The 57,671-nt window shown below is 46.3% G+C and carries 39 protein-coding genes and 1 pseudogene (1 of these 40 running past the window's edge); 20 read left to right on the top strand and 20 right to left on the bottom strand.

Going from position 1 to position 57,671, the window contains the following annotated elements; all coding sequences use genetic code 11:
• Positions 1-442: 442 nt before the first annotated feature.
• The 3 genes from RH949_RS06530 to RH949_RS06540 form a co-directional block, all read right to left on the bottom strand.
• Positions 443-6,220 (bottom strand): two-partner secretion domain-containing protein, encoded by a 5,778-nt coding sequence (locus RH949_RS06530; protein ID WP_446352294.1) that lies wholly within the window; start codon positions 6,218-6,220, stop codon positions 443-445.
• Between the two features lie 145 nt (positions 6,221-6,365).
• Entirely contained in the window at positions 6,366-7,199 is an 834-nt protein-coding gene (locus RH949_RS06535) for a DUF928 domain-containing protein (RefSeq protein ID WP_006102594.1), read from the bottom strand.
• Positions 7,200-7,915: 716 nt separating this feature from the next.
• Positions 7,916-10,705 (bottom strand): CHAT domain-containing protein, encoded by a 2,790-nt coding sequence (locus RH949_RS06540; protein WP_446352295.1) that lies wholly within the window; start codon positions 10,703-10,705, stop codon positions 7,916-7,918.
• 537 nt (positions 10,706-11,242) lie between these two features.
• On the opposite strand from RH949_RS06540, the gene RH949_RS06545 reads away from it, so the two are divergent.
• On the top strand, positions 11,243-12,382 hold the full coding sequence (locus tag RH949_RS06545; protein WP_446352296.1) for a DegT/DnrJ/EryC1/StrS family aminotransferase: 1,140 nt from the start codon (positions 11,243-11,245) through the stop codon (positions 12,380-12,382).
• A gap of 567 nt (positions 12,383-12,949) precedes the next feature.
• Here RH949_RS06545 and RH949_RS06550 read toward each other — a convergent pair.
• Complete coding sequence (locus RH949_RS06550) at positions 12,950-13,078, bottom strand: hypothetical protein (RefSeq protein WP_446352297.1); 129 nt, start codon at positions 13,076-13,078, stop codon at positions 12,950-12,952.
• Here RH949_RS06550 and RH949_RS06555 point away from each other — a divergent pair.
• From RH949_RS06555 to gndA, 7 genes and pseudogenes are all read left to right on the top strand, one after another.
• Complete coding sequence (locus tag RH949_RS06555; RefSeq protein WP_446352316.1) at positions 13,019-13,162, top strand: DUF2887 domain-containing protein; 144 nt, start codon at positions 13,019-13,021, stop codon at positions 13,160-13,162. The two genes, RH949_RS06550 and RH949_RS06555, sit on opposite strands and share 60 nt — an antisense overlap.
• Positions 13,163-13,178: 16 nt before the next feature.
• Complete coding sequence (locus RH949_RS06560) at positions 13,179-13,763, top strand: Rpn family recombination-promoting nuclease/putative transposase (RefSeq protein WP_446352317.1); 585 nt, start codon at positions 13,179-13,181, stop codon at positions 13,761-13,763.
• Between the two features lie 100 nt (positions 13,764-13,863).
• Positions 13,864-16,797 (top strand): hypothetical protein, encoded by a 2,934-nt coding sequence (locus RH949_RS06565; RefSeq protein WP_446352298.1) that lies wholly within the window; start codon positions 13,864-13,866, stop codon positions 16,795-16,797.
• An 83-nt stretch (positions 16,798-16,880) separates the two neighbouring features.
• Positions 16,881-17,435 (top strand): pantetheine-phosphate adenylyltransferase, encoded by a 555-nt coding sequence (gene coaD, locus RH949_RS06570; protein ID WP_006102623.1) that lies wholly within the window; start codon positions 16,881-16,883, stop codon positions 17,433-17,435.
• Positions 17,342-18,061 carry an ATP synthase F0 subunit B gene (locus RH949_RS06575; protein ID WP_044208624.1) on the top strand — a complete coding sequence of 240 codons (720 nt, stop codon included), beginning with the start codon at positions 17,342-17,344 and terminating at the stop codon, positions 18,059-18,061. The genes coaD and RH949_RS06575 overlap by 94 nt, the downstream gene beginning before the upstream one ends.
• 881 nt (positions 18,062-18,942) lie before the next feature.
• Positions 18,943-20,007: pseudogene (locus RH949_RS06580) on the top strand (RNA-guided endonuclease InsQ/TnpB family protein); the annotation flags it as partial.
• Between the two features lie 204 nt (positions 20,008-20,211).
• Positions 20,212-21,627 carry an NADP-dependent phosphogluconate dehydrogenase gene (gndA, locus tag RH949_RS06585; protein ID WP_446352318.1) on the top strand — a complete coding sequence of 472 codons (1,416 nt, stop codon included), beginning with the start codon at positions 20,212-20,214 and terminating at the stop codon, positions 21,625-21,627.
• 246 nt (positions 21,628-21,873) lie between these two features.
• Here the strand turns inward: gndA and RH949_RS06590 are convergent, their stop codons facing one another.
• The gene (locus RH949_RS06590) at positions 21,874-24,306 is read right to left on the bottom strand and encodes a hypothetical protein (protein WP_446352299.1); all 2,433 of its coding nucleotides are present in this window, start codon (positions 24,304-24,306) and stop codon (positions 21,874-21,876) included.
• A gap of 568 nt (positions 24,307-24,874) precedes the next feature.
• Positions 24,875-26,860, bottom strand: coding sequence for an iron uptake porin (locus RH949_RS06595; protein ID WP_446352300.1), 1,986 nt, complete (start codon positions 26,858-26,860; stop codon positions 24,875-24,877).
• Between the two features lie 665 nt (positions 26,861-27,525).
• Between RH949_RS06595 and RH949_RS06600 the strand changes: the two genes are divergently transcribed.
• Positions 27,526-27,738 (top strand): DUF2839 domain-containing protein, encoded by a 213-nt coding sequence (locus RH949_RS06600; protein ID WP_006102710.1) that lies wholly within the window; start codon positions 27,526-27,528, stop codon positions 27,736-27,738.
• Between the two features lie 340 nt (positions 27,739-28,078).
• Positions 28,079-28,462 carry a DUF1815 family protein gene (locus RH949_RS06605; protein ID WP_044208617.1) on the top strand — a complete coding sequence of 128 codons (384 nt, stop codon included), beginning with the start codon at positions 28,079-28,081 and terminating at the stop codon, positions 28,460-28,462.
• A 143-nt stretch (positions 28,463-28,605) separates the two neighbouring features.
• Here RH949_RS06605 and pdhA read toward each other — a convergent pair whose 3' ends face one another.
• Positions 28,606-29,637 (bottom strand): pyruvate dehydrogenase (acetyl-transferring) E1 component subunit alpha, encoded by a 1,032-nt coding sequence (gene pdhA / locus RH949_RS06610; protein ID WP_006102809.1) that lies wholly within the window; start codon positions 29,635-29,637, stop codon positions 28,606-28,608.
• Positions 29,638-29,788: 151 nt separating this feature from the next.
• Between pdhA and RH949_RS06615 the strand changes: the two genes are divergently transcribed.
• Positions 29,789-32,125 carry an IMS domain-containing protein gene (locus tag RH949_RS06615; protein ID WP_446352301.1) on the top strand — a complete coding sequence of 779 codons (2,337 nt, stop codon included), beginning with the start codon at positions 29,789-29,791 and terminating at the stop codon, positions 32,123-32,125.
• A 152-nt stretch (positions 32,126-32,277) separates the two neighbouring features.
• On the opposite strand, the gene RH949_RS06620 is transcribed toward RH949_RS06615, so the two are convergent.
• The 9 genes from RH949_RS06620 to RH949_RS06660 form a co-directional block, all read right to left on the bottom strand.
• A complete protein-coding gene (locus RH949_RS06620; protein WP_446352302.1) occupies positions 32,278-34,008 on the bottom strand; it encodes an iron uptake porin in 1,731 nt (576 codons plus the stop codon).
• 369 nt (positions 34,009-34,377) lie between these two features.
• Positions 34,378-36,228 (bottom strand): iron uptake porin, encoded by a 1,851-nt coding sequence (locus RH949_RS06625; protein WP_006102702.1) that lies wholly within the window; start codon positions 36,226-36,228, stop codon positions 34,378-34,380.
• A gap of 253 nt (positions 36,229-36,481) precedes the next feature.
• On the bottom strand, positions 36,482-38,692 hold the full coding sequence (locus RH949_RS06630; RefSeq protein ID WP_446352303.1) for a PhoX family protein: 2,211 nt from the start codon (positions 38,690-38,692) through the stop codon (positions 36,482-36,484).
• Positions 38,693-39,053: 361 nt separating this feature from the next.
• Positions 39,054-39,317: a hypothetical protein gene (locus RH949_RS06635; RefSeq protein ID WP_446352304.1), complete on the bottom strand. Its 264-nt coding sequence runs from the start codon at positions 39,315-39,317 to the stop codon at positions 39,054-39,056.
• Complete coding sequence (phoU, locus tag RH949_RS06640; protein ID WP_006102584.1) at positions 39,295-39,963, bottom strand: phosphate signaling complex protein PhoU; 669 nt, start codon at positions 39,961-39,963, stop codon at positions 39,295-39,297. Before phoU ends, RH949_RS06635 begins: the two co-directional genes overlap by 23 nt.
• A gap of 370 nt (positions 39,964-40,333) precedes the next feature.
• Positions 40,334-41,263 carry a glycosyl hydrolase family 65 protein gene (locus tag RH949_RS06645; RefSeq protein ID WP_446352305.1) on the bottom strand — a complete coding sequence of 310 codons (930 nt, stop codon included), beginning with the start codon at positions 41,261-41,263 and terminating at the stop codon, positions 40,334-40,336.
• A 13-nt stretch (positions 41,264-41,276) separates the two neighbouring features.
• The gene (locus RH949_RS06650; protein WP_044208608.1) at positions 41,277-41,663 is read right to left on the bottom strand and encodes an HAD-IA family hydrolase; all 387 of its coding nucleotides are present in this window, start codon (positions 41,661-41,663) and stop codon (positions 41,277-41,279) included.
• Between the two features lie 873 nt (positions 41,664-42,536).
• Complete coding sequence (locus RH949_RS06655; RefSeq protein WP_446352306.1) at positions 42,537-43,829, bottom strand: sensor histidine kinase; 1,293 nt, start codon at positions 43,827-43,829, stop codon at positions 42,537-42,539.
• A 117-nt stretch (positions 43,830-43,946) separates the two neighbouring features.
• A complete protein-coding gene (locus RH949_RS06660) occupies positions 43,947-44,699 on the bottom strand; it encodes a response regulator transcription factor (RefSeq protein WP_006102719.1) in 753 nt (250 codons plus the stop codon).
• A 313-nt stretch (positions 44,700-45,012) separates the two neighbouring features.
• Between RH949_RS06660 and RH949_RS06665 the strand changes: the two genes are divergently transcribed.
• The 4 genes from RH949_RS06665 (at position 45,013) to RH949_RS06680 (ending at position 49,116) form a co-directional block, all read left to right on the top strand.
• Complete coding sequence (locus tag RH949_RS06665; protein ID WP_446352307.1) at positions 45,013-45,759, top strand: creatininase family protein; 747 nt, start codon at positions 45,013-45,015, stop codon at positions 45,757-45,759.
• 134 nt (positions 45,760-45,893) lie between these two features.
• A complete protein-coding gene (gene hpsE / locus RH949_RS06670; protein WP_446352308.1) occupies positions 45,894-46,877 on the top strand; it encodes a hormogonium polysaccharide biosynthesis glycosyltransferase HpsE in 984 nt (327 codons plus the stop codon).
• A 2-nt stretch (positions 46,878-46,879) separates the two neighbouring features.
• Positions 46,880-47,926: a glycosyltransferase family 2 protein gene (locus RH949_RS06675; RefSeq protein ID WP_446352309.1), complete on the top strand. Its 1,047-nt coding sequence runs from the start codon at positions 46,880-46,882 to the stop codon at positions 47,924-47,926.
• A gap of 317 nt (positions 47,927-48,243) precedes the next feature.
• Positions 48,244-49,116 carry a glycosyltransferase family 1 protein gene (locus tag RH949_RS06680; protein WP_446352310.1) on the top strand — a complete coding sequence of 291 codons (873 nt, stop codon included), beginning with the start codon at positions 48,244-48,246 and terminating at the stop codon, positions 49,114-49,116.
• 157 nt (positions 49,117-49,273) lie between these two features.
• On the opposite strand, the gene RH949_RS06685 is transcribed toward RH949_RS06680, so the two are convergent.
• Complete coding sequence (locus tag RH949_RS06685) at positions 49,274-50,206, bottom strand: polysaccharide pyruvyl transferase family protein (protein WP_446352311.1); 933 nt, start codon at positions 50,204-50,206, stop codon at positions 49,274-49,276.
• A gap of 42 nt (positions 50,207-50,248) precedes the next feature.
• Complete coding sequence (gene radA / locus RH949_RS06690) at positions 50,249-51,832, bottom strand: DNA repair protein RadA (RefSeq protein ID WP_044208604.1); 1,584 nt, start codon at positions 51,830-51,832, stop codon at positions 50,249-50,251.
• Positions 51,833-52,006: 174 nt separating this feature from the next.
• Between radA and rpaB the strand changes: the two genes are divergently transcribed.
• The 3 genes from rpaB (at position 52,007) to RH949_RS06705 (ending at position 54,037) form a co-directional block, all read left to right on the top strand.
• The gene (rpaB, locus tag RH949_RS06695; RefSeq protein ID WP_044208692.1) at positions 52,007-52,735 is read left to right on the top strand and encodes a response regulator transcription factor RpaB; all 729 of its coding nucleotides are present in this window, start codon (positions 52,007-52,009) and stop codon (positions 52,733-52,735) included.
• Positions 52,736-52,840: 105 nt separating this feature from the next.
• Positions 52,841-53,509 (top strand): cofactor assembly of complex C subunit B, encoded by a 669-nt coding sequence (locus RH949_RS06700; protein WP_446352312.1) that lies wholly within the window; start codon positions 52,841-52,843, stop codon positions 53,507-53,509.
• A gap of 6 nt (positions 53,510-53,515) precedes the next feature.
• On the top strand, positions 53,516-54,037 hold the full coding sequence (locus RH949_RS06705) for a DUF456 domain-containing protein (protein WP_446352319.1): 522 nt from the start codon (positions 53,516-53,518) through the stop codon (positions 54,035-54,037).
• 217 nt (positions 54,038-54,254) lie between these two features.
• On the opposite strand, the gene pip is transcribed toward RH949_RS06705, so the two are convergent.
• Positions 54,255-55,205 (bottom strand): prolyl aminopeptidase, encoded by a 951-nt coding sequence (pip, locus tag RH949_RS06710; protein ID WP_446352313.1) that lies wholly within the window; start codon positions 55,203-55,205, stop codon positions 54,255-54,257.
• 26 nt (positions 55,206-55,231) lie between these two features.
• Between pip and RH949_RS06715 the strand changes: the two genes are divergently transcribed.
• Together RH949_RS06715 and RH949_RS06720 are read left to right on the top strand one after the other, a co-directional pair.
• Entirely contained in the window at positions 55,232-56,125 is an 894-nt protein-coding gene (locus tag RH949_RS06715; protein ID WP_006102581.1) for a hypothetical protein, read from the top strand.
• A gap of 268 nt (positions 56,126-56,393) precedes the next feature.
• Complete coding sequence (locus RH949_RS06720; protein ID WP_006102614.1) at positions 56,394-57,086, top strand: hypothetical protein; 693 nt, start codon at positions 56,394-56,396, stop codon at positions 57,084-57,086.
• Positions 57,087-57,545: 459 nt separating this feature from the next.
• Here RH949_RS06720 and RH949_RS06725 read toward each other — a convergent pair whose 3' ends face one another.
• Positions 57,546-57,671, bottom strand: the 3' portion of a protein-coding gene (locus RH949_RS06725; RefSeq protein WP_006102658.1) for a hypothetical protein. Its footprint extends 27 nt past the window's final position; only the last 126 of its 153 coding nucleotides appear in the window; its start codon lies beyond the right edge, outside the window — the gene reads right to left on this strand; it ends in the stop codon at positions 57,546-57,548.

The raw sequence follows: 57,671 nt of genomic DNA on the forward strand, positions 1-57,671 counted from the left end.
GAAAAATAGGGCGTTTCGGCTTTTAGAAGTTAGTTTGACCGAACCGAATTCTGTACGGTTTTTCCCCCTTGTCTTCTTTCCTTCCTTGTCCTCCTTGTCTTGTCCCAACCATAAAATAAAAAACCTACACCTGTCAGGGGGCTGGGGGTGAGGGGTTGAGCTTAAGTTGACACCAATGCACGTCAGTGCGCCCCTACGGTTGCCGTAATTCTATTTAATCAAATTTCGTGTATCAATCTACTGTACTTTATTACAGCGCTTTGCGCTCTCCATAAAGTACAGTAGATCAAAGTCCCCCTTTTTAAGGGGGATTTAGGGGGATCGACAATGTACCGCATAGCAGCGCAAACTGCTGTATAATTACGAATGCGATACCCGAATAGGTGGGTTAAAGAAAGAATCAGCAATCCTATCATTTGTAGAGACGTTCCATAGAAAGTCTCTACTGGGACGCCGTTCCCGAAACCTGACAATTGACTGAATTTTGCCAACCGTCGTGAGGCATTCCATTAGGAACATCAGCCGTCAACACCACATTTCCTTCCGCATCAATAATCCAACCTTGGGCTTCGATAATCTGTTTGGGAGGATAAGAATTAGGAGAATTATTACCGTCTGCTTGTTTTTCTATTTCCTCATATTGTTCCCTGGCTATCACCGTGCCAAAATCATCTTGTACCAAATCAGGACTGAATAAATCCGTTGGGTTTTCAGGTAAACCACCTCGTCCAGTGACAGTAAATTGACTCTGACGATTACTAGCTGCACAGGTTCGGTTAATTTGTCCAGAGGGATCAACCAAAGTGCTGGGGAGTTGAGTCAGTCCGCGACTGGGATCTAAAGATACATCGAGTATAATTTCACCAGAATTGCCAAACTGAGAACTAGCATCAATATCATTAGTGCGATTTCCCTCAATAGCTGGACGTTCTTCAATGCCGAAAATGCCTTCACCTGTAATGGTAATCCGACCCCCATCACCCCGTTCAGCGCTAGCAATAATATCACTGCCGTTAACACCTTCTGGGGGTAGGGCTAACAGAAAAATGGTGGTAATGTCAATATTACCGCCATTGGCATCACCAGAGGCTTTGGCAGAAATTAGGCTTTCATTGGTCATCAGTAAGGTGTCTAAGTTTTGTAGGCTAATATTTGCCCCGCCTTCTACACCACTGATTCCAGTTTCTGCGGTGAGTTGACCTTGGTCTAACTGTAGGGAGTTTGCCTTAATCGTTAGATTTCCGGCTTGTCCAGAGGGACTACTTACGGTTACTGATGCCTCATTATGGACTGACATCTGAGTTGTTTTAACGGTTAAGTTACCTGCTGTTCCACCTTGACTGGCTTCAACCCATAGACCACCTACTCCATGTAAGTCTACAGATTCAGTCGTATTGATGCTTAAACTTCCGGCTGTACCCTTTTGAGTTGATGCTGAAATCAGACTGTTGTTCACGGTTAAGGTGTTTAAGCCTTCTAGGGTAATATTTTCACTAACACCGGATATGTTGGAGGCTGATAGCTGCGAGTCTTCACTTAAGTTTAACTGTTGGCTATTGAGCGTCAAACCCCCAGCTTTACCGCCTTCAGATGTGGCTGCAACGGATAGGCGACTGTTGTTGAGAAATACCGACTCAACCGGATTTTCTCCTACATTAATCCTGACACTTCCGGCTGTTCCTGTTCGGGTGGATGCTGAAATTTCACTATTATTGTTGACTCTTAAAGTATCCAGACCTTCTAAAACAATACCCTGACTCCCAGTAGAGACATTAGATGCCAATATCTGTGAATCATTTTCCAGGTATAACTGTGGGGTACTAATAGTTACGCCTCCAGCAGCAGCCGCTCCTGTAGACTGGGCAACCACACGTCCCTGATTTCTTAGCTGCAAAGATTCTCTGGCATTGATAGTGAGATTACCGCCTGTCCCCTCTGGATGGGGAGAAGCGGTGGAGGCGGATACAGAAGCATCATCAGCAACGGTTAACCTTTGGGTTTCAATCGTCAGGTTGCCTGCAACACCGTTACCAAAGGTTGCTACTGAGAATACACCATTATCGGTGACGAGGATAGAAGACGCTTTTAGGCTGAGTTGACCGCCATTACCTGTGGCACTGTCTGTGACTATGGCATTTATACTACTGGGATTCCTGTTTGGGTCAGTGCCAATCACTTCAATCTTTTCTGTCGCCGTTACAGTTAAATCTCCAGCATCGCCTATGCCACCAGTCAAGGCGGATAAAGTAGCACCATCAACAATACGCAAGCCCTGAGTCGAGATGGTCACATCTCCCCCTTTTCCTGTGGCATTAGGTGCGACATCGGCAAACAAACTACTGGGATTTCCATTTATGGGGGTTGTGCCAACTAACTCAATCTCACTCGCATTGACGTTTAACTCACCCCCATCCCCTGTACCGAAGGTTGCCACAGATATTTGACCTCCCTTGCTCAGTGATAATTCTGCTGTTTCCAGAGTCAAATTCCCACCCCTGCCTGTGGCTTCTGGATTAACTTGCACCGTGATACTACTCGAATTCTCTTGGGGGTCAGACCCAATTACTTCAATTCGGTCAGTGGCTACTACTCGTAACTCCCCAGCATTTCCTTTGCCAAATGTGGTAGCGGATAAAGTAGCACCGTCAACAATACGCAAACCTTGGGTAGAAATAGTTATATCTCCCCCTTTTCCTGTGGCATTAGGTTCGACAGTGGCAAACACACCACCAGGACTCCCATTGATGGGGTTATCGCCAATTAATTCAATCTGGGTAGCATTGACATTTAACTGACCCCCATCCCCTGTGCCGAGGGTTGCCACAGATATTTGACCCCCTTGGCTGACCAATAGTTCTGCTGTCTCCAGGGTTAAATTCCCACCCTTGCCTGTGGCTTCTGGTTCAACTTGCGCCCGGATACTACTGGCATTCTCTTGGCGGTCAGACCCAATTACTTCAATTCGGTCAGTGGCTACTACTCGTAACTCCCCAGCATTCCCTTTGCCAAATGTGGTGGTGTTCAAAGTAGCACCGTCAACAAGGCGCAAGCCCTGGGTATCGATGGTCATATCTCCCCCATTTCCTGTGGCATTAGCACCGACAGAGGCAAACAAGGCACTGGGACTCCCATTAATTGGGTTTGTGCCAATTAACTCAATCTCACTCGCATTGACGTTTAACTCACCCCCATCCCCTGTACCGAAGGTTGCCACAGATATTTGACCCCCTTGGCTGACCAATAGTTCTGCTGTCTCCAGGCTTAAATTCCCGCCCTTGCCTGTAGCATTAGCATTAACTTGTGCCCGGATACTACTGGAATTCTCTTGGCGGTCATACCCAATCACTTCAATTCGGTCAGTAGCTACTACCCGTAAATCCCCAGCATTCCCTTTGCCATAAGTGGTAGCGTCTAAAATAGCACCGTCAATAATTCCTAAGTCCTGGGTTTGCAGGATAACATCTCCTCCATTTCCTGTGGCATTAGCACCGACACTGGCAAACAAGCCACTGGATAAGCCATTTATGGGGTTTGTGCCAATTAACTCAATTCGGTCAGTAGCCACCACCCGTAACTCTCCTGCATTCCCTTTGCCAAATGTGGTGGCGTTTAAAATAGCACCATCAATGAGGCGCAAGCCTTGGGTAGAAATAGTCACATCTCCCCCATTTCCCGTGGCATTAGGTGCGACATAGGCAAACAAGCCACTGGATAAGCCATTTATGGGGTTTGTGCCAATTAACTCAATCTCAGCAGCATTAACGTTTAACTCACCCCCATTCCCTGTACCGAAGGTAGACACATCTATCTGACCCCCTTGGCTGACTAATAGTTCTCTACTCTCCAAGGTCAAATTCCCGCCCTTGCCTGTGGCATTAGGATTAACTCGCGCATCAATACGAGTGGAATTCCCGTCAAGGTCATACCCCATCACTTCAATGCGGTCAGTAGCAACCACCTTTAACTTCCCAGCATCCCCTTGTCCATAAGTGGTTGCGGATAAATTAGCACCGTCAATGAGACGCAAACCTTGGGTAGAAATAGTCACATCTCCCCCATTTCCTCTAGCATTAGAGCCAACTTGACCAAACAAGCCACTAGGACTCCCATCGATTGGGTCAGTGCCAATTAACTCAATTTGTGTAGCATTAACGTTTAACTCACCCCCATCCCCTGTACCAAAGGTAGACACCCCTATCTGACCCCCTTGGCTGACTAATAGTTCTCTACTCTCCAAGGTCAAATTTCCGCCCTTACCTGTGGCATTAGAATTAACTTGCGCTCGGATACTACTGGAATTCCCTTGGGGGTTAGACCCAATAACTTCAATGCGGTCAGTAGCAACCACCTGTAACTCCCCAGCATCTCCTTCTCCATACGTGGAGGCGGATAAAGCAGCACCGTCAATGAGGCGCAAGCCCTGGGTAGAAATAGTCAAATCTCCCCCATTTCCTCTGGCATTAGAACGGACATCGGCAAACAAACCACTGGGAATCCCATTGATGGGATTTGCGCCAATTAACTCAATCTGGGTAGCATTAACGTTTAACTCACCCCCATTCCCTGTACCGAAGGTAGACACAATCAGTTGAGAGCCATCGCGGACAAGCAACTCTCCGGTTTCCACAGTCAAATTACCCGCATCGCCTGCACCCAATGTAGCTGTTGAAACCACCGCTCCTTCTTTTAATAAAACTGACCCCGATTGGATACGAGTATCACCCCCCGCACCGACACCAGGGGTTTCACTAACGATAAAGCCACCTGTCAGAGAAACAATATCGTTGGCAATCAAAGTAATATTTCCTGCATTTCCAGAGGTGGAGGATGAGTCAATTTGGTTGGTGATCTTGATAGCGCCGCGAGAGTCGATAATTACTGAACCAGCGTTACCTGTAAAAACAAAGTCATTAGTCAAAATACTGCTAACTTCAATGTCTCCTGATAAAGAAGGATTGGGTTGATATTGATTAGTCAAAAAGACAACCCCATTGGCAGCATCTACAAAAACTTCGCCTATGGCAATATCTGCACTATCTGGAATATCATCAAAATTTCCACTAACATCAAAAAAATTGTTTCCTGTTAGTCCAATAGGACTACCAACCACATTGGGATCTAATCCTGCTCTCACATCCAACGTTGGCTGTACTTTCCCATTAATTGCCAGAACCGTACCATCGGAGAGGGTAACATTCTCCCTAATACCCTCGGTTGGATCAGTTGCGGTAATCGTCACTGTACCAATAGCTACCCATCCCCCAGCAAAAATGTGTAAGGATGCTCCTGTGTAGCGATTGAGCAACACATCGCCGAGGGCGCGAATAACTGGGTCTTCAGGGCTTGCCAAATCTCCCAAATTCCCATCTAACTGTTCAATGCGAAAATTGCCCCCACTCCAATAATGTGCATCTCCCCATACTGGGGAAGCACTTCGCAGCACCATATCCTCACCCGAAAACAAGCCACTATCGGGATGATTCAAGGTAAAAATATCAATGGTTTGATTTCCCTGAACTAGCAGGTTTCCTTCTGCTGATACAATAAATGGATGGGTGACACTATCCCGAATTGTTACTGTATCCTGGGCTTTTAAGGTTAAATCTCTCCCGGCGGATAACTGTCCCTGTAAATCCAAATTATCTGCCGCTAAGGTTAAATCTTGTCCGGCATTCAAATTCCCCGCATTCGTAATCCTTCCTCCCGGAGAATTTGCGCCATACTGTAATCCTGGTGTAATATTAATCGTCAATAATGGCGGTGCTTGGGGATTGGTGGCACTAAACTCACTGCCATCGGGAAAGGTAAAACTATTGGCGGTAGAGGCGACAAACGAACCGCTAACATCCAACCTCGCATTCTCGCCAAAAATAATGCCGTTGGGATTAATTAAAAACAGATTAGCCGTGCCATTTGCCCGAATCCACCCATCAATATCCGAGATATTAGCACCCGTTACCCGACCGAAAATATTCTCAATATCCAAGGCATTATTAAAGAATGCCTCACCCCCTATCTGCACGGAAAATTCTTCAAAACTATGAAACAGATTCACTCCCCGAACCGTTCCCCCTTCAATTAGGCAAACTGGACATCCCGTCACCTGAGAATTTACTGGAAGTGTATTATCGGGGACGATTTGAGCTGATGCTGTGGTAACATTTGTCCAAAAACTGAGAGCAATGCTGCTAATCAAAAAGGGGTTATTCAAGTGTTTCATGGTTATTTTGCCTTACGATTTTTGTTTTCCATGGCGGGGAAGATTATCTCAATTGAAATCTGCTATCTAACAGGGATTGATGTCCTATTTGCCTAAACTGATATCTCTCTTGAAAAGAATGCAGAAGGTAGAAGGAACAACAATTTTAATCCTGACTTAATATCAAAGGCGCATCGGTAATATCTTCTAAACCAGCCTGTTGCAATAAGTTTTGCCATGCCGATACCACCTCTGGATTATTGGGTTGAGTTTGACGAAGTGCCGCCAGATTGACTAGCGCGTCCTGCCAAATCCCAGCTTCAGCATATACTGCCACTTTATCCAAACCACTCACTTGGTCTAATGAACGTGTCAGCCTTGAATCCGGTGAGACACGGCGGATTAATCCCTCGACAAAGGGATCATTGGGATCACCGACTTGACAGGTCATTGACACTAACCATTTATAGTCCTTTCCTACATCCAATGGGAGCGTAGTTTCCGGTAAACTGATGCGATAAATTCCTGGAGTTTCTGTTAACTCTCTCCGGGCAGTTTCACCAACTTGCTGACCTTCCTCATCTTCTACTCTCAGTTCTAGGACATTAGCAGAGGTTTCAGGAACATAAACCAGAAACGTTGCTTTCTCTGATACAGTCAACTGAAAATTAATCGAAACCGGGGATGGATCTGATTGCTTAAACTCTGGGGTAACTAAAACCGAGGGTACGAGTACCGTGAGTAATTGAGAATTGGTAGCCTCTCCTGCAACAGGTTGATCCTGGGAACATTGTCCATCATTGCGCCTTCCTCCACCTGTGGTGATATCGGGTGCAGGTTGGTCTGGGTTTGGTTTAAAAATGACCCGTTTTGACTGAACGTGAGAGGGCGTTTGGGTCTGTGCCTGTGTTGCAATAAAGAAACTTGGAACTATCCCCAGTTCTAATAACACTGAGGCTGAAATAAGCGCAAGGTATCGAGGGAGTTGAGTCCAAACCATAATTATTTTCTGGTCACAAGTTATCAACAAACTCATCGCTTTGATTGAGCTTGTTTTTGGTGATGAATCATTAATGGTGTCAGGGCTGTATTAGTTATTTACATAACTATATTTCTCTCAAATAAGTTAATTTGAGAAATTCTTCAATTGATGGATTTGGTGAGGGGTCGATTCGTCCGGACAAAGGGGCGAAACTATTTCTAATGATAATTTAAGCTAAAACCCCCTTGACAGTCAAGGTTTCCACATTTAAATATCCTATAAGATCATGTCTAGCTGTATAAGCTGTAATTAAATTGGGTATTAGTAGCGAGCAAGATGCTCACACTACAAGGATTGCGCTATTATTGATATTAAGGTTTAAATGCCGAACAGCTTACCTTTTATACCTGTAGTTATTTAAATGGATTGTAAGATATAGAAATACACCCATTCTAAGCTGGATGGGTTTCCTTTCTACTCTTTTACTTGTCTCCCGTTTCACGTTCCAAAATAGGAGAATAATGCTACCGAAATTGATATACAGCACGGGTCAATTAACTTATAATATTAGCTTATTATAATCACCTCCTGGCATTGTTAACATGAAAAGATTTTTAAAGGTTCCTTCCAGATACATTGAGTTTTACTACAAAAGATTACATAGGTTGTAGTTGGGCTTGACCTAAGCTAACCCAACAGAATATAGGGATAAAGTTCCCTGACTACAAAGGCAATCAAAGCCAATTGCCCAGCAACACAAACGGTGTCCAATAATAAGGATGTCTAAATCTCGACTGCTGCAATAGCGCCACCTGAGCCTGACGCAACGCTTCCGCCTTGGTGACATCGGCTTGTGCCAATTCCTGATAAAATTTCACCATCAACATCGCCGTAGACTGGTCATCCACTGACCATAACGTCGCCAATGTACTCCGCGCCCCCGATCGCACAGCGACTCCCGCTATTCCCAACGCCGCACGCTGATCCCCTGCGGCGGTTTGACAGGCACTCAATACCAGCAATTCAATCGGTTGACGTTCCCTTTCCTCCCGCGCCTGGAGGACTTCTCCTAATTGTTTCACATTGACGCGATCATCCCACGCCAAAATAAAGGTATCTTCAGCATCAGAACTAAACTGCCCATGAGTGGCTAAATGAACCACCGGAAATGGCGCAGCGCTAATCTCTTCTTGCAACGCCGCGCTAGTAAACTGCTGATTCAGTAGCACCTGCGCCGGAATCTCCGCCTGAATCTGCTGTATCTCCGACTCCACACCAGGTAACGCTGGAAAGTTCTGTTTTGCCTCACTTAATCCCCCCACTAACACCTTAATTGGGGTACGGCTTAAGGGTTGAGGTTCCAGGATTTGTAGACTTGGAGTCAGGGCGACACTGTATTTTTCAATCAGATAGTTTTCACCATCATATAATGCTGCCATGGGCAGACTTTTCAGCGAACCATCTAAGGCAAATACTAAAGTTTTAATCTCAGACGCCGCTAACTCCGTCTCAATCGGTTGCACCAACCAATCGTACAATTGAGAAAACAGAGGTAATCGTTCGCGATCGCTCGCTACTCGTCGCAGAGAACGGCGGGTTTGAGCCAGAACCGTTTCTACTTCCGTCTCAGATATATTAGTCGCATAGTGTCGTAGCGGTTGATTCGCTATTGCCACAATCACCTCCAATCGATCCGGTAAAATAATCGGATAAATCACCGCCGCATTCGCATCAACTTGGTCAACGGGTTCTGGTTGCGCTGTCAAACAAGCCTCACGAAAGAAATTATCTAATTCGGCTAACTGTAGCGATTCAATCACCTCACGGGCTTGAACTAAATTCTCCTGGCTAACCGCTTTATTCCCCGGTTGCAATAGTAAACTAACAAGCTGGCGATAAATCGGTTCTACACTTTCTCGAAATGAGAACTGTAACTCCAAATTCGTCGCAACTAAATCATTGCGTAGGGAATTGAGAGAATGAATCGCTTCTTTATAAGCAGCAACAGCACTCTGGATAGCTGAATCATCGGCAATCCCTCGGTCTATCTGGGCTTTCAGCAGTCGCCCTAACTGCCATTGCCACAAATAAGCAATATCAGGAGAATTGACCGATTGTGCCAAAAGTAACGCCTGTTCTGTTAGCGTTTTCGCTTCAGACCATTGTTGAGTATACTCGTAAATCTGACCCAAATAACCCAAGCTGTATGATTCCGCTCGTTGATCGCCTAATTCCTTTGCTTGCTGAATTCCGATAGTCAGAATTTGAGCGACTGCTTGTGGATTCAGGGCGGGTTTAGTGTAGAGACGCGCCATGGCGCGTCTGTACAAGGGGGTTGTCTCTGTAAGGTTAGAAGTAAAACCTGCACCGACAATTGTGGATGGGGCGGGTTTAGTTACGTTAGCGGTTTTCTCTGAAAGGTTAGAAGTCAAACCCGCCCCTACAACCTCTGATTCATGACGCCATAGTTTCAGCAGGCTTTGGCTAAAATTAATTCGAGCATAAATACTGCTACGATTTATGGGTAAATTAGCAAATTTGGACTGTATTTTCTCAGCTAATGCTTCTGCATCTGTCCAGTTTTCTAGTTCTATCAATAAACGCAGTTGATTCAATTGTGCCTGTAGCGTTGTTGTTGGTGAAACAGAAGACGCGATCGCGCTTTGATAAAACTCAATTGCCGCCTTCAATTCTCCTTGACTATACGCCGTATTCCCTAAACTCAAAAACGCAGCCGTAATCCCTGAGGATAAGTCTAACTTTTGGGCAATCGCTAAACTTTCCTGCAACACTGTTTCAGATTCTTCCAAGTCACCCACCAAGCGCAACGTATCACCAAAACTCAATAATCCCGCCGCCTTTATCGACGAATCCGGCTGATTTTGCAACCGTTGATTCACTTGTTCTAAAGTCGCCCTAACTCGCGGATAAAACCCCAGAACTCGCAAGGCTTGCGCCTGATTCATCAAGCTACGCACCACCCCAGTTTCATCGCCCACCTGCTGATAGGTTTCTGTCGCCTCTTCCCACGTCTTCAGCGCCTGTTCCGGTTGTCCCTGTGCCAATTGCAGCTTCCCCTGGGTATTCAGCACCTGCGCCAAAACCGTCGTGCGATCGCGACTAGCCGTTTCAGTTTGCAAAAGGTGTAAACTCTTCTCGATTGCCTGATTCGCTGGCGTCCACTGTCCCAACTGCTGATAGGCGAGTGCTAAATTGCTCAGTACCATGGCTTGATTCAGGGAATCCCCAAGACTTGCAAAGAGATCGGCTGCCTGTTGCCAAGCGGTTACAGCGGCAGCAAATTCCCCCGACTGATACCGTTTTTTACCCACTTGCACCAATTCAGCCCCATCGGGGAGAGAAACCTGAACCACGGAAGTATCGGGAATTGCCGCATTCACCTCCAGGATTCCCATTCGGCTGGGGAAATCTTGCCACGCCAATGCAACCGTCAACACCGTAGTCAAACCGACTAAGCCTAGATACTTGAGGAACTGCCTGAATCGTTTTCCTGTAGCACTCATTGGACTATCTGAAATGGAACTATAGCCGTGAATCCAACTTCAGGATACTCCGCTTCCTTGAAAAGGGGGAGAATTCAAAGCCTCTCTCCTCGCAGGAGAGAGGTTTGGAGAGAGGTTCTCCATAAGCTCAGTCAATCCCAAACCCTCCGGATAGAGGAAGAGCGATCGCGGGAAATAAATACAAGACCCACATATCGCCTAATTTTGAAATTTAAGCGATAATGTGGGTTTTACTCAGGGTTCAGCAGGGTGCATCTGCTGTGGCTGGCAGGGTGCATCTGCTTTTCTTAGTTTGCCTGTTCCAGCGCGGTTTTAGGTGTAGCTATGATAAAGATGGTTTGAAGAGTTTGTGAAGCATGGGGGGATGGGGGAGATGGGGGAGATGGGGAAGATAGGGGTGATAGGGGTGATAGGGGGAGATGGGGAAGCTGGGGAAGCTGGGGAAGCTGGGGGAGATAGGGGAGATAGGGGGATGGGTTATTGATAGAAGACTGATTTCCCGGTAATTTCTATATAAAAATATCTAGGTGTAAGCGAGTGAATCACATTCCCCCTATTGATCTGGCACGACAGTATAAACACATTGAAAACCAAGTCAGTGTAGCTGTTCAGGAGATTCTCACCTCCGGACGTTACGTTGGTGGGCTTGCGGTTCAAGGCTTTGAGGAGCAATTTGCGGCGTACATGAATACCAGCGAATGTGTCGCCTGTAACTCCGGCACAGACGCTTTGTATCTGGCACTGCGAGCCTTACAGATTGGACAAGGGGATGAGGTGATTACCACGCCCTTCACGTTTATCGCCACGGCGGAAGTGATTACCCGGGTGGGGGCGACACCTATTTTTGTGGACATTGATCCCCATACCTTTAATCTTGACGTTAATCAGATTGCGGCGGCGATTACCCCGAAAACGAAGGCGATTCTACCCGTTCATTTGTTTGGACAGCCTGTGGATATGACGGCGATTATGGACATCGCTCAGGCGCAGGGTTTAGCTGTCATTGAAGACTGCGCTCAAGCAACGGGGGCGGAATGGGCAGGACAAAAGGTGGGAAGTATTGGGCATATTGGCTGCTTTAGCTTCTTTCCCACCAAGAATTTAGGGGCTTGTGGGGATGGTGGTGCTGTGATTACCAATGACCCAACCCTAGCGACTACAATCAGAATGTTGCGGGAACATGGAATGCGCGATCGCTACCACCACGAAGCGACAGGGATCAATAGCCGTTTAGATGCACTACAAGCGACCATTTTACAAATCAAATTAGGTTATCTCGATCAATGGAATCAAGCACGCTCTCAGATCGCTGATCGGTATCACCAGTTATTACAACCTCTTCCAGAAATCGTCTTACCTCAAGAAACTTTAGGAAGCCATGCTGTCTGGAATCAGTACACAATTCGTCTAACTCAAGATAGCCGCAGCAGTGACTATCGAGATCACATCCGCCAAAATCTGCAACAGATGGGCATTATTTCGATGGTTTATTACCCTCTACCGTTGCATTTGCAGTCGGTTTATCAGAGCTTAGGGTATCAATTGGGTGATTTTCCAGTTGTTGAGCAAGTGTGTCACCAAGTTTTGTCTCTACCTATATTTCCCGAATTGTCCTTCTCAGAACAGCAGCAGGTTATCTATGGTTTAAAAGATTGCTTGATCAGTGCGGCTGAATGACTCATGGGACAGTAGGTTTAGATAGTATCGTGTCCCTAGGAATGCAATCGCCCGTTGGCACAAAATGCGATCGCACTGTAAAACTAATTTAAATGAGATTATTGAGGAGAGGGCGACCCGAGTCAATTATAGCAACCGCCATAGCGGTTAGGACACATCATTTATGTAGAGACGCGCCATGGCGCGTCTCTACAATGGTGCCGAAAGTCCTAATCGATGTGTCTACTGCTATAAGTAGACGCTTTGTCAATTAGTGCAAGCGGGTCGCCCCTACAGGGATTCGGTCGCCTTGCGCCCAGGGAACAGGTGTTTCTCTTATCTATAACGGGCGCGATTTCCGCCAAGGGCGCGATCGCTCTCCTCTCGATTCATATATTATTAATTTTGTCAATATAATCTGAATAGAAATTTTGGGTAACAGAGGTTGGCATACTACCCATTGTCAACGGTGTCACCTTTACCCAAGGAGAACGTGAAAACTGATAAGCTGTCATGCATTTAAATTGGGAATGGGTAGCGAGCAAGATGCTCGCACTACAAGGCTTTCGCCATTATTGACATTAAGGTTTAAATGCCGAACAGCTTACCATCTTCTATAGCCTGTTTAAAGAGTTCCCCAGTATCTTCTTTGAACTGATTAACCAATCCACAGAACAAGCCGCCACCTACCAATTCACCTCCCGTGAAATCAAACAACTCTCATTTCGAGTTGATGGTTTATTTTTACCCAAGAACGAAGCCTCAAACCAACCCTTCTACCTAGTCGAAGTTCAGTATTGATTTAATCGAAACAATCATCGTTTACAAATTACCACAAAAAAGCCGTCAGGAGATAGAAGCCATGTTAGGGTTAAGTGAACTCAAACAAACCAAAGTGTATCAGGAAGCCAAGCAAGAAGGGTTAACAGAAGGCAGGCAGGAAGGGTTAGAAGAAGGTGAACTCAAAGCCAAGTTAACCGCCATCCCGCGTATGCTCCAGTTTGGGTTAAGCTTGGAGCAAATCGCTCAGTTGCAAGATTTGCCAGTAGACGTTGTCCAACATACGTCCCACTTATTCCATAAGCAAAATGTTGCGGCTTTTGTTGAACTGTTACATCATCAACGCTCACTTTTTTCCCCACAAGACTTAGCGGAATTGGCTTTTTTGATTCAACCGTTACCCGATAAAATAGAAGACTTATCATGCGCTATCGCCCAGTGGTGCAAGCAGGAGGGACATGCTGCACAGCTAATGGCTTGGCGTCAAATCCGATCAGGCTTATTGAGTGCGATGGTAGAGAAGCTCTTGGGGAGGAATTCTGATACTCAGGAAACTCCATCGGTTTCCGTGAACAAAGCCATGGTGCAGAATGCGATTGAGTCAGGAGAGTCATTTGAGTGAGCGATCGCGCCACCACATCCACCTAGGGCAGTAGATTTAGATATTACTGTGTCCCTAGGAATATGATCGCCCGTTGGTGGTTTAAAAGATTGCGTGATCAGTGCGACTCGATAACCGTCGCTATCTCCACGTATTCGCGCAGGATAAACCCGTTATCGTAGTCTGGCGTGACGAGTTAAGTCACAATAAAAAATATCAGCCACCCGGTCAACGGATTAATTTTGTGCGAGTTGTTCTCGTCTACCTCACCCATATTGGTGGATTGTTGACCATCTGTTTCTTGATTCACAGATGGATACCGACTCTCAGGGAACCCCTCTGGGCGACTCTATTCTTGGTGCTGATGGTGGCAGAATGGAATCTGAGCAAAGGGCAAATTGTAGAGCCGAATCCCCCATTCCCTGTCGTCAAACAAATTTGGTATCGCAGTTGCTGGCATTTGGGTTTTGTGCTAGCCGGACTCAGTTATGTCTTGCTAGCCGATGAGATCTTTATTGACCTATTTTTTGTTCCCGCTTCTATGCCACCTTGGGGAATCTTATGGCTGTTAACCCCGTTAAGCTTAACCGACATTGCCAGCCGCAGTACGCGATCGCGCCAAGGCAACAAAGAGGCTAATTCCTTTCCCCGAGAGTCATTCAACGATTCCCTGATTAATCCGTGGTCATCGGTAGACAACACTGAGTTAGACTCAGATTCTACTCCCAATCAGGAGCTAAACTCAAGGCAAATCCAAGTATTTTGGTGGAGTGCGATCGCCTTATTTCTCGTCCAAGGGCTAACCCTATTCCAACCGGATATCAGTCTCATCGGTTTGGGTGTCGCTACTTTCGTGATGTTCATCAATAGCTGCTATCTCAAGCAACCCTTAGCCGCCGCGATCGCGATTGGATTTAGCCTAAGTTTTGGTGCAGTATATCTGGGACAAGGCATTGCCGAATTACCCCCAGTGTCTTCTGCTGATTGGTATTGGGTGGGCGCGATCGCAATTTTCGGATTATGGCTGCTACGTGCTGGCTTAACGCCCCAGTCTAGCAGGCTAGCTCAATTGTACGCTCAAGCCTGCGATCGCTGGGCAATTGCTTTGTCCACTACGGAACTAGGACTACTGACGCTGCAAAGCGCCAATATGTATCTAGAATTCATTCCATCCAGTTGGCAGTACCTGACTGCATCAATGCTCATTGGTGCTGCTATTCTTTACCGATATTGGCATTCTTTTCCCAAATTCAGTATTTACGGCATTAGTTGGGCAATAGAATTGACAATAGCTAATGCGATTGTACTGCTTAATGGTTCATCCTTAATCCTCGGTGCTGCGAACATTATCCTGGCTTATGTAACACTAATTCTCAACCGTTGGTGGTTTGCTCGTTTAGGTGGGGAAGACGGGGAGCATGTAGAGACGTACCCTGGCACGTCTGAAATACGGGAAGGAAATTGGCGGGATGTATTGGAATCTTTACCCTTAGTTTATGCCCTGATTGGCATTAATTTGCGCTTTTCTTATTTCACCCCCTATACAGGGTTGCTCACCCTAGGTGCGGCTTTAACAGGCATTATCCTAGGGCGTCGCCGTCTTCAAGGGAAAGGCATCACCTATCTTTTCCTAGTAGGTATTTCCCTTGCCTGGTACGAGTTGGTAATTTATTCTCTGATTGGCATTAGTTTACGCTTTTTTTATTTCACCCCCTATACGGGATTGCTCACCTTAGGTGCGGCGTTAATCGGTATCAGCGTAGCGTATCACCGTACTCAAGCCAAAGGTATTATCTATCTTTCTCTGGCAGGTATTTCCCTGGCTTGGTATGAACTTGTGATTTATCAGATACTGCAAAGCGATGGGGGAAATCCTGGGAATGGCTTGATTATTTTAGCGTTAGTCACGGCTGTACTCTGCGGTATTTATCGTTCACTCACCTGGTTTTTGCGGTCGCGCGATCAGGCTACATTTTTCCATATCAGCGTCACCCAAATCGAAATTACCGCCCACATTCATTGGGGAATGGGTAGTGTCTTGATGGTTATAGCGGCTGGGATGTCTGTGGGAACCTCCCCTAACCTGATGGAATTCGTTGGACTTATCCTCAGTTTGATCCTCGCTAGTTATGCGTTTTTCCAAGGAAATTTACGAATTCAACAACGCCAGTTTTCGTCCCCATCTCCCCCATCTCCCTCATCTTCCTCATCTTCCCCATCTCCCTCATCTTCCCCATTTTTCCCCAAGTCTCACATCTGGATATACGCCGGATTAACCGAGGTTGTTGCCATTGGTATTTATGCGCGTTTGATATGGACACAGTTAAGCCTATTTGATCCCTGGCGAGCTATAATTGCAAGTCTATTCGCGATCGCTGTTTATCAAACGTCCTGGTGGCGGTGGGGATGGAATGATCAGCCTTGGCAAAGATACGCCACGATATTGCCTCTTTTGAGCATTTTAATCAATCCTCAAACCCTCTCTTCTTTTAATTTATTGGTTCTTGCAGGTTTTTATTCCTGGGTCACCAATCGCCAATCTAATTTACGTTGGACATACTTAAGTTTATTTTTTATCGATTGGGCAATTTGGCGTGTTTTGCAAAGCCAGCAGGTTACTGAACCCTTAGCCTATGCTGCCGTGATTGGTTATTTTTTCCTCTACATCGCCCAAATTGATCCAGAATTAAGATTACCGCAAAAACGGAATTGGCGTCACTACATCCGCTTACTGGGTAGCGGCATAATCTGTTTGGTAGCGTTAGGGTTTCATCAAGACGTTGGACTCATTCCGGGAATTATTAGTCTGATTGCTATTGTGGCTGGATTAGGACTGCAAGTCCGGGCATTTTTAATGGTTGGAACGGTCACATTTATTTTTACAGTATTCTACCAGTTAGTCTATTTGGGTTTTCGCTACCCATTCTCTAAGTGGATTATGCTCATAATTGCTGGCATTATTTTTATCAGCATAACCGCTAACATTGTCAAGCGACGTGAGCCAATTCTTGACCTTGTTCAAGATTGGATCGATCAATGGCGAGAATGGGAGTAGACTAGGTGGGGACAATTAAAGTTAACGCCAGAGATCGTCATAACAGCTTATAATTCCTCAGTACCCCTCCAGATGTCTCTGTCGTGATTGCAATTTATCCAGGCAGCTTCGATCCGATCACTCTAGGACACCTCGATATCATTGAGCGTAGCTGTAAGCTCTTTGAGACTGTCATTGTTGCCGTACTCCGCAACCCGAGTAAATCGCCATTGTTTACAATACAAGAGCGAGTACAACAGATTCGCGGCTGTACCCAGCATCTCTCGAATGTCGAAATCGATAGCTTCACAGGTTTGACTGTGGACTATGCCAAACTCAAGAATGCTCAAGTCTTACTGCGGGGACTACGGGTGCTGTCAGACTTTGAGAAGGAACTCCAGATGGCGCATACCAATCAAACCCTCTGGGATGAAATAGAAACCGTTTTTCTCGCCACGTCTAACGAGTACAGTTTTTTAAGTAGTAGCGTAGTGAAAGAGATTGCCAAATTTGGCGGATCTGTTAACCATCTTGTTCCCCCCCAGGTTGCCCTAGATATTTGCCGATGTTACGCCCAGAGTCATCCCGCATCGAACCCAACCAACTCCCAGAACCCAACCCCCCAGAGAAACGCCTTTCCTCTGGAACCCCCGATGTAGATATCCAGCGAGAACTCACTAAGCTAGAGGAGATGCTGTTTGATAGCCCACACATCCCCTTGACCAAGTACACGTTGATTGATGAAGAAGCGTTCTTAACCCAATTGGATGTAGTGCGGGCGAGTCTACCAGAGGCGTTTGAAAAATCTCAAAAGATTGTTCAGCAAGGGGAAGATATTCTCCTACAAGCGGAAGACTATGCCCAAGAAATCCTAGAAGCCGCTGAACGACAAGCTCAACAGATTCTGGATGACATGGGGATTGTGCAACAAGCAGAACTGGAAGCCAAGCAAATCCGGCAACGGGTTCAGCAAGAGTGTGAAACGCTGCAAGAACAAACCCGGACTGACATTGAACAGATGCGCCGCCAAGCCCAGCAGGAATTGGCACAACTGCGCCAACTCGCACTCGAAGAATGCGAAGACATTCAAAACGGTGCGGATGATTATGCTGATTCTGTACTCAATAGTATCGAGCAACAGCTTACTGACATGCTGAGGGTGATTCGCAATGGACGTCAGCAACTTTACCAGGATGTACCACCCGGACAACCGCAAGATAAAGACGGGATTGGCGGATCTGGGTCTCGTTCATCCTCAGCGTCACCGAAAAAGAAGGGTGGGTAAGGGTTGAGGGTTGCCCCTCTTCCCGTTCCTAAGAACCTTGATGTAGACGAATAAAATTATCATGGAGACTGACCAACCCGTCACCATAGATAACTTTGATTTATGGACTTATTCATACTCGAATCAGGTAAAAGGTTGAATGTAGCCAAATCTTCGTCATTGGAGCAACGACTACTAATAATTCTCCATCTGGACTAAACTGAAGTCCGGGCAAACTAAATGTTTCCGGAACTGTGTAGTCAACTTAGCGGGGCGGTTGGAAACCGCAGCTATACAAACAAAACCCACCTGCGTGGGTTAAAATGTAAGTTCGTTCTAAACGACATCGATTGATGAAACCTAGTCAACCGATACATTGGCACAGACAAGAAGTAAGGTGCGATCGCGAACGTCTTGAATTCGGGTTAACCTATTTGGCGGTAATGATTTAGATGATTTTTCTTTGCCAATACTAGCCCAAAGCTGGGAAATGATTAGGACAAGTAATTTTGTTGATGAAGGGATACCGCTACGGATTTTTTACCCAATCAAACGGTCAATGGAACTCAACTGACTCTATAGGCGCACATTTTTTTCAATTCTAATTCTATTTTTTAGATAATCAGAAAAACGCGGCTTTTGTCAACTCCGTATTTCGGTAAGTACCTAGACATACATTCTGTCCGTTGTACTAATAAATGTTAACAAGCATTAAATCCTTACCTTTCCCCGTTTTCTGCCCGTGAGTTTCCCAATCTCAACTATCAACCTTAATCTTGTCCGATGACTTAAGTTTCTCACCCAAATGGGTGACCTAGAAGCATGAAGTCAGAAAATTTGCCGTCATATCCGGATAGAACTATCACACTATACTAGGATAAATAGTAGTTTAGTGTGATGGTATGAAGGCAAGATACCAATTCCGCATTTATCCCACTCCTGGTCAGCGTCAGTCCTTGACGCGGCTATTTGGGTGTGTGCGGGTTGTATGGAACGATGCCTTAGCCTTGTGCCAGCAGTCAGACAAACTGCCTAAAAATAGCGAACTACAAAAGATATGCATCACCCAAGCTAAGAAAACTGAACAGAGGGAATGGTTGGGACAGGTATCAGCTATCCCTCTCCAGCAGTCGGTCGCAGACTTAGGGGTTGCATTCAAGAACTTTTTCTCATCCCGATTAGGTGAGCGTAAATGTAAAAAGTTTAACCCTCCACGGTTTAAGCGGAAAACCAATCGCCAAACCGCACGATTCACCAGGGGTGGGTTTAAGATCAAAGCAGCTAAAGTCTACCTGGCTAAGATTGGAGAAGTTAAAACCATAAGGTCGCGTCCCCTACCATCTAAACCTAGTTCAGTCACGGTAATCAAGGATTGTGCTGGCAGATACTTTCTCAGCTTTGTGGTTGAGGTAGAACCGGAGATTAGACCTGCTAAGAACCCATCTATCGGAATAGACCTAGGATTGAAAACCTTTGCCTCATGCAGCAATGGTGAGAAAATTGATAGTCCAGATTATTCCCTACTCTACCATAAGCTGAAGCGTTGCCAACGGCGGTTAGCTAAACGGAAAAAGGGAAGCAAACGTCGTGAACATATGCGGGTTAAGGTTGCTAAACTCAATGCCCGGATAAGGGATAAACGTAAGGACTTCCTGCATAAGTTATCCACCAAGGTGGTAGATGAGAACCAAATCACCGCTTTGGAGGATTTGAATGTTGGCGGTATGCTGAAAAACCGCAAGTTAGCACGTGCAATTAGCCAAGCTGGATGGCATGAGTTCCGGTCAATGTGCGAAGCTAAAGCCAACAAGTACAACCGGGATTTTAGGGTGATTAGCCGATGGGAACCCACTAGCCAGATCTGTTCGGAATGTGGTTATCGATGGGGAAAAATAGATCTATCGGTTAGGACAATTGTCTGTGTAAACTGCGGAACTGAACATGACCGGGATGATAACGCCTCGGTCAACATAGAGCGAGTCGGGGTAGGGCATACCCACGACTATAAACGGACAGGGAGTGCGTGTAAGACCTCTTTGAAGGCAGTGCGTGATGAGCTGTCAACCCAACGAGAGTACGTGCAGTTAAAAACTGTTCGACTGGTAGGAAATCCCCCGCGCTTCAGCCGGGGGAGGATGTCAAACGTTCAATTACATTCTGACGAGAGATATATGACACAACCAAGCTTCGGAGTCATCGGTTTAGCTGTGATGGGAGAAAACCTAGCGCTCAATGTGGAAAGTCGCGGGTTTCCAGTGGCGGTGTATAACCGGACTAGCTCAAAAACGGAAGAGTTTATGGCAAAGCGTGCCTCGGATAAAAATGTCACCGCCGCCTATTCCCTGGAAGAGTTTGTCAAAACCTTGGCACGTCCCCGCAAAATCCTGGTTATGGTTAAAGCGGGCAAACCCGTTGATATTGTCATCGATCAACTTAAACCTCTGCTCGAACCGGGCGATATGATTATCGATGGCGGGAACTCCCTCTACGAAGAAACCGAACGCCGCACCAAAGACTTAGAAGCCACGGGACTCGGCTTTGTCGGGATGGGGGTCAGTGGTGGCGAAGAAGGAGCGCTCCATGGTCCTAGCTTGATGCCAGGAGGCACGGATACGGCGTATCAAGAGTTAGAACCGATTTTGACCAAAATCGCTGCTCAGGTGGATGATGGACCCTGTGTCACCTACATTGGTCCTGGGGGTGCAGGTCATTATGTGAAGATGGTGCATAACGGGATTGAGTATGGCGATATGCAGCTCATTGCCGAAGCTTATGATTTGCTCAAACATGGCTTAGGATTGGATCACAAGCAGCTTCATCAGGTGTTTTCCGAATGGAATACAACCGATGAGCTAAATTCCTTTTTAATTGAAATTACGGCGGATATCTTCAAGTACATTGACCCGGATACGAATCAGCCGTTGGTTGATTTGATTTTGGATTCTGCCGGACAAAAGGGAACTGGACGCTGGACGGTGGTTAGTTCTCTGGAATTGGGTGTCCCGATTCCCACGATTTATGCAGCGGTGAATGCGCGGGTGATTTCGTCTTATAAACAGGAACGAGTCGCGGCGGCGAAGGAGCTGATCGGGACGACGGGCAACTATGAGGGAGATAGCCAAGCGTTTATCAATAAAGTCCGTGATGCGCTTTATTGCTCAAAAATGTGTTCCTATGCTCAAGGAATGGCATTGTTGGGTAAGGCTTCGGAGGAGTTTAATTACAACCTGAATTTGGCAGAAACTGCCCGGATTTGGAAAGGGGGTTGTATTATTCGGGCAGGATTCCTGGATAAGATTAAAAATGCCTTCAATGAGAATCCGAAACTGCCGAATTTATTGTTAGCGCCAGAGTTTAAGCAAACGATTCTGGATCGCCAGGATGCATGGCGGGAGGTGCTAGTAGCTTCTAATCAGTTGGGAATCCCGGTTCCAGCGTTTAGTGCGTCATTAGATTACTTCGACAGCTATCGGCGCGATCGCTTACCGCAAAACCTGACCCAAGCCCAGCGCGACTACTTTGGCGCTCATACTTATGAGCGAACCGATAAGGAAGGGGTTTTCCATACCGAATGGGCGCAGTCATAGAGATATGATCCGCGTCGGTTAAAACTGACAGCTTGCACCATTTTTAGTCAGCGCCGACAGCCGCCCGGAGCCCGGAGTTCAAACTCCGGGCTAATAGCTTAAGTCCATTAAAATGGACTACTCCCTTCTCACAATATAATTAGGGCTTGCTGCACAAGATTGACTTTGCCATGAATTGGAACGACATAGGTAGGGGTATTGCTACCCCTAAACCTATCTCAGAAGACACTTATTCTTTAGCTGCCCTTACGGATTGACTCGCTCTCCAGGTGTCCGTCCACCTTCATCGTTGCTACCACCACGGGGTGCAGAGTTACCAGGGTCACCACCTTCTGCACCATTGCCAATCCCTTGGTTGAAGTTGCGGTTCATATTACCCTGCGCTTGGTCATCGTCGTCATCATCGTCATCATCGCCCATGTCGTCATCGTCAACTTCTAAGTCATCATCGATGTCAGTGTCAGTATCATCAAAATCGTTGTCACCATCAGCCGGGAAAGTTGCATTATTATTGACACCGGCAGTATTGTCAGCTTCAAGATCAGCATCATCTGCAACATCACCAAGTTCATCTTGAGAAAGTTGTCGCAGACCCACTAAACCTGGGAAACAACGACTTTGTGGACCAACTAACTTATAGCCAGCAACGACTGAGCCACTACCGGAACCTGATCCAGCACCAGCACCAGCACCTGCGCCTGCACCCGCACCTGAGCCACTACCAGAACCTGCACCAGCACCAGCACCCGCACCTGAGCCACTACCGGAACCAGCACCTGCGCCTGCACCTGCGCCTGAGCCGCTACCGGAACCTGCACCTACGCCCGAACCAGAACCAGCACCTGCACCTGCGCCTGCACCTGCGCCTGAGCCGCTACCGGAACCTGCACCTACGCCCGAACCTGAGCCGCTACCAGAACCAGCACCTGCACCTGAGCCACTACCGGAACCTGCACCTACGCCCGAACCTGAGCCAGCACCTGCGCCGCTACCGGAAGCAGAACCTGCACCGCTACCAGAACCGAAACCACTACCACCACCTGTTGTAACCAAGTAGTATCGATCGCCACCTCGCGCGTGATACTTAACTTTTACCTTCGATCGGAACTGATACTGGCTGCTACTGTTGAAACGAGCTGATTGAGAAATTTGGTAGTTGGTCTGACTACTACTTGATCCGCCGTTGAAGGCTACGTAGTTAGTGTTAAACGTGTTCGCACTCGCACCTGAGCCTGCACCAGCACCAGCGCCAGCACCAGCACCAGCACCAGCACCAGCGCCAGCACCAGCCCTTGCCGATAACCTCGTACCTGCCGAACCACTGCCATTGACAATAAAGGTATCACCACCGCTAAGGGTGTAGTTTATAACTGTGCTACCGCCGCTTTCAACCAAATTGATTGTGGTGTCACCGAAAACGATATCAGTATTGAATGAAATTGGAGAACTCGCACAAACACCGCAAACCAAATTCACATTGTCATCATCGCTGGGATTAGAGTAGGTATACCCACCTTCAATGTCGTTCTCAACATTAAAGCTACTCACTCCAGCCGCAGCGTAGAAATCAAAGCGACCCCGACTCTCTCCCTCTAGTTTAGAATCACCCTGTTCAAATTCAAACTTAACTTTATCTTTGTCGCTATCGCCAAAGCTGCTAAATGCTACACCGTCTGTACCAAAGACAGAGGCGTAGCCAGCTACAGCTCCTTCATCTTTGCCCTCAATTTTGAACTTGTCTAAATCAAGGCTAGTATCAATTGTTCCGTCAGCCTCTATCTCATTAATATCATCAATGGTGATATCAACAAAACCAATGTCTCCCTTAAATTTGAACTTTTCACCGGAAGCGCCTTCGGTTTCAATTTCAAATTTCTTGTTGGCTTCACCTGCAAAACGAAGGCTATCGCTGTCTACACCCACTAAGGTGTAACTTCCGCCAGCTAAGTCTTCCCCTTCAAACTTGAATTTGAGTTTTTCTAGCAGCGAGACTTCAGGAATTGTAACAGTGCTAGAATCTCCCAAAATATAGCTAGATGGGAGATTAATCAGCCCACTATTTAAGTCAGCCTCAAAGTCACCAATTTGTAAATCACCTAAGGTTGCTTCAAACTCAGACTGAGACTGCTGAGATAACGTCGCCTCTACATTTGGCAAGAAAACCAGTGGAGCATCACCCATGACCGCAGGACTCACCAGAGTTCCTGACAAATCTGAGAAGGTTTGGTTAAAGGAACTCAGCTCAAAGTTGAGAACTGTATCAACCTGATTGTAAGGAACGATAATACCTTGTCGTGTATAGGCTATCCCTGTCAGTTTACCTTGGAGGACGCCTGTGTCTCCAGCGTCTGGCGTACCACTTGTATTAACATCGTCAAAACTAGCAGCGCTGGGTTCAAAGCGGGCGGTTGTGGTATTTCCATTGGTGCTTTCGATGCTCAGTTCCTGAATCCCGACATCAAATAGGGTGACACTCCCGCTTGTAGCGTTCATACCGGGAACGAAAAAGGCGGCTTGACCGCCAATTGAACCGCCTGTTACCTCAATACCGTTGGTTGTGGTAGTTTGGCTCGTTGTTGTCGTGGTTGTAGTTTGAGCTTCAGCGCCTGGTGCGATAACTACCGCTAAACCACCAACTATCCCTAAACCAACTATGTAGCGTAGTGATTTGAGAATCATCTTGTTAGACTCCATCTGTATATGAACTAAAGGAACTGAGATATAGGGTTGACTCCGAAACCTAACCCAACAGTTGGCTAGTTGTGATTTAATCCTGAGCAGAGTCAGATCGCGAAGTATGTATCCAGAAGAGGGGATAAAGTACCCAAGACTGGCTTTTCACTGATGTCAACAGACTAAAACAGTAAAAAGATGCAGATTCCTAGTGATTTCGCTAGCCTGTCTGAAGTTCAAGACGCGCCTTAATTAGGAGGGTTCCGTCAAAAAAGTAACTTTACCAGAACTTCATAAAAACTTCTGAAACAGCATTTTAGCGTTGTTATGCATTTCAACTGGGTATTAGTAGCGAGCAAGATGCTCGCACTATAATTTCGCCATTATTGGCATTTCCAAGCATGGAAACCTCTCCTCAGAATCTGGAGAGATGCTTCGCTTCCGTTCCTTCGCTTCGCGAAGAACGAAGCTCAGCATGACGAACACTCCAATTGTGGCTGTGTAGTCGCCAGATGGGGATGCACCCTATCCCAATAACGGTATTCCAGCAACTGCCCCAATCTTCAATTTTGGCTTAGAACGTAAAGGTTGTCCGAATCGCGCCTATGGTAATCGTATCATTGTCATCGTTGTGCAAGGGATTGAATATCACAACGACTCCCGGCGTGATGCTGATATTGTCTGCCACTTGCCAACGATAGAATACTTCCAGGTGAGTCGTCGTATCCGGTTGACCTCCCTCATCGAATGCATTGGGAATGCCATCGGTAGAGAAGAAACCTGGAACGTTCCTGCCTATACCAGCATCATCGGTGATATCACTATCCGTGATTTTTGGTGGCTGACCCACATAAATCCCACCTAAATTCCCTTCACCAAATAAGTCTGGGAAATTCAGGAACGCCATCCAGTTAAACGTCTGCACGTCTCCTGAACCGTTTTCAAAATCCGAATCCGTAAAACCAGCCCAACCTCCAACGGTCAGTTTGGGAATGACACGCCATTCCAAACCAGCACCAAAGGCATTGGTGTTAATCGGTGCCCGCAGGAATCCATTATTGACTTGTTGTAAAGCAACCCGGTCATCCCCAACACCAGTACCCAAAAAGCCATTGGGTGAATAGGAATTGATGTACTGAAGGGATATATCCAGGGTATCTAAGGGTGAGGCAACTAACTGTGCCCCAGCCGTGGTTGTCGTTTGATCTCCACCAAAAATTCCCCCATTTTCTGGCTCATCTGGAAGACTGGACGAGTAAACCCCTTGTAAACTCAGACGAGTTGCAATTTGCCAGTCAAAGCCAATACCACCACTGCCATTGCCGATACTAATGATCGGGTTGCGCTGGGCGAAGCGAGAGAGGGGACCCGAACCTGCACTTTCAATGCGGTTAACACCCCGGAAGACGTTCACTGGGTTAACCCCCTCTGGTCCAACGATTAAGGCAAAACTACTGCCAAAGAGTTGACGATAGTTGAGGTCAGTCAGTCGTAAATCGTTATCGTTGTCTCCTTCATATCCCAGACCAACAAAGTTACCCAAGGGGTCTCTGGTCGCAGGACTGGTGGTACTACCATTCCCAGCTTGGAAGCTGGTGAGTAAAAGCTGACGGGGACTAAATTGGGTGAACAGACTCAACTGGACATTGTTAATCACATTGACATTGGTGTCATCATCGGAAATCTCATTGCCAGCGAGTACAAACTCATCACCACTACGCCCTTGCACCCCTAGAATGGCTTGTCCAAAGATTTTAGTCGTCGTCGAAAACTGATTATCTTCTAAAAGTGCAGTCCGACCTTCTAGGTTATCTACCCGCGCCCCCAGGGTAGCGAGTTCTGCCTCAAACTCCAACACTAACCGCCGCAGACTTTCTAAATCCCCGGTGGGAAAGTCAGTCCGACCCGCGATTAACCGCTCAATTTGCTGCATACAGGCATTCACGCCAGCGGCAAATTCATACCGAGTCATCGCCCGATTGCCACGGAATGTGCCATCTGGATATCCGGCAATACAACCATAGCGTTCTACCAGACTCCGTAGTGCCTCATACGCCCAGTCTCCGGGAGAAACATCTCTTAATTGAGACACACTGGTCACTTGACCCATCGGGTCAGATTCCTCTACCGCTTCAAGGGGATCAACAAACAGCGGATCAGGTACAGTGGGATCACTGCTGTCTTCCATTTCTGGTAAGGCTTGGGCTAAGTCTTGAACTTGGGTTTCCACAAAGGTGTCTTCGGACTCGATTAGAGAATCCGTTGACGTGATCATTCCGACTTCACTGGTGGTGGATACCTCTAGTTCAGTGATGATCTCTGCTTCAGTTCCTGGGGTAGCTATCTCAACCGGAGAATTCACCAGTCCCGTTTCAGTTGACAGAAACAGTCCTGGGTCTACTCCTGACGTTTCAGTCAGCCGAGCCAAATCTGTCGGCTGTTGCTCTGAAGATTCAACAGGCGTTGCTTGCGCGGCAGAGAAGCTGGTCACCCAGCAACCTAAGGTGGCAAACATCAAGGCTGAAGACGCTGTTTTTCCCAAACGTCCATAAGTCGTCATAGTTTTATCACTCCTCAAAAAAACCACACTCGCCCTCGATTTTAGCTATAAAGAAGAGACAACTGTCAATTAGCTCTTTTTTCCTTAATCAAAGCTAAGTTTCCTTTTGTAGAAAGAGAAAAGGGTACGGGGAACAGGAAACGGGGAACAGGAAACAGAAACAAGGAATTGAGGACTTTGACAATTCTTAACCTAGTTAACAAAATTTATGTTCAGGTAATTAAGAGCGGGTTTTACCGATCGCGTTCGGTCGATGTCCGATAACTTGACTAGCGAGAGTCTTTCTAGAGGAACAGGACTATCTGTCAGGTAAGACCTGTCTGTGTACCTCACTTACTTGAAATATCTATACAACGACAGAGAGTCCGGAATTTCCTTAACCCCTTCTTAACCTGAAAGACTCCAACCCAAGTCCCCTCAACTGGCACTCCTGTCCCTTCCCACCTTGAAGTCCGGGGTTTATCGGCGGTTTCCCGATAGACTATTGATGAAAAATAATTATTAACTTAAGTAGGGTTGAGTTGCGGATTGGCTCAGGATTTCTAATCTAACGATCCCCGATCCCCGGAAAATTGTCATAGTTACTTGTCATTTCGTAAACTTATGCCAACCAAATCTCAGAAATAACGCTAAGATCGAATTCATTTAGTTGAGGAATGCAAGGAATGGGTGAAGCAAAACGTCGTAAAACTGCACTTGGAGACAAGTACGGTCAAGAGGCGAGACTCTTCCCCTGGCTCCCAATTAGTAAAAGTCAGGGTGAGCAGTTCGTCAAATTGACGACTAAGGGCGCTTGGATTGGCATCGGCTTACTCGTAGTCTGGTGGCTAACCGTGCGCTTTGTTGGACCGACATTCGGTTGGTGGCAAATCAATTAGCCAATTCCCACCGATGGACTAGGCGGCAATGGTTTCAGATTGAGTATCACCATTGTGACTGCTGATACAACTCATGAGGAATTTGTATCGGATAACTTGAGGATTACCCCCAATGACTTGAGCTACCTAGAGAGCAACTCGTCTGAAGTGGGCTAGAATCGTGGAGCCAGATCATCAAGCTAGAATTGCTCAAATCCCTAACTCTGTTAGTCAATTTGAGGAATCAGCCGAAGACAAGGCTTACTCATATTTTGCACTGACCCCTCCCAAAATAGAGTCTTAAATCCTTAAGTAAAGTATAAAATCTAATATTCGTAGGAAAGGTGTTTGGAGGATTAACGTGTTCATAAGACTTGCAGAGCAACATCGTCAATTTGTACGAGATTTAGTCATGAATCTTCAGGCTTTGGCGATCGTGCTAGAAAACCGAGGCTACTTGGCATCATGCTATACCTGCGGCAATCAAATGAATAGTGCCTCATTCATGGTTAGTCTGGGCGATAGTCACCTGATTCGTTTTTTGGTCTCCGATTACGGGATTACTTGGACGGAAATGCGCGACGATCGCGAACTGATGAAGCTAGAAGGGGCAGAAGCGATTAGCCAACTTCAGGACTTAGCGGATCTGGTCAAATACCAAATTCAACCGTCTGCTGAGGTTCGTTACACTCCAGCGCGATCGCCTGTTAACTCTGAGCGCGAATCGATTGAAATGATTGGTTGAGAGTCAGAGTGTTTGAAACAGCATGGTTTCTCTGTCTCAAGGCAAAATTTCAGGTAACGCTCGGCAAGGGGTTAAATGAGATGGTAAAAATTAATACCCTCTTGCCTATAGCGTTCACCAATGCCAGGTTGGGATATTATACCTCAATCTTCGGCAAAAATGTAACGATGTAATTCACTCTTGTCAGGTTCCGGACTGGTTTGAGCAAACTGTACCGCGTCATTGAGAACCTCTTGAATACGTTTGTCGATCGCCTTGAGTTCTTCTTCGTCGGCGAGATTTTGCTCAGTCAGATAGGCGGTTAACTTTTTTATTGGATCGCGAGTCATCCAAAAGTCCTTCTCTTCTGAGGTGCGAAGTTCATCCGGATCAGCCAGGGAGTGACCTCGGAAGCGATAGGTAAGGGCTTCAATCAAAGTTGGACCTTCACCAGCCCGCGCCCGGGCGACGGCTTCTTGGGCGACGGAGTGTACCGCCAGAACATCCATCCCATCCACTTCAATTCCCGGCATCCCAAAAACACTGGCTTTTTTATAGATTTCCGGCTGGGAGGTTGCCCGTTCGTGTGCCATGCCAATTGCCCATTTATTATTTTCCACCACATAAATAATCGGCAATTTCCACAAGGCTGCCATGTTCAAGCACTCAAAAAACTGACCGTTATTGCAGGCACCATCGCCAAAAAAGCAAGCTGTAACCTGATCAGCATTTGGATCACCCAAGCCGTCACGGTGGTATTTTGACGTAAATGCCGCTCCTGTAGCAACGGGAATCCCCTCAGCGACAAAGGCAAACCCGCCCAAAAGATGATGGGGTTCTGAAAAGAGATGCATCGAACCCCCGCGTCCTTTCGAGCATCCCGTGGCTTTGCCAAATAACTCCGCCATCACCTCCCGTGGGGGAACACCTGCACTGAGAGCATGGACATGATCGCGATAGGTGCTGCATACGTAATCATAATCCCGGCGCATTGCCCGAATCACCCCTGTAGACACGGCTTCTTGACCGTTGTAGAGGTGGACAAAGCCAAACATTTTGCCCCGATAGTACATCTCAGCGCACTTGTCCTCAAACAAGCGCCCTAAAACCATATCTTCGTAAAGCAGTAATCCTTCGTCTCTGGTGATTTGACCGTCTTGAACTTGAAACTTGGGTAACGTCCGTTCCTGAACCATGGCGAATCGAGTATCCTTGCAGGAATACTATACTGGTATTTGCGTGTTTTCAGTGAGGATGGGTGACTATTGTTTAGAATAACTATTATGTTAGGGATTCTATAGGTTAATATACATGAATTCAGTTGTTGCAGCGCTGGGGAAGTGAACCGTGCGAATTCCGCTCGATTACTACCGAATATTAGGATTGCCGATCCAGGCAACACCAGAACAGCTTCAAGTCGCCTATCGCGATCGCACTCTCCAACTTCCGCGTCGGGAATATTCGGAAGTGGCGATCGCGTCTCGCAAGGAGTTGCTGGATGAGGCGTATGCGGTTCTTTCTGACCCGGAACAGCGCTCAAGTTATGATGCTAGTTTTCTGGGGAAAACCTACAACCCAGAATCTAGCCCTTCGTTACCGTTAGAATCAACGGCGACGGATGAAACAACAGCTACGGAGGCGATTGATCCGAATAATCCCAGCCTAGATATCAGCAAGGAACAATTTGTGGGCGCTTTGCTGATTCTGCAAGAACTTGGGGAATATGAACTCGTCTTGCAGTTGGGACAGCCTTACTTACACAGTCGTGACAGCATCAGTTTGGATAAAGGTCACTTGGGTGACCCGCAACTGGTGCGACCTGATATTTTCCTGACCCTGGCACTGGCGTGTTTGGAACTGGGGCGGGAACAATGGCAGCAAGGACGTTACGAAAATGCCGCCTTGTCCCTAGAAACGGGTCAAGAATTACTCCTGAGTGAGGGTTTATTTCCTACGGTGCGGGGCGAAATTCAAGCGGATCTCTATAAGCTGCGTCCCTACCGGATTCTGGAATTATTAGCATTACCCGATGAACAGATTGCCGAACGGCGTAAGGGTTTACAACTGTTGCAAGATATGCTACAGGAGCGGCAAGGAATTGATGGTAGTGGGGATGACCAGTCGGGACTCAGTATTGATGACTTTTTGCGGTTTATTCAGCAGCTACGAGGGTATCTAACAGCCGCTCAACAACAAACCTTGTTTGAGGCAGAAGCCCGCCGCCCTTCAGCCGTCGCCACCTATCTGGCGGTTTATGCTTTGATTGCTAGAGGATTTGCCCAGCGTCAACCGGCTTTAATTGCCCGGGCGAAACAAATGCTAATGCGGTTGGGGCGGCGTCAGGATGTGCATTTAGAACAAGCCGTCTGTGCGCTGCTGTTGGGTCAAACCGAAGAAGCCAGTCATGCGTTGGAACTGAGTCATGAATACGAACCGTTAGCCTTTATTCGGGAACAGTCTCAAGGCGCTCCGGATTTGTTACCGGGATTATGCCTGTATGGAGAACGCTGGCTGCAAAATTCCGTATTTCCCCATTTCCGCGACTTGGCAGAACAAACCGCCTCGTTGAAAGACTATTTTGCTGATGAGCAGGTACAAGCCTATTTAGAGCAGCTACCGGAATCGACGCGAACGGCTAATAATGAATGGTCAGTGACGGCTCAGAAAAAAGCTTACACGACAACAGGCGCATCCACAGGTCGGAGTAACGGTCATTCCCGCGATCGCGAACCAGCAGTTGTGGGTTCATATAGCAGCAGAGAGCGCGATCGGGCAGCTCAGACAGCGAGTTTCGCAGGGGGGAGCGATCGCACTTCGGTATCTGGTGTTTCAACGTTACCCGCCAGCCAACGGGTTGCTTCAGCAACGAGTCGGGTAGGAGAACCTACAACTCAAGCCATTAATTCTTCTGGGGATTCACCAACAAACACGGCGGTTAAATCAGCGCCACCAGGACGTTCCACTAAAGTCCGATCAGAAGCAGAAGCCAGTCGAGTTCGTCCGGTGTCTGGGGTATCCACTCCGTCTGCTGAACCCGGACATCTGGATCAGTCCCCTCCAGGACGCCTGCAACGACTACCGGAACACCGCAAGGCAGCTAAAAACCGACGCTCTATCTTGCTGGTTATTGCTGGAGTAGTGGGTATCGGATTAATCGGGTGGTTGTTAATTGCTTGGATACAAAAAATCCAACAAAGTTTCTCTGCGCCAGCCTTAGAAGGTGAACAGCCCATGGTGGAACTGGCTCAACCTCCGATTCCGATTCCCGAAGCCGATAGTCAGTTAATCGCACCCGGAGGTCCGCTGACTCAAGATACCGCCCAGCAAGTGATTCAAACCTGGCTTTCGACGAAATCGCAAGTGTTCGGACCCGATTATCAAATTGATCGATTGGATCAAATTCTAGTTGATCCAGTTTTGTCGATTTGGCAGCGGCGGGCGCAAACCAATCAGCAACGGAACATTTATACACAGTATAATCACCAGGTTAAAGTAACATCCGTGCAAACGAATCCGGCTAATCCTGAGCAAGCGAAGGTAGAAGCAGCGGTTAAAGAAGAAGCCCGTTTCTATCAAAATGGTGAAATTAATCAGGCGCTTTCATACGATGATAATTTGCGGGTTCAGTATGAGTTGGTGCGTCAAGACGGTCAATGGTTTATTAAGGGTATGGCGGTTAGGTAAAGTATTGTCATTTGTCATTCGTCCTTTGTCATTTGTCATACTTGCTTCTCGTGAAGCAAGCTACGTCCTTTGTTAAGAAAATTCTACTAGATACCCGACTTCTTCAAGAAGTCGGGTATCTTATTTAATATTGCTAACAATCTCTTGAATAATTAGAAACTAAACGTCGTCCGGATTGTGCCTACCCAAATATCATCATTTCCATCATCATGATTGGGATTCAAAATCACATAAGCTCCCGGTGTAATCAGGATATTATCCGTAAGCGGATATTGATACTGTGCCTCAATTAAGAAAGAGGTATCATCATCATCAAGACCACCATCGACATCAGTAAGTTTAGGCGGTATACCTGCAGCAACTGAAAAAGCAGCACCCTCTTTACCTAAGTCAAGGAAAGAGACATTCCCCATCCAAGTCCATAACTCAGCGTTATCCCCTTCTCGGTCACCCGCTTCAGCTTCTGCATTGATGTAACCACCCCAACCAGCAATGTTGATCTTCGGAGCCACCCGCCAGCTACCTTGAATGCCGAAACGTAGAGCAGAAGTGGCAATTTCGCCAACGCCAAATGGTTCTTTTGCCAGTGGACTACCTGTACTACCTGACAAATTGACATCTTCTCCCGGATAGTAGGAATAGCCAAAGGCAAACCCTAAATCTAGTTTTTCTCCCAGGGCGAGATTCAACTGAGAAATAGCGGTGAAGTCTCCATCGAATACGCCATCCTTATCAAGTGGACTGTTACTTTCACCGGTTAAATAACCCAGATCTAAACTCAGGGAATCGCTAAACTGAATATTGGCACCCACGCCTTGTTCAGCATTATTCCGAAAGACAAAAGGATTGCGACGATTGAACCGATTTAAAGCACCCGTACCACTACTTTCAAGAATAGGGTTGTGGATTTCTGCGATGTCATTGAAATCAAAGCCATTAGCACCGACCAAAAGCCGGATTTTATCGCCCAAAGGGAAACGGTAATATAAATCATTGACTGCAACATCATTACCAGAAGCCGCTTCAAACCCTTGACGAGACATTTCTGTTCCTGTCGCTTCATCAAACTCAGGCGTATTTCCGGCTTGTAAGCGAACTCTTAAGCGATCTTCGCCCATAAAGCTGGTATCAAAGTTTAAACGAGTCCGATTACTAAAGGTAAGATTGTCATCAACATCTTCATCGCTATCCGCTTTTTCATCCCCAAAGGCACTCGCCAGGTTAAAAATAACTTCCCCTTTCAGTTTAGTGGTAGTAGAAAACTGATTGTCTTCCAAAAACGCCACGCGCCCTTCCAGGTTATCTACCCGTGCGCCTAAGGTTGCCAATTCCGCTTCAAATTCCTGAATTAACCGCCGCAGGGTTTCTAACTCCGTCTCGTCAAAACCACCCGTGCCAATCAAACGCTCAATTTGGTTTAAACAGGCATTCAAACCTGCGGCAAATTCGTAACGAGTCAGGGCGCGATTTCCGCGATAGGTGCCATCCGGATACCCAGCAATACAACCGTAGCGCTCAACTAAGCTTCGCAGCGCTTCATACGCCCAATCCCCTGGAGACACATCTCGCAGTTGACCCACGCTGGTTACTTGGTCAAGGGATTCAACTCCATTTTCACTACTGTAACGTTGAATTTGTTCTAATAGTTCCCGATTAGAATTAGTATTGGTCGGACTTAAGCCTGGGCTGACATCAGAAGCAATTTGTAGAGGATTAATCTTTACTGGAGTTTCAGATAACTGGCGGTTGAGTTCTGCTGTAGATTCGCGAGTGCTTGCTGTTGGATTAGGAATCTCTGCATCAGCATTGTTAGCAACAAATAGGGAGAGTCCAAGTAGGGCGGAACTGAGTTGCAGTGTTTTCCACACGAGCGTTGATTTCATTGATCCACGTTCCTCACACCGAAATAACGGTTAATGGGAAAACTATACAACACCATTGCAGCTATTAACAATAATTAAGTAGGGTGGGCTGTGCCACGCCAGCCTTAATTCAGTACCATTCCACCTACAATGCTTATTAGTTAATTTTTATCTAAAACAGTTGCTCTGTATCAGGCAACTGATCAAAGGTCTGAAGAATCTTTTGAGTTGATGCAGTCATGAGCTGTAATCCAGCATATATTTAGACCTTAGCATAGGCAATTACGCAAGCGATCGCGCTTATTAATATAAGGTTAGGATTAATCGGGGTACAGCATTGCTGTACCCCTACACCAGATGATTCAATTGTCAACGACAGCCGAGACAGGTTTAGAAACTAAAGACTGTTCGCAGCGTACCGACAAACTGGGTATCATTGTCATCATCATGCTCAGGATTGAAGATGACAAAAGCACCCGGAGTGATGGCGATATTATCAGTGAGTTGATAGCGGTAGAAGGCTTCTAGGTGATAGGACGTGTCGTTATCTTCACGAGCGGCTATATCGTTGTCTGTGGTTTTGGGTGGCATCCCAAATATAAAACCAAGTTTATTACCTTCACCACCAACGTCTAAAAGCGCTAAGTTGACAGCCCAGTTCCAAATATCGGCATCAGATCCTTCGTTAGCACCCGATTCGGCTTCAGCGTCTTGATATCCAATCCAACCACCAACAGAAAACTTGCCAAATAGTGCGTTGGCTTGGATTCCATAGGCATCAACCGAAGTCGCGGTATCGTTGTTACCAAAAGGATTAGATGCGAAGCTACTTCCTGTGCTTCCTGTAACGTTAACTGTACCACCATTGTAGAAGGAGTGCAGATAGGTGGCTGCTAATGAGATATTTTCAGTAGGTGTAAAGGCAATTTGACCTAGGGCTGCATAATTGCCGTCAAATATACCATTTTTGGCGGAAGGATCGCTGCCGCCCCCATCAGCAGGATCGCTGCCGCCCCCATCAACAACGTAACCAGCAGAGAGTGACAAGGCGTCACTGACGTTAAAGGTTGCGGTTATTCCAGGACCTCCTGTTTCAGCGCGATAGATGGGGTTGAAACGCCCAAAGCGTGAGATAGCACCACTACCACTACTAGCAAAGTAAGGATTGATCGGATCGATAACAGTATCTTGATACTCAACTCCCGTAGCGTCTATTTGCACGGAAATTTTTTCACCGAGAGGGAAGCGATACCACAGCTCATCGATGTCAACATCGTTACCGTTATCGCCATCAAACCCTAAGCGGGTCATGTTAGTACCCGTTAAATCCCCGCTAAATGAGCTAATATTGCGGGCTTGCAAACGAGTTCTCAAGCGATCTCTTCCGGTAAAACTCGTCTCCAAGTTCAAGCGCACCCGGTCAGCGAAAATTAGATTCGTTTCATCATCGCTACCAACAGCTTCAGTGGAATCACCGAAGGTGTCAGCCAAGGCAAAGATGACTTCCCCTTTCAACTTGGTTGTTGTTGAGAACTGATTGTCTTCCAAGAACGCCACGCGCCCTTCCAGGTTATCTACCCGCGCACCTAGGGTTGCCAATTCTGCCTCAAACTCCTGAATTAACCGCCGTAGGGTTTCTAAATCAGGAATTTCTCCGCCATCCCCAATTAACCGCTCAATTTGCTGTAAACAGGCATTCAAACCAGCGGCAAATTCATAACGGGTCAAGGCGCGATTGCCCCGATAAGTACCATCTGGATACCCGGCAATACAACCGTAGCGCTCAACTAAACTACGCAGCGCTTCATACGCCCAGTCCCCCGGAGAAACGTCTCGTAACTGACCCACGCTGGTTACTTGGTCAAGAGAGGCAGATCCTTCATTGCCATAGCGCTGGATTTGCTGCAAAATTTCTTGATTAGAGTTAACAGAGGTATCTCCAGCCGCCGGAACGGGTTCAGGGAAGGTACTATCTGCCAGTTGAAATGCGGGACTAACGGTTACGGTGGGTTTAGGCGTCTCCGTTGCTGGGATGGGTTCAGTCAGTGCTGCATCATCTAAAGTGGGACTGATTGATGCTGTCGGTTCAGCGTCCAAATTTATCGCGGCTGTAGACAGATTAGCAGCCGTCTGATGGGAATTTGACTCAGCCGCCGATGCACCAGTAGCGACGAATAAAGAGGCAACCAACAGGACAGGACTTGCCTTTACCGTTTTCCAGAATAGAGTTGACATAATCATAAACAATCCTCACACCTACTTCCATGCCAAAACTGTAAACCAATTGGACTGAATGAGCAATAGCTTTTTTGCGTTTACTCAAAACATATCACTAATTTTACGCTTTAACTGTTACACGTTTTTATCCTCTAAGAAATAGATTCTAAATCAAAGCTGTTGATCTGGATACCACGAAAAGATTAGAATTATTTATCTGAATCAATTAATAGAGAAATGTAGAGATATAGCATATTACATCTCTATTAAGAGTATTTTATGCCATAGTAATTGGTTGGTTATCTAATCGCCGAATTGCGACGACGGCTGGCTTGGGTGGCTCGGTTGTACCTTGATGGGGCCAGTTAGACCCTAAAGGAACATAACGTTCTTGCAGAAATTGTTGCCCATTGAGGGTTTTTATCACAAACTTACGAGTCTCAGTCTGGTTATCCTTGCGGATACCGTATTTTTCTCCTGGATGTTGTATGGCGAGGAATAGGGTTTTTTGATCGGGACTAAAAAAGGGTCCGGTGGTTTCACACTCCATCGGTCCAATGCCAAATAAATAAGCATTACCCGCCATTGTTCCAGAGGTAGGCATACACCAGATTGAATTGTTGCCAAAAATTCCCTGGATATCAGTTTGACTTATGGATTCACCTTGGTCATTGACCCGACTGGTTACGGGCTGATTGTGTTTGGAGGTAGATATATCCGTCACCATCCACACATTGCCATTTTTGTCAAATTCCAGATTATCGGGATTAGAAAATCCAGCACCACCTTCAGCGGGTTCGCCTCCCATGGCAAAGGAGTCCCACCGAAATGTCATCGCGGCGGGATCATCTTGGTCTTCTACCAGACGCAGAATCCAGCCATATTCCCAGGGAGTTTCTCCCTTGGGTCCGGTGAAGACGCGCTTGTCAGGTCCGCCATCTCCCCCTGGACTACCAGAGGTAAAGGCGATATAGAGGGAACCATCAGCCGCCATATCTGTATCTTCCGGACGGGCGGTGGTGGTTGCACCGGCTGCATTGGCGGCAAAGTGGGCGTCGATTAAAATTGCTCCCTGTTTTTCGAGGTCATTCCCTGCGTAGAGATCTCCTAGTGTGGCAAACTGTTGCTTAAACGCTACGGCTTCTGCATCGGTTGTCACCTCAACAATGCCTCCCTGGGGACGTTTGGGTAAGGGGACTAAGCTGCCTTCAACGGTACTGGGTAACACGGGGTTAACTGGGGTAGTGGGTGTTAATGCGATCCAACGTCCTGTCCCATCCGGTTCAAATACCGCCGCGTACAGCATTCCCTCTGCCATTAAACGGGAATTGGTTTTATCGGTTGGATCACTAACGGTGTCTTTACTGACAAACTTATACAGATGACCCCCTCGGCGATCGCATCCTGAATATACCGCTAAGGGTTTCCCAGATACAACCTTAAACGCCACGGCTTCATGACGGAATCGACCCAGCCAAGTGTGCTTTGTCCCATAATCATTGGCATTAGCTGGATCAACTTCCACCATCCACCCATATTTATTCCCAGCTAAGCCAAAAACATTACCTCGTCCATCGACAAAGTAATCGTTAATCACAAAGGGAAGCGCGGCGGGGTCAAAGGACGTACCATCAGCGTAAACGGGTTCTGGTACTTGGTCTTGAAAATTTTCCTCTGCACTCAGTACCGTACCCCAAGGCGTGGTTCCACCCGCACAATTTTGGAATGTCCCAATAATGCGATCGCCTAAGCCATCCTGGTATCCTTGTCCTTGAGCCTTCTGGAAAACCGCCACAGCCGGACCCGTTGCTTTGAGATAGCGATCGTCTTCATAGCCAGAGATGCCAGTAATTCGGCGATCAGCGGTAGAATAGGTTCGCGTCCATGTCCCATCGGCAGTCTTGCTAATTGAAATCACCCCCAAGCCCTGATCAATCAACCCTTCTAAAGAAATCTGTCTAATTTTAGCTTTTAAAGGATCATTATCGGGCAAAGCAAAGGCATTAATCTTACCCTCACTCTTTGCCGCAACCGCTTTAACCTCCTCAAATGGTAATGATTCACCGATGACTTGAGCATAAGTTTGCATCCAGGTGCCACCGCTAATATATTCAAAATTAATGGTCAGGTATCCTTCATTCTGACCTGTTTCGATAAACGATAAATAATCATTGTTATAGCCAAAGCGAGAATCCCCCACCTTGTCTCCCCAAGCGCCGATCACATCGTAGGTAAAACCTTCGGGTAATACTAAATCATCCACCACTTCATAGCGGCTGTAGGCTTCGACTTGTTTCGTTGATGGCACGCGATCGCTTTCTAACGGTAGGGGACCTTTGACGGGTTTAAAACTCAGAGTATCTGGATTCGGGTTAATTTGGGTTAATGAACCAGAACCATTCTGAGCCGGAGAACTACAAGACCCCAGCGCTACTGTTCCTGCACTAGCTCCCATAAATAGCAGAAAATCACGACGTTTGAGAGCCATAGTTCACCCTTCCCTGTTCAGATTTGGGTTTTGTTAGAGGAATATCCTAGATGCGATGCAAGGATATCCTAAAGTGTGCAGGTTATAAAGGGGTAAAGTATTGGTAATCGTTGGGTTAAGCTGCTTTTAATGAACAAGGGTGGGTTTTGTTGTGCCGTTATTGGTGAGGTAGGGCGGGTTTTGTTGTTTAGCTATCGGTGAGGTAGGGCGGGTTTTGTTGTTTAGCTATCGGTGAGGTCGGACAGATTTTATTGTGCCGTTATTGGTGAGGTAGGGCGGGTTTTGTTGTTCCGTTATCGGTGAGGTCGGACAGATTTTATTGTGCCGTTATCGGTGAGGTAGGGCGGGTTTTGTTGTTCAGTTATTGGTGAGGTCGGACAGATTTTATTGTGCCGTTATCGGTGAGGTAGGGCGGGTTTTGTTGTTCCGTTATTGGTAAAAAGCTAGCGTTAGTTCCTAAACCCGCCCCTACAGTTCCTAAACCCGCCCCTACAGTTCCTAAACCCGCCCCTACAGTTCCTAAACCCGCCCCTACAGTTCCTAAACCCGCCCCTACAATTCCTAAACCCGCCCCTACAATCTTCTGCCTTCTGCTTTCTTTTCTAGGAACGATGACCTGTAACAATATAAGTTACCCGTTGACCGATGTTGGTCGCATGATCAGCCATGCGTTCGATATGACGAATCGCCAAGACCAAGAGTACAATTGGCTCAACTACGCCTGGAATATCTCGCTGAAAGGCTAACGTTTGATATAGCTGATCGTAAGCATTATCGACCTTATCATCTAATACTTTAACCGCTTGTCCAGCCGTCGCATCTAAGTCCGCTAATGAGGCTAAACTCGACGCTAGCATCGCTTGGGCATGGTGGGACATCTCTTCAATTTGGGACATACAAGGATGAGGTGGGTAAGCGAATAATTTTACCGAAATTTCTGTTAAATCCTCAGCATAATCACCAATACGTTCCAAATCCCGGATTAACTGCATAAATGCACTAACCAGACGTAGATCTTGTGCCACTGGCGATTGAAGTGTGAGCAGAGAGGCACACTCTATTTCTATATGGCGGTAGTAGCGATCAATTCGTTTCTCAACTGAGGTAATTTCCTGGATTGCCTCCAGATTTTGGTAAAATAGAGCTTGATGACCGAGGCGGAATGAATTTTCCACCAATGCGCCCATCCGCAGTACATCCTGCTCTAAGCGGTTAAGGGCGCGTTTAAAGTGATTGCGATCGCAAGGGCGGTTTGCAGAAGATAGACTCACCTCATTCTAATTTGTGGCTGGATACCTCCTGCATACTGTGGTATGGGCTGGGAGGAAAGCCACACCTCCTAACTCAATTTACTGATACAAAGTGGTGGGTAGAAAGAAGTACAGTTAGTTTTTACCCAATTGCCTAATCGTTTAAGACACCTCCCCTGTACGGAGTCAAATTAGTCTCGCCTATATTGTATATGGGCGAACTTATTGACTTGTCCGAAGACAAATTTAATTATGTCTACTTCTATTGATAGCAGATCAAGGTTAAATTGTAGTAAATTATTCGGCTGGCAAGTGGGGGGTGGTGATTTGTAATTTGTTGATGGTTCATTGGTAATCCTCTCCCCCATCTCCCTCATCTTCCTCATCTCCCTCAAGCCAATTTAAACTCTCGCGTCTCCCCTTCAACCATCTCGTACACCTCACCCTGGAAGCCAATGCAGACAGGTTGGAACCAGCCGCGATCAAACGAAACGGTTATCTTTTCATCCGTAAACCGCAGTGATAACCAATGTCCTCGATAGCGCAATCGCAGGCGTGTATCGGATAGTTCCTGGGGTAGAGACGGATTCAACCACAATACCTGATCGCGAATATCCAACCCTGTATAACACCGTTGCATCAGATCCACCGTTCCCGCCATCGCCCCTAAATGGATGCCTTCAGGTGTTGTACCTCCCTGAATGTCATCAATGTCGCTATGGAGAGCCTCTTTAAAGAATTTCCAAGCTTTTTCTCGGTCAGATCGGGATAACACCCAGGAATGCACCATCCGGCTGAGTGTGGAACCGTGGGAGGTTCGCTGCATGTAATAGTTGATATTGCGGGGAATGGTTTCCGCATCGAAGGGGTAGCCTAGATGTTCAAACAGATCCTGCAACGTCTCCGACGAGAACAGATAGAACAACATCAGTACATCCGCCTGCTTGCTGGCTTTGTAACGATTCGCATCGTCGTCTTCCGCCTCTAAGATGCGATCAAGGCGCTGGATGTCCCCGTATTTTTCCCGATAACCTTCCCAGTCAAATTCCTTGAGATTCTCATACCCCTCAAATTGGCTAATGATTCCCTGATCATGGAACGGCACAAACATCTTACGACTAATTTCCTCCCAGCGAACCAGTTCTTCGTCCTCAATGTCCAGAACCTCGGTCAACTCTTCGCGGCGCTTTTCGTCGAGCAACTGTAACACGCCACTAGCACAACGTAATACCCATGCCGCCATCACGTTGGTGTAAGCGTTATTATTTAATCCCGGCGTATCCGTATCGGGATAATGGGTGTGGAATTCATCGGGACCCATAACACTACGGATCTCATAGCGATCGCATGTCCTGAGACAGGGTAGCGGCTTCGGGACGTTGTACAATCGGCGTCAGCGTACCATCATAATCGGTAAATAATGCCAATTGGCGATCGCGCAGCCGATTCTCTATTGAACCAATCTGTTCCAGCGCCGAGGGGAGGGATTGAGTCGTTTTCTCTGGCGTTACCGAAATATCCCGTAAATCGCGAACCACGACATCCGCACCATGGTGGCGTAAGGCGTCACCACCACCATCGCGCACCACACCGACGACTAAACCAAATTGTCCCGCTTTTCCCGCTTTCACACCAGATATCGCATCTTCGACTGCGATCGCATTTTCCGGTTCCACAGCAAGTTCACGGGCGGCTTGTAAAAAGATATCGGGTGCTATCAATCGGAAAACTTGTAGGGGCGGGTTTAGCCAAAATATTGAGGGAAAATCCGATAACTTCCATACAAAACCCGCCCTTCTCCAGCATGGCGGTGGGTTGCTTCTCTGTGAGAGTCAACCGTTTGCCATTGGAGTTGATTTAAGCTTGTGATTACGCGATTAACGTTGAGATCCCCCTAAATCCCCCTTAAAAAGGGGGACTTTGAGTAATTGATTCATTGAAAGGGGGACTTTGATTCATTTTTTATTGTCCCCTGAAATATAGCCTTACCAAGGCAGGTTAGGACATTCCTAAAGTTCTCTCTTGCCTGTTATCAGGTCATTACTGGGATTGACTGATGTCCTAACGTGTCTGCGTAGTGCTATAACTGGGCTTACAGCGCTTTTCACGTTTATGGAATACAAAATTGTATCGGCTTGCTTTTCAGCGCAATCATCGTCTGTAGTCTATTAACTTGAAAACTGCTGTAATTTCTGGTTCACTTCTGACAAAGGGTAAAATGTCTTGTTCCCCCCTTTTGAAGGGGGGCTAGGGGGGATCTCTTATTACCGTGTTTGGCGACAACTAAACAGTATAATCGCACCAGCTTTGCCACAATAGACTCACCCTTCCATCAATCGCTGAATCTGGGCAATAATCTCCTGCTGCGTTGCTTCATGCGCCCAGTGTCATGCCATGACGATAATCCTTTTTAAACGCAGAGTACGCAGAGGTTTCCGCAGAGGTACGCAGAGGGATTGAACGTATTAGAGCGAAGGTTTTATAAAGTAGAGGGGAGAAGATAAGATAAAACAATAGTATGAATTACCTGTTCCCTAACGAATGACAAATGACAAATGACAAATGACAAATGACAAATGACAAATGACAAATAACTAATTACAAGGCAATTGAATCTGTAACCAAGCTCCCCCAGTTTCCGGGTGATTTTTAGCATTCACAGTGCCACCGTGAGCCTGAACAATTTGCTGAACAATTGCTAAACCTAAACCACTCCCACTACTGCGCCCCAATGTAGTTACATTCTCAGACGTCGGTTGTCGATATCGCGAAGCATCTCCTCGATAAAGTCGCTCAAATACACGAGGTAAATCATTCCCTGAAAACCCCGCACCTTCGTCAATAATATCGATTTGCATCAGCGCTTTTTCCATTGGATCAGCCTGTGTTGAAGTGGTTACCTCAACTCGAATCAATCCTTCCGGGGGACTATGCTTAATACTGTTATCTAATAAATTCAAAAAAACTTGGATCAGTCGAGACTCATCAGCTTTAATCGGTAAAGTATCGGGTCCACGATAGGCAAGATGCAAGTCTTTTTGCTCTGCCAAAGGTTCCAATAGTTGCCAAGCTGACTGAATTAAAGAGTTTAGGTCGAGGGATTTATAGGTAAGACTCTTGTTCGGATCTTGTTCAAGATGGCTGAGTTCTAGCCAATTTTGAATCAGGTCAATTAACCGATTAATTTCTTGCAGGAGTTGATTAACCCAACGGCTTTCTGGCGGGTTAACCCGTCCTTGCAACGCTTCTGCAACTAAGCGAATCGACGTGAGTGGGGTTCTCAATTCGTGCGCTAAATCAGACACCCACTGATTGCGAGATTCCGAGAGTTCAATTAAAGGTTGTCGATTCTCCAGAAACACGCCAACTTGCCCATTAGCCAGGGGCCAACCATACGCCCGCAACGTGAGCGATCGCACTTCGCTCATGGCTGCACCATCCATACAAGCAGGATGAAATACCCACTCTTGGCTCATCGATTGTTGCTGTTTGCGGGTTTTCTCGATTAACTGATCCAGTTCGTAGGATCGCACCACCTCTAGCAGTAAGCGAATCTGTCCGGGTTCCCAGCGGTCAATTTGCAATAACTGACGCGCCTGCTGATTACACCAAATTAAGTGATTGTCTTCGTCTACTTGTAAATACCCGACGGGCGCAACTTGAAATAGGGATTGAATGGCGTTGAGTTGGTCTTCTAAGACAAGGCGCTGCTGATTCGCTTGGGCAATCGCTCCCCGTAGACGAGACTCTAAGGGAAACGAGTTACTGGTCGAATTGGCTGGTAACAACTCTAAGGTTTGCTTGAGCTGCTGTTTGGTGCGGTGTTGTAACCATAAGCCAACCCCAATTCCTAGAGCTAGACCCAAGAGAAATGTCAACAGGGTCATAGGTGTGATTAATGAGACTATTGCCGAGCGATGGTTTAGTTATTGTAGCCTTTTGACAGGACGATAGCGGTACTGATTTGGGTTAAGATGCGATCGCCGGTTCGCATCTAAAATTAATTAGCCAAACCGATAGCCGAAGCCACGAACGGTAATCAAGTATTCCGGTTGACTGGGGTCTTTTTCTAATTTTTCCCGCAGCCAGCGAATGTGAACATCGACAGTTTTGGTATCTCCCAGAAAATCGGCTCCCCAAACCTGATCAATTAACTGTTCCCGAGACCACACCCGCCGGGGATACCCCATAAACAATTCCAACAGTCGGAATTCCTTGGGTGATAGATTCACCTCCTCGCCCCGCACCGTGACGCGGCATTCTTCGGGGTAGAGGGTAATGTCCCGTAACTGCAACGTCGGCGTTTGAGGTATGGAATTATAGCGGTGACGACGTAGGAGGGCGCGACACCGGGCGATTAATTCCCGCATACTAAAGGGTTTGGTCAGGTAGTCATCGGCACCGACTTCCAACCCCAAAACCCGATCCGTTTCACTCGCTTTGGCGCTGAGAATCAAGATGGGAATAGAATTCCCTTTATACCGGATCAAGCGACACAGATCGAGTCCGTTCACCTGAGGCAGCATCAAGTCTAGAATCAACAGGCTAAACTGGCACTCCTCGTCATTGGCATCGCCCTCGGACAGAAGCGTTAAAGCGGTACGACCATCAGCAGCCGTCACCACGTCATAACCTTCCTCTTGTAAGGACAACATCAGCATTTCTCGGATGAGAGTCTCGTCTTCTACGACCAGAATGCGGTTGGATTGTGCCAGTTCTGGAGTAGAAGGGCTTTGCGGTAGATCGACAGAAAGCATAAATGGTAAGGAAATTGGGTATCTGAACTTCTAAGCCAAGATATACACCAAAATCATGGTGTTGCAACGATATAGAAATGTAACTCTACGTCTAGAGTGACACAAGATTCGGCTGGTGTGGTTATACCCTATGAATATTTTGCAGACTTAAAACAATTTGGGTAACTTTATTGCCGATTTCCCCATGGTGACCTACACTAAGGATAGTGTAATACATGTCATACGCAAGTATGACAGAATGAGGGGTCTTACAGAAACAAAGCAGGAGGCTGGTAACCCTAGTCCCCCTGCTTTCACTTTTTTAGAAGGGATAATGCTGCTACATTTGATGACCTGGATCGAGGTTGAGGAGTATTTGAAGCGATCGCCGGGGATTATTCTGCCGATTGGTTCAACGGAACAACATGGACCAACGGGATTAATTGGTACTGATGCGATTTGTGCTGAAGCGATCGCGCGAGGGGTGGGTGAAGCGACGAATGCGATCGTTAGTCCCACGATTAGCGTGGGGATGGCGCTGCATCATACAGGGTTTCCTGGTACGATCAGCCTGAAACCTAGTACCTTAATTCATGTCATCCAAGATTATTTAGTCAGCTTAACCCGGGCTGGATTTACCAGATTTTTCTTTATTAATGGTCACGGTGGTAACGTTGCTACAGTTAAAGCCGCGTTTTCTGAGAGTTACGCCTATCTCTGGGATCTCAACATTCCCAACAGCGATCAAGTCAGATGTCGCCTTGCTAACTGGTTTACCTGCAAATCGGTGTATCAGTTAGCCAAACAATGGTATGGTGACCAGGAAGGATCTCACGCCACACCCAGCGAAGTGGCGTTAACGCAATACCTTTATCCGGAAGCAATCAAAAACGCCCCATTAGCGCCGAATGTCGCCTCTGGACATCCAATTTACGGGGCGACAGACTTCCGCCGTCGCTATCCTGATGGACGCATGGGGTCTAATCCCGCCTTAGCCAAACCGGAGCATGGTCAACAATTGTATGAGATGGCGGTGAAGGAAATGAGTCAGGCATATCTAGAATTTTTGCATACCGAGTGACAGTCTGCTAGAGACAGGTTAAACTCTTAATTAAACCACGCCTGCTGGTCAAACCAATAATACGGCATGGTGTTTCCTCGGTGTATCTGCTACAAGCGAGCAGATTTTGATTTGGAATTATTTCCCAGAGGAAGATGAAACCCATGAGTGCGATCGACTTTACTGTCGCGATTTGTACCTATAACGGCGCGAATCGTTTAGCAGAGGTTCTGGATAGGTTGCGATCGCAAGAAAAGACGGAGCCTATTTCCTGGGAGATTATTGTCGTTGATAATAATAGCACTGACGATACAGCTAAGGTGGTTCAGGAGTACCAAGCGAATTGGTCTGAACCTTATCCCATTCATTATTACTTGGAACCTGAACAAGGACTAGCATTTGCTAGGCGATGTGCTATCCGAGAAGCCAAAGGTGCTTTAATCGGTTTTCTGGATGACGATAATTTACCTGACTCGAATTGGGTGGCACAAGCTGATCATTTTGGGCAATCTCATCCAAAAGCTGGGGCGTATGGAGGACAAATCCATGGCAAATTTGAAGTAGAACCTCCGCCCGGATTTGAGAGAATCGCCCGTTATTTTGCGCTTCTGGAAGGAAAAAAGACGTATTGTTATAACGAAAAGTATAAAAATACGCAGAAGAAACTGTTTCCGCCTGGAGCTGGAATCGTCATTCGCCAGGAAGCTTGGCTAAAAAGTGTTCCCGAACATCAGAGTATTAATGGGGTATCTGGAAATTCTCTATCAATGAAGTGTGAAGATGTAGAGATGTTATCTTATCTTTTTTATGATGATTGGGAACTTTGGTTCAATAAGGATATGCATATTTATCATAAAATCCCTAAATCTCGTTTTGAGAGAGATTACATAATCCGTTTCTTCCGGGGAGTCGGTTTAAGTCGGTATCAGACGCGGATGATCGCCTACAAAAATTGGCAAAAGCCCGTGGTTATACCCATTTATATGGTGAATGACTTGAGAAAAATAATCAGACATTTCATTAAGTATAGGACTAACTTAAAAACTGATGTAGTTGCTGCTGGAGAAATGGAGTTACTACTAACTATTCTTTTGGGCTTTTTTTATAAAAATACTCGACTTAGCCATAAGATAAATTGATCATGAATGCTCTCAAGAGAACAGATTATAAAGAGATAAAATTAAATCCGGATAATAGTCTCTGCTTTGTAATTGTTAGAAATGAAATAAAACGAATACCTTTTTTCTTAAACTACTATCGAGAAAAAGGAATATCAAAGTTTTTTATAGTGGATAATGACTCGGAAGATAATACCTTAGGCTATCTGTTGCAACAGGAAGATGTCTACGTTTGGTATACTGAAGAATCTTTTAAGAAAAATAAAAGAATTTGGTTAGAATGGTTACTTAAAAATTACGGTCAAAATCACTGGTGTTTAATCGTTGATGCCGATGAAATTCTCTATTATCCCGATTGTGAAACCCGAAGCCTAAGCGATTTTTGCCGTCAAATAGAAAGGCAAGGTAAAAATGCCGTCCAAGGGATTATGTTAGATATGTATTCGCAGCAGCCTGTTCAGGAAGCCTACTATAATCCTGGAGATGACTTTTTAGAGGTCTGTCCCTATTTTGATAGACAGTATTATCATCACCAGGAAGGAACAATCAGGGATTATTATTGGGGAGGATTGCGACAACGTATTTTTGGCAGTGACGATAAACGAGGCAAGAAGCCCTACTGTTTAACCAAGTTCCCTTTGCTTAAATATAATGATACAATGATATTTTATTCAGAACATGTAACCAAAAACATAAAAGTTTCTTCGACAACGGCGTGTTTGCTACACTTTAAATATTTTTCCTTTTTTATCGATTATGTTAAATCAGAAATCCAGAGGAATCAGCACTGGCAAGGAGCAGCCGAATACCAAAAGTATGCTCAACTCATTGCCGAAAACAAGCCACTAAAACTGTACGACCCAGAAATTTCCGTGCGGCTGGAAAATAGTCAGCAGTTGATCGATATGGGAATTATAAATCGGGGAGTTATTCTGGAGAAACGGTTAGGATATGTAAGCTTATTGTTAGAATTATTTTATGACACTAAAATACTAGGACGTGCATTCCTTAAAGTTTTGTCCCCAAAAATAGCCTCTCGGAGAGTTATGATGATCAGGAAAACTTATTGAATTGAGTCAAAGGGTTGCTGCATAAGGGTTTTCCTGTTCCCTATTCCTTAAAAATTAGGGTTCCACCACAAATACCGAAGAGTCATCTGTATATACCCAGATCCAAGTAAAACTGTTTCGTTATTACATAAAAACAAATGCAATTAATGCATCCGGGTCTGAAAGACATTCTGCTCATTGAGCAATACATCAAGACTAAAAAAATAGGGTTTTTATCTATAGAAACCCCTTTACCCCCTTGGTTCAAAAAAATCAGCCAATCAATTCCAAATTACTCCATAGGACTTCAACTTCGCCGCGAGTACCGCCACATCTCAATGGGCATTAGAGCCTTTCGCCTTAAAGATATCGATACAATTTTTATATTTGAAATCTATAACCAACATTTATTAGGAGTTCTGCCTTTACTGGCTTTAACAGGAAAACAGGTATTGATTAGCTTACATGGTAATCAACAATTTGCCATGACTAGCAAAATCAAATTATTCGGATTAGTCTACCTAAAAAGGTATCTGCAAATTTTCAATAATTTAAAAGTCGTTTTATTTGAAATCGATGATCATGTTATCCCAGATAAATTCCGCTTACCAGCATCATCCAAGATAATTATCCCTCATCCAATTCTTAGCGAAGTCACGCCCAACCTGAAACCCGGTGAACGCTTGCCTATAGATGCCAAAATTAAGATAGGGGTGGTGGGGATGATTCGACAGGATAAACCTATCTCAAAACTAATTGCCAGATTACAGGAATACATCAGCTCAAATTCTGATCAATGCGAACTAATTATAGGTACACCCTTTGGTCAAAAACCAAACTATTTAGATCAACTGGGTGTAGCTCTCTACGATACCACTAAAGAAGAAGACTATATCAGTGTCTTAAAACAGATTGATATTTTGGTCATTCACTATGACAAAGATCGTTATTACTACCGCACCAGTGGTGTAATTAGTGATGCCGGATCGTGTGGGTGTTATATAATTGCCTCTGACTATCCAGTTATTAAGCATCAAGTGAATTTCCCTGTCCCAATTGGTTCAACATTCTCAACTTTTGACGAAATTGGTTCCCTAATTGATCAAGCCATCACTCACATTCGCCAGAAGGGACAGGATAACCACTGGATTTGGCGAGAACAACGTTCCGCAGCAGCGATCGCAAAACTCCTCTTCCCCCAAAATACATAGGGGTTGCTGTAGGGAGTCTTGTGGTGGGGGTAGGGAGCGGGGGGAGCGTGGGAAGCGGGGGGAGCGTGGGAAGCTGGGGGAGCGTGGGAAGCTGGGGGAGCGGGGAATAAGTGATGGGGTGATGGAGAATATAAGGAATATGAGGAAGGTGCGGCTTTTAGGCAAAGTCCTCTATTTTAACATCGTCCTTAAATTGCTGTAGTTTTGTCTCTAGTTCATGGGTAAGACGCTCAACGATGAACTCATCACTTAAACTAGGTTTGACTGTTTTGGCAATATCCATAAGTTGTCGGGCTACTCGCTGATTTGGATCACCGCCAATTTGATTAAATACTCTAAATTGCTCCTGTTTTAACCAATCTATCCAGTAATTAATTTCTGGGCGAATACGCAAGGGAGTCGAAGGAGCCTCAGGAAACACAGGATAGAAATCCCAGAGGGGCATAACATACTGAGGTTGGTATTCAATACCTAGAGAAAGACACCAATCTTGCCATTTAAAGGAATTAATATTGGCACTGGTTTTGATCGGAATCCAAGGCACTCTCAGGGCATCCGCAATGATAGCACCATGCATGGCTTCAGCGAGTAATACCTCAGTTTGGCTAATTGCCGATAAAACGTTTTCAATTGACCAACGCGGATCAATATAGGCGAATCCCAGTTGTTCGCAGATAGCACTCCAGGCTGAACTAGCTGGGATAGCGTGCTTGAAATGAGGCATAAAAGCAAAGCGCTGGGTTTTAGAATGATTCGCCGGAAATAATCGCCTGACGAGTAAAGCAGCATCGGTAACGGCGACTTCTTTGGCAACACCAAGCGCTTGGGCAGACAGGGGTCCTCTGACGCAGTATATCGTCCAAGAATCATTAATTTTGGGTACAGTTCCATATCCATATCCCACACCCGTTCCGAATACAATGGTTTTCTCTGCCTTGGGTAATTTTCTGTTGAGTAACGTCCCAATTCCTACAAAGAGGGTTCGTTCGTCTTCATCCAGAATGTTGGTTATTAATTGGTTCCAGAGCCAAGGGTTGAGTTCATCGCCAAAATTGGCGTATTCATCGGATTTGTAGTAGTAGAGCTTCATTTTTCATTTTATTGTTATCCCACATTCTGTACGCCCAAAACTCTAAAAGTCGTCTTCCTCTTCCTCATTGGCATCATTTGCCTCATTTGCTGAATTCTGACGCAATCCTCCTGGTAAAGCAGCAATAATTGCATCCAGTACCCTGGAAACCGGGATCACCTCAATATCCAGATCCGGTAACACTTGACCCTTGGGAACGATCGCGCGTTTAAATCCCAATTTTGCCGCTTCCTTTAACCGCAGTTCCATCTGTGACACCAGCCGCACTTGTCCCCCTAATCCCACTTCGCCAACCATCACGGTGCGCGGATCAACCATGCGATCGCGAAATGACGCCACAACTGCAATGGCAATCCCCAAATCAGCCGCCGGTTCCTCGACTCCCAACCCGCCAGCCGTAGCCACATAAGCATCTAATTTAGACAGGGGAATCCCTACCCGTTTTTCCAATACCGCCAAAATTTGCTGTAATCGACTGTAATCCACACCAGTGGTTGAGCGACGCGGCGCCCCATAACTAGCGGGGGACACTAACGCCTGTAACTCAACTAAAATCGGACGAGTCCCCTCACAAGCCACTACCGTCGCCGTACCCGGACTCATTTCATCCCGATTGCCCAAAAATAACTCCGACGGATTCAGCACCTCCTGCAACCCCTTATCAACCATTTCAAAAATCCCGATTTCGTGGGTAGCACCAAACCGATTTTTCACCGATCGCAGCAAACGATGAGAGGCAAAGCGATCGCCCTCAAAATACAATACCGTATCCACCAAATGTTCCAGCACCCTTGGTCCTGCGATCGCGCCTTCCTTAGTCACATGTCCGACAATGAATAACGTAATATTCGCCCGCTTTGCCACCTGCATCAAGGCTGAGGTACATTCCCGCACTTGCGCCACCGAACCGGGTGCCGAGGTTAACGCCGCAAAGTAGAGCGTCTGGATACTATCAATGACGGCAACTTGGGGTTTTAGGGACTCCAACTCCCGTAACACCTCCTCTAAGTCAGTCTCTGCCAACACATACAGATTTGGCTCTTGCTCCTCCGAGGTTTTACCCCCATTCGCCGTTTTCGACAATGCCTTCTTCCCTCGCTTTTTGGGCGCACCATTATTCGTCTGCTCACTATTATTATCTGCCTCCTCCTGAATCGGAGCAGCACAAACACCCAGGCGAGAGGCTCGCAGTTTCACCTGTTGTCCCGACTCTTCGGCACAGACGTAAAGGATACGATGCTCCTGTGCCAGTTGATGTGCCACCTGTAGCAGCAACGTGGATTTGCCAATCCCTGGATCACCGCCAATCAATACCAAGGAGCCAGGGACGATCCCTCCCCCCAGCACTCGATCCAGTTCACTATACCCGGAAGCAAATCGGATCTGGACATTATTGGAAATTTCTGAGAACTTGAGTGAAGACCTCGGTTGAGCGCGTCCGGAAGTAGGAGAGGGAGTAGAGGCACGGCTATTGGATTGCCAACCCCCACTTCTTAAAGTGGTCGTTGTTGACAGCATACTCTCCTCTAAGGAGTTATACGTGCCGCAGGAGGAGCATCTGCCGAACCACTGGGAGTGTTCCGCCCCACATTGATTACAAACATAGATGGATTTAGTTTTAGGCATCCTGATCTCAAGGTGCTAGGAATTTTCAATAATTAAACCAATCTTAAAAAGTCGTAAGAAAATGTCAAATAAAAGCATTATGACTTAAAAAAGCTTCGTATAACGTTATATCTTAGAGATAAGCTACTGATAAATTAACATTTCGTTGACTGTAAATTAGGAGTCTTGAATCAATTGGAAACTCATAAGGAAAAAATTCTGGTTGTCGATGATGAAGCGAGTATCCGCCGGATCTTGGAAACTCGCCTGTCGATGATTGGCTACGATGTCGTCACCGCCGCCGACGGGGAAGAAGCCTTAGAAACCTTCCGCACGAGTGAACCCGATTTAGTGGTGTTAGATGTGATGATGCCCAAGCTGGATGGCTACGGCGTCTGTCAAGAGTTGCGAAAGGAATCGGATATCCCCATCATCATGCTAACGGCATTGGGTGATGTTGCCGACAGAATTACTGGGTTAGAGTTGGGCGCGGATGATTATGTGGTCAAGCCCTTCTCTCCCAAAGAGTTAGAAGCCCGGATTCGTTCGGTATTGCGGCGAGTGGACAAGGTAGGAGCGTCCGGGATTCCCAGTTCTGGGGTAATCCATGTCGCTAGTATCAAAATTGATACAAACAAACGACAGGTATATAAGGGAGACGAGCGGATTCGGCTCACAGGGATGGAATTCAGTCTCCTGGAGTTATTAGTCAGTCGTTCTGGAGAACCCTTCTCTCGGTCAGAAATTTTACAAGAGGTGTGGGGGTATACCCCAGAACGCCATGTTGATACCCGCGTTGTCGATGTTCATATTTCCCGACTGCGAGCCAAGCTGGAAGATGATCCCAGCAATCCGGAGTTGATTCTCACCGCACGAGGGACAGGATATTTATTTCAACGGATACTCGAAGCAGGGGAGGAATAAGTGTTGAGGTTTAGGTTTTGAGTGGTGAATGTTGAGTGTTGTAGCAACCGCTACAACAGTTAGGACAGGCTTGCGTCCATTGAAACAATAAACGCTGTGCAAATAATGGCTAAACCTGATCAAAATTCTGTGTTGCGACAATTACCATTTATTGTGGGGGGATTAGGCGGAACGCTATTGTTAATCAATCGCCTGCTGACTCCCCAACTCACGGAATCTCAGGCGCGTTCAGACGCACTGGGGGTTATTCTGAGTGCCATATTGATTTTGACAGGTTTGCTGTGGCAGCAAGTGCAGCCGCGATCGCCAGATGCGGTAGATTTAGTTGGGGAGGAGGGCTTTGAACTGACACCAGAGTTACCGGAGGCGGTAAAAACGGAACTGGCTTGGGCGTCACATTTATTATTAACCAATACTGTGACGCGATCGCTGGTTGTGTTTTATCAGGGAAAAGTGCTACTAAGGCGGGGAGTATTGGGAAAAAAGCCAGAGGTGAAACCCGGTGCTATCTTGAAGCGGGTTCTGGAGCAACAAAAACCTATTTATCTGGTTGACTTGAAACTGTATCCCGGACGAATCGAATTTGACTACTTACCAGAAAATACCCAAGGACTCATCTGTCAACCTCTGGGCAATCAGGGTGCTTTAATTTTAGGCGCGAATGCTCCCCGCAGTTACACCAAACAAGATGAGCGCTGGATTGAGGGGCTAGCTGATAAACTAGGAAATACGTTGAGTCGTTTTCTAGAACCCACGCGATCGATTGAATCTTAAATGTCTATAACTTTGCTCTACTGGATATTAATTGCCCTGATGCTCGTGGGTGTGGTGGGTGCTGTAGTCCCTGGTCTTCCCGGTTCTAGCTTAATTGTTGTGGCAATTTTAGTCTGGGGATTTGTCCAAGGGTTAAGTGCGATAAATTTGGCGTTGGGCGTTGCTGTTGTAGTATTACTCTTCAGTGTCGGCATTGATTTTTTAGCCACCTACTGGGGAGCAAAACGGGCAGGGGCGAGCAAGTGGGGACAAATTGGTGCGATTATTGGCTTAGTCTTGGGAATTTTAGGGCTACTTCCAGCGTTACCTGTGGGAGGTCCTCTGTTAGGAATTTTAATTGGTCCACTGTTGGGAGCGTTTATCGGCGAGTTTTTATCCCGCCGTCAGTTGGAATTAGAGCTACGGTTAAAGGCGGCGTTGAAAGCGAGTGTAGGAATTGTAGTAGGTTCGCTGGTAGGGAATGTCATTCAGGGCGCATTGGCGCTGGCGACGGTGATTGTGTTTGTGGTTACCACCTCCCCCCCCTGACAGGTGTAGGTTTTTTACTTTAGGGTGGGGTCAAGACAAGGAGGACAAGGTTGACAAGAGGACAAGGGAGGAAAACCGTACAAAATCTTGTTCGGTCAAGTTAACTTCTAAAAGCTGAAAAGCCTTGTTTTTTGTTGAACAACTTAACAGGGAACAGTAAGGGTTTGAGGGCGATTTAAAAAACTTAATACAGTACCGTTTTCTTTTGTCCGACTACTTATTCAAAACTGGCAAACTTATCCGTCGCCTCAATTAACGCACTACGAATCCCCGGTTCTGTTATAGAATGTCCCGAATCTGCAACCACAATAAACTCAGCTTCCGACCAAACCTGATGCAACTCCCACGCCGATATCATCGGACAAACCACATCATATCGTCCCTGAACAATCACCCCAGGAATATGACGAATCCGATCAATATTTCGCAGCAACTGATCCTCTGATTCAAAAAAGCCTTTGTTGATAAAATAATGACACTCAATTCTGGCAAAAGCATCGGCAAAATCACTCTCACTAAACTTTTGCATTAAGTTAGGGTCTTGCAACAGTCTACTGGTACTCGCCTCCCAAACTGACCAAGCCCGCGCCGCTACTTGACGAATTTGGGGATCAGGACTGGTTAAACGCTGATAATAGGCTGAAATAAAATCATCCCGTTCCGCCTCTGGAATCGGCTTAATGTAGTGTTCCCAAGCATCAGGAAAAATATAGCTAGCCCCCTGCTGATAAAACCAACGCAGTTCCTTTTGTCGCAGCATAAAGATTCCCCGCAGAATCAATCCTCGACAGCGTTCGGGATGGGTTTGACTGTAGGCGAGGGACAGGGTACTTCCCCAACTTCCGCCAAATACCACCCACTGTTCAATCCCCAAATGGAGGCGCAGTTTCTCAATATCGCTGACTAAATCCCAAGTAGTATTCTCTTGCAGTTCCGCATGAGGTGTACTTTTACCACTCCCACGCTGGTCAAACATAACAATTCGCCATTGATTCGGGTTAAAATATAGGCGGTAAAAGGGTTGGCTACCTCCCCCAGGTCCACCATGTAACACAACGACCGATTTACCTTCCGGATTCCCTGACTCCTCATAGGAAATCCTGTGTAGGTTACTCACCTGTAACATTCCTTGGTTATAAGGTTCGATGGGGGGATAGAGTTCGCGCATAATTTTCGATTACAGTAACAAAGGCGGTGGCGCTTTTATCGCCGACGACGAATGGTGGTGCGATCGCCTATGATTCTTTCCTAGTTTTGACTATGATAAATTCTAGGCAATTGACGACAACGATAGACGCGAAAGCGGGTCTTATTTATATCCAGGACTCTCACTCTGACACCCGAAAGGCTTACTGGCGGCGTATCCCCAAGATTCAGTGGTTGGTGATTCTCACGGTTATGGGACTGGGTTTGTTTGGCTGTAAGTCCTCTAAATCCCCCGAAAATGCCCAGAGTCCCTCACCCCCCGTATCAGAAACACCCGCTGATTTTTCCTTTCCCCTGATTACCCCGAATGTCTCACCCCTTCCTACAGAAACACCAACAGTCTCACCCCTCCCCACACCCACAATTTCATCTGTGCCCCCAGAGATAGTTGTCTTACCGACTCCTGAACAAGTCCCTAATACACCCTCCGTCTCCCCTGAGATACCTGCGCCCACTCCAGAGGCTTCTAAAGCTGTCCCACCCCCTTTACCCAAACCACCAGGCATTGATAACCGTAAGCCGACGATTACAAATTTACCCGATGGCAATTATTTTTATGGCGAATCAGCGGAGTTTGACCGTCCGGGTAGTCGGTATTTAGTGTTTGTAAAAACTGATAATGTGCTAATTGGACAGGAGTATTTTTGGCAAACTGAGCAGAGTCGTTGTTTTAAAGGAATAGTCAATGAAAATACAGTCAAAAATGTTAAAATCGCTTATCGCCAACCCTCTCTAGAGCCGGAAGAGGTACAATGGTCATTTGAAGATATGAAGCCGATAAAAATCAGTGATTTCCAGCCGATTAGTTGGGATAAAACTCCGGACTTTGCTAAGACTAATTTACAAGATTGCGTAAAAATTTTTAGTATATTTAATGAATAATGAAAAACATAAGCTGTTCGGCATTTAAACCTTAATATCAATTGAATGCCGTTTATTGTTTCGATCCCCGTGGGCGTGTCCTAACCGTTGTAGCGGTTGCGATACAAGGGGAGCGGGAGATCTAATCTATCTATAAGAGGGGGATCTAAACCCACCTCGACCGATGATAATCATATACACATTTCGTAATATTTTGTTAACATAGTTAAAAATCATCCTTTAGACTGATCACCTTCTACAGCACCTTCTTGCCAAACGTAGATACAGCATGAACTTCTTCAATCCAACAGAGCCAATTATTCGTACCAAACAGCACGCACTCGACTACCAAGACCGTCAAGGATTGTTACGCCTGCATTGGCAACTCGGACGGAAGACACTGCTATCAGCCTTTTATACCCGTATCGACCAGGTATTCCTGTTCTGGGGTATAATTTGCGCCATGATTTTCATCACTGCCCAGTTTTTGCCGATTAGCTGGAAACTCCAAGCTGGACTGTGGTCAGGACTCACCCTAATTGGCATCGCAGCGATGGTGGTACTCACCAACTTTTGGGTAAAAGTTGAACGCCTCAATTGGCTACTTTATTTCTGGGGAGTCCTCATGATTGGTGGTGTGATTATCACCGATTTGAGCATCTTCCTAGGTTGGGGAAACGTGTTGATTCGCCTTTGTCATCTATGGTTGGGATTGTGTGCCGTGGGTTACATCGGTACAGGAGTAGGGATGCGATCGCGTGCCTTTACCCTAGCAGGTATCATTCATTTACTGGGTATTGCGCTTTTAAACTACGTCGGGGGTTGGCAGTTTCTCACCACGGGTATCGTGATGACCGCCTCTCTACTGATGTTTGCCGAAACCCAGTGGGATATGCGTCCTCCCATTGAGTACAAGCTGTTAACGCTAGAACAACGACAGTTCAATCAACAGCAGCATCAATTGCGTCAACTTTCCTTGTAAACCCAAGACTTCTATTCTTTTAGATGGATAACAAATTGTTGTCCTTTATACCTAACGGTCGATAACCTGAAAGGGTTTAGCCGCTACTATGAGAAATAACAAAGGAATTGCACTGGATTGGACGTTTTTCCGCTGTGGTCCATTCGTTGCACATTGAAGGAGAGCGACGTCAGATGTGCAAACGGTGCAGCCGAATTGCTGAGCTAAGGTGGTGTGAAGTTTTTGTCGCTTCCTTCACTTTGTTACTACCAACGGGAGACGAAACTCTCCATCAGAACGGTCGAAGGTAGTAGACACCGAGTAGTCAGCTTATTCAATTATTCAATCAAATTCCTTTATAAAAAATACCTAAATAAATAAAAGTTGGTGAAGTGGTTTAACCTATCTTCACCAACTTAATTTTTGGAATGAACCCATGAACAATTACCAAACCGATTTTTTACCGATTGTTATCGGAGGTTACCAATCCGCTCTTCTGGGTTCGTGGAAAGGTTCACCACTGAAGGGTTGCACGCCCGTAGATGGATAAGCATCATCACTGGGACCGAAAATCCTCACAACCGCTTCTGATATATATTGGGTCAT

The organism is Coleofasciculus sp. A1-SPW-01 (assembly GCF_040217205.1).
Lineage (GTDB): Bacteria > Cyanobacteriota > Cyanobacteriia > Cyanobacteriales > Coleofasciculaceae > Coleofasciculus > Coleofasciculus chthonoplastes_A.

Bases quoted from the DNA above. Each gene is read 5' to 3' on its own strand.
- RH949_RS06530 (WP_446352294.1), bottom strand. From the start codon at position 6,220: ATGAAACACTTGAATAACCCCTTTTTGATTAGCAGCATTGCTCTCAGT.
- RH949_RS06535 (WP_006102594.1), bottom strand. From the start codon at position 7,199: ATGGTTTGGACTCAACTCCCTCGATACCTTGCGCTTATTTCAGCCTCA.
- RH949_RS06540 (WP_446352295.1), bottom strand. From the start codon at position 10,705: ATGAGTGCTACAGGAAAACGATTCAGGCAGTTCCTCAAGTATCTAGGC.
- RH949_RS06575 (WP_044208624.1), top strand. From the start codon at position 17,342: ATGTTACGCCCAGAGTCATCCCGCATCGAACCCAACCAACTCCCAGAA.
- gndA (WP_446352318.1), top strand. From the start codon at position 20,212: ATGACACAACCAAGCTTCGGAGTCATCGGTTTAGCTGTGATGGGAGAA.
- RH949_RS06590 (WP_446352299.1), bottom strand. From the start codon at position 24,306: ATGATTCTCAAATCACTACGCTACATAGTTGGTTTAGGGATAGTTGGT.
- RH949_RS06595 (WP_446352300.1), bottom strand. From the start codon at position 26,860: ATGACGACTTATGGACGTTTGGGAAAAACAGCGTCTTCAGCCTTGATG.
- RH949_RS06600 (WP_006102710.1), top strand. From the start codon at position 27,526: ATGGGTGAAGCAAAACGTCGTAAAACTGCACTTGGAGACAAGTACGGT.
- pdhA (WP_006102809.1), bottom strand. From the start codon at position 29,637: ATGGTTCAGGAACGGACGTTACCCAAGTTTCAAGTTCAAGACGGTCAA.
- RH949_RS06620 (WP_446352302.1), bottom strand. From the start codon at position 34,008: ATGAAATCAACGCTCGTGTGGAAAACACTGCAACTCAGTTCCGCCCTA.
- RH949_RS06625 (WP_006102702.1), bottom strand. From the start codon at position 36,228: ATGATTATGTCAACTCTATTCTGGAAAACGGTAAAGGCAAGTCCTGTC.
- RH949_RS06630 (WP_446352303.1), bottom strand. From the start codon at position 38,692: ATGGCTCTCAAACGTCGTGATTTTCTGCTATTTATGGGAGCTAGTGCA.
- RH949_RS06645 (WP_446352305.1), bottom strand. From the start codon at position 41,263: ATGGGTCCCGATGAATTCCACACCCATTATCCCGATACGGATACGCCG.
- RH949_RS06655 (WP_446352306.1), bottom strand. From the start codon at position 43,829: ATGACCCTGTTGACATTTCTCTTGGGTCTAGCTCTAGGAATTGGGGTT.
- RH949_RS06660 (WP_006102719.1), bottom strand. From the start codon at position 44,699: ATGCTTTCTGTCGATCTACCGCAAAGCCCTTCTACTCCAGAACTGGCA.
- RH949_RS06665 (WP_446352307.1), top strand. From the start codon at position 45,013: ATGCTGCTACATTTGATGACCTGGATCGAGGTTGAGGAGTATTTGAAG.
- hpsE (WP_446352308.1), top strand. From the start codon at position 45,894: ATGAAACCCATGAGTGCGATCGACTTTACTGTCGCGATTTGTACCTAT.
- RH949_RS06675 (WP_446352309.1), top strand. From the start codon at position 46,880: ATGAATGCTCTCAAGAGAACAGATTATAAAGAGATAAAATTAAATCCG.
- RH949_RS06680 (WP_446352310.1), top strand. From the start codon at position 48,244: ATGGGCATTAGAGCCTTTCGCCTTAAAGATATCGATACAATTTTTATA.
- RH949_RS06685 (WP_446352311.1), bottom strand. From the start codon at position 50,206: ATGAAGCTCTACTACTACAAATCCGATGAATACGCCAATTTTGGCGAT.
- radA (WP_044208604.1), bottom strand. From the start codon at position 51,832: ATGCCTAAAACTAAATCCATCTATGTTTGTAATCAATGTGGGGCGGAA.
- RH949_RS06700 (WP_446352312.1), top strand. From the start codon at position 52,841: ATGGCTAAACCTGATCAAAATTCTGTGTTGCGACAATTACCATTTATT.
- pip (WP_446352313.1), bottom strand. From the start codon at position 55,205: ATGCGCGAACTCTATCCCCCCATCGAACCTTATAACCAAGGAATGTTA.
- RH949_RS06720 (WP_006102614.1), top strand. From the start codon at position 56,394: ATGAACTTCTTCAATCCAACAGAGCCAATTATTCGTACCAAACAGCAC.